The organism is Streptomyces sp. JJ36, from assembly GCF_021696945.1.
In the GTDB taxonomy this organism is placed as follows: Bacteria; Actinomycetota; Actinomycetes; order Streptomycetales; family Streptomycetaceae; genus Streptomyces.
The window spans coordinates 57672-115215 of the sequence record NZ_JACYHE010000004.1 but is presented as its reverse complement, the minus strand read 5'-3'; the positions used below and the strand labels follow the sequence as shown (position 1 = coordinate 115215).

Below are 57544 nucleotides of genomic sequence, written 5' to 3'. Positions count from 1 at the left end.
GGGCGTCTCGACCCACACCACCTTGGTGCGGTCGGTCAGGGCCGCCCGCACCGCGGCAGGGTCGGCGGAGTCCGCCACCGACCACTCCACGCCCCACTTCTCCACGACCTTGGCGAACAGCCGGAACGTCCCGCCGTAGGCGTCGTTCGGGATCACCACGTGGTCGCCGGGGCGCAGCAGCGCCCGCAGCAGGCAGTCCTCGGCGGCCAGCCCGGAGGCGAAGGCGAGGCCGCGCCGGCCGCCCTCCAGCGCCGCGAGGTTCTCCTCCAGGGCGGTGCGGGTGGGGTTCGCGGAGCGGCTGTACTCGTAGCCGCCGCGCAGACCGCCCACGCCGTCCTGCTTGTAGGTCGACACCTGGTAGATCGGCGGGACGACCGCGCCGGTGGTGGCCTCGGCGGTCTGCCCGGCGTGGATCGCCAGGGTCTCGAAGTTCTGTGCGTTCCGGTCGTTCATGCGGCCACCGTAATGGGCCGTACCGTGGAGACCGGGTGCGCTCGTGAGATCGCGCCCGGAATTCCGCACCCCGCCCGCCCGCCGCCCGCACCCGCCCCGGAGTCCGCCCCCATGGAACTGCTGCTCCTGCTCATCGCCCTCACCGTCCTCGTCGCCGTGTTCGCCGCCCCCCTGCGGCGCCGCATGCGGCTGCAGCGGCAGGGTGCGGGCGGCGGGCCCCTCGCCGCGGTGTCCCCGGAGTCCGCCTACGCCTTCGTGCCCGTGGACGAGCTGGACGTACGGCTGCCCGGCCCGGACCCGCAGCTCGTGGACGCGCTGGAGGAGGCTCAGGCGGAGCAGGACCCCACGCCGGTCGCCCGGCTGCTGGCGCTCACCGGCGACGAGTGGGAGCTGCGCTGGCAGCGGGTCCAGTCCCTGGCCGGGGCGGCCGCGCGGGAGCTGGCCGAGGCGCGGGCCGCGCAGGCGGCCGAGCAGGCCGCCGGGCAGTCCCGCGGGAAGGGCGCGGACGGAGCCGCCGAGGGCCATGACGGCGCGGGCGGCCCGGGCGCCATCTCCTTCACCAAGCGGCCGGGCGGGCCCGTACGGGATGCGAGCTGGCTGCGCCGGTGGCGGGCCGGACAGCCCGGCGACCAGGGCGGCGCCCAGGTGTACGCGCAGTTCCTGGTCTGGCAGGCGCTGGCCGAGGGGGACCCGGACAGCCGCCGGATCATCCTGGAGGAGGCCCGTACGATCTGCCGCGAGGCCGCCCGCATCGCCGACGCCGACCCCACCCCGTACCTGACCGAGCTGCACGTCGCCCGCGGGCTCGGCGACCGGCGCGCGGACTTCGAGGCGCTCTGGACGGAGGTCGTCCGGCGCGCCCCGCACCACATGGGCGCCCACCTGGCGGCACTGCAGTACTGGTCCGCGCGCGGCCAGGGCTCCAAGGCGCTGGCCGACGGCTTCGCGCAGACCGCCGCCGCCCACGCCCCCGAGGGCACCCTGCTGCCCGCCCTGCCGCTCTTCGCCGCCTTCGAGCACCTGCCGGAGGTCAACCTCGTCCGGGGCCTCTACCAGAGCGAGGAGATCCGGCGCGCGATCGAGGCGGCCGAGTTCGCGGTCGACCAGGTGGAGGGCGACCACCCGGTGCGCCCGCACGTCCTGCACCTGCTGGTCTGCATGCTCGTCCGCGCCGAACGGTACGGGGAGGCGATGGAGGCGCTGCGCGTGGTCGACGGCTACGTGGGCGCGCTGCCCTGGGCCGCCGGGGACGACCCCGCCGCCCAGTACGCCGCCTACCGCGCCCTCGCCGTCGCCGGCTACGAGGCCTCCGGCGGCACCCGCGCCGAGCTGCCCCCGCCCCAGGCGGGGTGACGGCGGCCCCCAGGCGGGGTGCCGGCGGCGGGACACCGGCCGCCGGAGGCTGAGCGCCGGGGGCGGAGCGGGCGCCTGTGCGGCCGGGGTGCGCGCGGTGCCGGGCCCGGCCGCGAAGCCTCACCCGCACCCCACGCCCCGTGGCCACCCGCCCGCACGCCACCCGAACCCGCGCCCGTGCCGCCCCGGTCCACGGGGGCGCGTCGTGCACGATGGGGGTATGGCCAACCGACTCGCCGCCGAGACCTCGCCCTACCTCCTGCAGCATGCCGAGAACCCCGTCGACTGGTGGCCCTGGTCGGACGAGGCGTTCGAGGAGGCGAGGCGACGCGAAGTGCCGGTGCTGCTGAGCGTGGGCTACAGCAGTTGCCACTGGTGCCATGTGATGGCGCACGAGAGCTTCGAGGACGACGAGACGGCCGCGGTCCTCAACGCCCACTTCGTGCCGGTGAAGGTGGACCGGGAGGAGCGCCCCGACGTCGACTCCGTGTACATGGAGGCCGTGCAGGCCGCCACCGGCCACGGCGGCTGGCCGATGACCGTCTTCCTGACGCCGCGTGCCGAGCCATTCTACTTCGGCACCTACTTCCCGCCCCGCCCCCGGCAGGGCATGCCGTCCTTCCGGCAGGTGCTGGAGGGCGTGCACACCGCGTGGGAGGAACGCCGCGACGAGGTGGCCGAGGTGGCCGGGCGGATCGCCGGGGACCTCGCCGGGCGCGCCCTGGCGTACGACGCCCCGCAGCCGCCCGGGCCGGAGGAGCTGGGCGCGGCGCTGCTCGGGCTCACCCGGGAGTTCGACGCCGTGCACGGCGGGTTCGGCGGGGCGCCGAAGTTCCCGCCGGCCATGGCGCTGGAGTTCCTGCTGCGGCACCACGCCCGTACGGGGGCCGACGGTGCGCTGGAGATGGTGGAGGCCACCTGCGGGGCCATGGCCCGCGGCGGCATCCACGACCACCTCGGCGGCGGCTTCGCGCGCTACGCGGTGGACGCGGAGTGGACCGTGCCGCACTTCGAGAAGATGCTGTACGACAACGCGCTGCTGTGCCGGGTGTACGCACACCTGTGGCGCGCCTCGGGCTCGGCGACGGCCCGGCGGGTGGCGCTGGACACCGCGGACTTCCTGGTCCGCGAACTCCGCACCGGGCAGGGCGGGTTCGCCTCCGCGCTGGACGCGGACAGCGACGACGGGCACGGCCGCCACAAGGAGGGCGCCTTCTACGTCTGGACGCCGGAGCAGCTCGCCGAGGTGCTCGGCGAGGAGGACGCGGCCTTCGCCGCCTCCTGGTTCGGCGTGACCCGGGAGGGCACCTTCGAGGAGGGCGCCTCGGTGCTGCGCCTCCCCGGCGGTCCGCGCCCGGACGGGGCGGGCCCGGCGGACGCCGGGGCCGGTATGCACGGGCCCGGACCGGAGGCGGCAGCCGGCGAGCCGGCCGACCCGGCCGAGGCCGAGCGGGTGGAGTCCGTACGGTGGCGGCTGTTCGAGGCCAGGGAGCGCCGCCCGCGGCCGGGCCGGGACGAGAAGGTCGTGACCGCCTGGAACGGGCTGGCCGTCGCCGCGCTCGCGGAGACCGGCGCCTACTTCGAGCGGCCGGACCTGGTGGAGGCCGCCGCCGCGGCGGCGGACCTGCTGGTCGCCGTGCATCTGGACGACCGGGGGCGGCTGGTGCGCACGTCGCGGGAGGGCAGGCCCGGCCCCAGCGCCGGAGTGCTGGAGGACTACGCGGACACCGCGGAGGGAATGCTCGCCCTCTACGCGGTGACGGGCGACAGCGCCTGGCTGGATCTCGCGGGCACCCTGCTGGACGTGGTGCTGCGGCACTTCACGGGCGAGGACGGCACCCTCTACGACACCGCCGACGACGCGGAGCGGCTGATCCGGCGCCCGCAGGACCCCACCGACGGCGCCACCCCCTCCGGCTGGACGGCCGCGGCCCAGGCGCTGCTGTCGTACGCCGCCTACACCGGCAGCGACCGGCACCGCAGCGCGGCGGAGCAGGCGCTGGGGATCGTCAAGGCGCTGGCGGCACGGGCGCCCCGGTTCATCGGCTGGGGGCTTGCGGCGGCGGAGGCCGCGCTGGACGGGCCGCGCGAGATCGCGGTGGTCGGCGCCCGGGAGGACCCGGCGACGCGCGGGCTGCACCGGGTCGCGCTGCTGGGTACGGCGCCGGGCGCGGTGGTCGCGGTCGGCGAGCCGGCGGACGGCGACGGCGCTGACGGGACCGGAGCCGGGGACGGGGAGCTGCCGGTGCCGCTGCTCCGGGACCGCCCGCTGCTGGAGGGGCGGCCGGCGGCGTACGTGTGCCGCCACTTCACCTGCGACGCGCCGACGGCGGAACCGGAGGAGCTGGCGCGCGCCGTGCGCGTCGCGGGGGACTGAGCGGGCCGGCAGGGCCCAGCCTCAGAGGGTGAGTCCGCGTTCCAGGACGCGGAGGGCGTCCTCGACGAGGTCGCTGAGCCTGCCGTGCTGCCCCGTCTCCACCCAGTGGAAGAAGGCCTCCGTCAGGGCCCCCATGGCCGCGCCCGCGACCACCCGCAGCTCCAGGTCGTCCACCGGGCGGCAGGTGCGCTCGGAGAGGACCTCGACGAGCAGCCGGGTGGTGACGGCGCTGTGCTCGGTCATGCGGGCGCGGATCGTGGGGGACTCGCAGATCAGCCGGACCCGGGCCAGGGTCTCGGCGGTGTCCTCCTCGTACATCTGGGCGAGCACGGCGGTCAGCGTCTTGCGCAGCGCGGTGACGGGCGGCTCCCCGGCCGGGCGGTCCCGGAGGGTGTCGGCGATCACCGGGTCGTACTCGTCGGTGAGGACGATGTCCTCCTTGGTGGGGAAGTACCGGAAGACGGTGCTGGGGGAGACCTCCGCGACCTCCGCGATCCGGTCGACGGGCGTGGCGTCGTATCCCTGTTCGGCGAAGAGCCGGTATGCGGCCTGCCGGATCGCCTGGCGGGTCTGGAGCTTCTTCCGCTCGCGGAGCCCGAGTTTGGGCGCGCTGACGGAGGGGTCGGTGTGTGCGGCGGTCATGACCTTCATTCTCGGGTATCGCGGTGCCGCGGCGCCATGTCCGCAGTGCCGCTCGTTCGGGCGGCCGTGGCCGTGCCCCGTGCCGGACCGGCGTGCCCCGGCCCGCCGGCGCCCCGGCCCGGCGGCGGCGTCACCCGACCGGGTGGCTTCCCGGGAGCGGCTGCGGAGCCGTGGGCCGGGGCGTCGTCGCAGGAGGGACGGGCGAGGTGGCAGTGGCTGTCGCCGTCTCGTGACACAAAACACCCGGGCGCCCGCCGGGCCGCGCCCGTACAGTGGCGACATGCAGGTGATCCAGTCGACGAAGCTCGCCAATGTCTGCTACGAGATCCGTGGCCCGGTGCTCGAGGAGGCCATGCGGCTGGAGGCGGCGGGTCACCGCATCCTCAAGCTGAACACCGGGAATCCCGCGGCCTTCGGCTTCGAGTGCCCGCCGGAGATCCTCGAGGACATGCTGCGGAACGTCGGCGACGCGCACGGCTACGGCGACGCGAAGGGCCTGCTCAGCGCCCGCCGCGCGGTGATGCAGCACTACCAGACCAAGGGCGTCGAGCTCTCCGTCGAGGACGTCTACCTGGGCAACGGCGTCTCGGAGCTGATCCAGATGGCGATGCAGGGGCTGCTGGACGACGGGGACGAGGTGCTGGTCCCGGCGCCGGACTACCCGCTGTGGACGGCCGCGGTCTCGCTCTCCGGCGGCACCGCCGTGCACTACCGCTGCGACGAGCAGTCCGACTGGATGCCGGACCTCGCCGACGTCGAGCGGAAGATCACCGACCGCACCAAGGCGCTGGTGATCATCAATCCGAACAACCCGACGGGCGCGGTCTACGACGAGGAGATGCTGCGCGGGCTCACCGAGATCGCCCGGCGGCACGGGCTGATCGTCTGCAGCGACGAGATCTACGACCGCATCCTCTTCGACGGCGCCACGCACACGCCCACCGCGGTGGTGGCGCCGGACCTGCTGACGCTCACCTTCAACGGGCTCTCCAAGAACTACCGCGTCGCGGGCTACCGCAGCGGCTGGCTCGCGGTCTGCGGCCCGAAGACGCACGCCCAGAGCTACATCGAGGGCCTGACGATCCTGGCGAACATGCGGCTGTGCGCCAACATGCCCGCGCAGCACGCGGTGGCCACCGCGCTCGGCGGCCGTCAGTCGATCGACGAGCTGGTGCTGCCCGGCGGCCGGATGCGGGAGCAGCGCGACACGGCGTACGAGCTGCTGACGCAGATCCCCGGGGTGACCTGCGTCAAGCCGAAGGGCGCGCTCTATCTCTTCCCGCGGCTGGACCCGAAGGTCTTCAAGATCAAGGACGACCGGCAGCTCGTGCTCGACCTGCTGCGCGCGGAGCAGATCATGGTGGTGCACGGCACCGGGTTCAACTGGCCGGAGCCGGACCACTTCCGCATCGTCACCCTCCCCGCGGCGGACGAGCTGGCGGACGCGGTGACCCGGATCGGCACCTTCCTGGACGGTTACGGACAGCCCTGAGCCGCTCACGTGCCGCGCCCGGCCGCAGATTGTCCCGCCGGTTCTGCCGAACACGGTCAACTTTAGACATTGTCCAAGCTAGGATGGCTTCCTGAGACCTGCACCTGCCAGGAGGCCCTCCCATGTACGAGCCGATCCGCACCAAGTCGGTGCACACCCCGGCCCAGGCGGACGTGCCGCACCGCTCCCGCGAGGAGGAGCTGGACATCCGCCTCGCCGGGCATCTGACGGCGCTGCTGACCGTCACCGACGAGCTACGGGCCCTCACGCCCGGCGCGGAGCTGGACGCGGCGGCGCAGGAACTGGCGGAGCAGGCGGCGCGGCTGCGGGGCGGCACTGCCCCGCTGCGGGCCGCGCCCTCCGCGCGGGAGGCGGACGACGCCCATCTCGCCGCCCTGCACCAGCGTGCGCACACCCTCGCGGGCATGGCGCTGGTCGTGGCGACGGCGCGGGAGGACGAAACCGCGACCGCGCTGGCCGCCTCCTGCCTGGACCGGCACGCCGCCGCGCTCGGGCTGACCGAGTCCGCGTAGGCGCCCGCGCAGGCGGGCCGGGGAAACCGGCCGACTCCGCGTCGGCCGGACCGGGCCGCTCGGGCGCGGCCGGGCCCCGGCCGTACACCGCCGGGCGGGACCGAGCCGGTGCCCCGTCCCGCCCGGCGGCGCGAGCGGTCAGCCCAGGCGCTGCACCAGGGCCCGGTACTCGTCCCAGAGTTCCTTCGGGGTGTGGTCCCCGAAGGTGTTGAGGTGCTCGGGCACCAGCGACGCCTCGTCGCGCCACACGTCCCGGTCCACCGTCAGCAGGAAGTCCAGCTCCTCCGCGGAGATTTCCAGTCCCTCGGTGTCCAGGGCCTCCTTGGTGGGCAGCACGCCGATGGGCGTCTCGACGCCCTCCGCCTCGCCGTTGAGGCGGCCGACGATCCACTTCAGGACGCGGCTGTTCTCGCCGAAGCCGGGCCAGACGAACTTCCCGGCCTCGTTCTTCTTGAACCAGTTGACGTAGTAGATGCGCGGCAGCTTCTCCGGGTCGGGCGCCTCGGCGCCCATCTTCACCCAGTGGGCGAAGTAGTCGCCCATGTTGTAGCCGCAGAAGGGCAGCATCGCGAACGGGTCGCGGCGCAGTTCGCCCACCTTGCCCTCGGCGGCCGCGGTCTTCTCGCTGGCCACGTTGGCGCCCAGGAAGACGCCGTGCTGCCAGCCGAAGGACTCGGTGACCAGCGGTACGGCCGAGGCGCGCCGGCCGCCGAAGAGGATCGCCGAGATCGGCACGCCGCGGGGGTCCTCCCACTCCGGCGCGATGATCGGGCACTGCCCGGCCGGGACGGTGAAGCGGGCGTTGGGGTGGGCCGCGGGGGTGCCGGACTCCGGCGTCCAGTCGTTGCCCTTCCAGTCGGTCAGGTGCGCGGGCGGCTCCTCGGTCATCCCCTCCCACCACACGTCGTTGTCGTCGGTGAGGGCGACGTTGGTGAAGACGGAGTTGCCCCACAGGGTCTTCATCGCGTTGGCGTTGGTGTGCTCGCCGGTGCCCGGGGCGACGCCGAAGAAGCCGGCCTCCGGGTTGATGGCGTAGAGCCGCCCGTCCTCGCCGAACCGCATCCAGGCGATGTCGTCGCCGATGGTCTCGACCGTCCAGCCCGGGATGGTCGGCTCCAGCATCGCCAGGTTGGTCTTCCCGCAGGCACTGGGGAAGGCGGCGGCGACGTACGTGGACTCGCCGCGCGGCGGGGTCAGCTTGAGCACCAGCATGTGCTCGGCCAGCCAGCCCTCGTCACGGGCCATCACCGAGGCGATACGCAGCGCGTAGCACTTCTTCCCCAGCAGGGCGTTGCCGCCGTACCCGGAGCCGTACGACCAGATCTCCCGGCTCTCCGGGAAGTGCGAGATGTACTTGGTGCTGCTGCACGGCCACGGAACGTCCCGCTCGCCCGGGGCGAGGGGCGCGCCCACGCTGTGCACGGCCTTGACGAAGAAGCCGTCCTCACCGAGCTCGTCGAGTACCGGCTGTCCCATGCGCGTCATGGTGCGCATGGCGACGGCGACGTACGCCGAGTCCGTGATCTCCACGCCGAGCGCGGAGAGCGGGGAGCCGAGCGGGCCCATGCAGAACGGCACCACGTACATCGTGCGGCCGCGCATGCAGCCCCGGAAGAGGCCGCCCTTGCCGTTCGCGCCCTGGAAGATCTCCCGCATCTCCGCGGGCGCCTTCCAGTGGTTGGTCGGGCCGGCGTCCTCCTCCTTCTCGGAGCAGATGAACGTCCGGTCCTCGACGCGGGCCACGTCGGACGGGTCGGAGGCGGCGTAGTAGGAGTGCGGCCGCTTGATCGGGTCGAGTTTCCTGAACGTCCCCTTCTCGACGAGCTCCTCGCAGAGGCGCTCGTACTCGGCCTCCGAGCCGTCGCACCAGACGACCCGGTCCGGCTCGGTGAGGGCGGCGATCTCGTCGACCCAGGAGACCAGCTCCTGGTGGTTGGTCGGGGTGGTGGTGGGAGCCGGAGTACTGCGCGCCACGATCGCTCCAGACGGTGTGAGGGTTTTTGGGCGGACACCGGCACAGGTGTCCGTTTGAGGGCATCTCCTAACAGCGCACCCCTTGGGGGCCGCGACCCGGATGCATTCGTGGCTACGCTCATCCGGTGCCGACCACGCTCATCTGATCATGGCTCCTGCGGCCGCATGTGTCCAGAGGGGCGCTCAGGTGAGCATCGCCACTTGTTACCGGGGGTCGAACCTACGGACGCGTAGGGAAGATGAGTAGCCTGTCCATATGACTGCCGTCCCGAGCGAGCCGGACACCGCGACCGACGCCCCGCGCGCCGCGGGGCAGCACGACGTCACCGACCCCTCCCGGGGCGCCGGAGAGACCGGCGCCTCCGCCGAGGCCGCGCCGGAGGCCCCGGCCGGCAGACCGGAGGGCGCAGAGGGGCCCGAGGAGGCGCCCGGCGGCACAGGCAGGCTCGCGAGGGCCGCCCGCGCCGCGCATCTGCCGTTCCCCGTCAAGCCGCTGCTGCGCGGCTGGCTGCACGCGGGCATGTTCCCCGCGGTGCTGGCCGCCGGCCTGATCCTGACCGCCCTCGCGGAGAGCGACCGCGGCCGTGTCGCCTGCGCCGTCTACACCCTCACCGCCTGCCTGCTCTTCGGCACCAGCGCCCTCTACCACCGCGGCGACTGGGGCCCGCGCGCCGAGGCCGTGCTGCGGCGGCTCGACCACGCCAACATCTTCCTGATCATCGCCGGCACCTACACGCCGCTGACCATCCTGCTGCTCGACGGCGGCCGCCGGGACCTGCTGCTGTGGGGCATCTGGGCCGCCGCGCTCGCCGGCATCGCCTTCCGCGTCCTCTGGGTCGGCGCGCCCCGCTGGCTCTACACCCCGTGCTACATCGCCATGGGCTGGGCCGCCGTCTTCTTCCTCCCGGAGTTCCTGCGGGCCGGCGGCGTCGCGGTACTCGTCCTGGTGGTCGCCGGCGGCCTGCTCTACAGCGCCGGCGGCATCATCTACGGCATCAAGCGCCCGAACCCGTCACCGCGCTGGTTCGGCTTCCACGAGGTCTTCCACTCCTTCACGCTGGCCGCCTTCGTCGTCCACTACGTCGGGATCTCCCTGGTCGCCTACCAGCACGCCTGAGCCGGCTGCGACATATCCTGAGAGCAGCGGCGGTCCCCTGCGGGAGGCGATGTGAACAGCACCCACGCGCTCATCCGTGCCTGGCACGACATGGACGTCCCGGACGGACTCCGGGTCGAACTCCTGGACGGCGAGCTCGTCATGCAGGCCAACCCCGGGCATGTGCACGACCTGCCGGGGCGCAGCCTGGTCCGGCACACGCCCGAGCCCTTCGAGGCCTGGGCAGAGCGCGGACTGATGATCGCAGACGACTACCGCCCCCGTGCGGACGCGGTGATCATCCGGTCGGAGGACCTGCCGGCCGATGACGCCGAAGCCGACTGGCCCCCGCAGATCGTCCTCGGCGTCGTGGAGACGGTCTCCACGACACCCACGGCGATCAAGAGAGACTGGGACGACAAGCGGCTCCGCTACGCCGCCGCCGGTATCCCCGTCTACGTGATCGTCGATCCCAACGACGCCACCTGGCACGTCCTGCGACTCGACGGCAGCCAGTACGTCGAGACGGACAAGGGGGTCTTCGGCCAGGAGATGGCGCTGCCGGAGCCCCTCGGCTTCTCCGTGAGCACCGTGGGCTGGCACCCCTACCCGCGCCGTACGCGAGCGGCGGGCCGCTGAGCGGCCCCGCACGCCGTTCTCCTCCCGCACGCCCCTTCATGGCAGCGCGTAGCCTGCCGGTGGCGCCGAGTGCGCACGGAACCCTCCGGAGGGCTGCCGGGATCAGGTCGGAACCAGGCGACTGGATCCTCCGCCGAAGCGACACGGCGGCAGCGGCCCCCGGAGCCCCCGGAGGGCTTTCGCCTGTCTCGTGAGCGCCCGGGATCGCTGGTGCAAGACCAAGGGACGTCCCGGTGTCATCCCGGGAGAAACCTCACACCGGCCGCCTTCGTGGTCCACTTCGTCGGGATCTCCCTGGTCGCGTACCAGCACGCCTGAATCCACCCTCGGGCGGGCGCAGCCGGTGCCGTGCCGCACCGTGCCGCTCCCGGGTCGCCGGGCTCGTCTCCGGGGCGTACGGCGGGCCCGTGCGGCGCGGCATCCGGCCGGAGCCGCCCTCGCGCCGCGCGCCCGGCAGCGTGTCGGGCGGGGTCACTGCGGGGCGGGCTCGGGGAACGACCTGTCGCCGAAGAGGATGCGGCCGGCCGCGGCCCGGCCGAACGGCGTGCGCAGCAGCGCGAACGCCGCCGTGGCGGCAGCCGGCGTCCGTACGTGGGCCAGGCCCCGGCGCAGCGTGAGCCGTCCCCGGAAGCGGGCCCGCAACGCCGCCCCGTCGTAGGCGGACAGCGGGTCCGGACTCCCGGCCCGCAGCGCGTCGTCGAGGACGCCGGCCGCCTGCTCCGACAAGCGCAGGCACGGGTCGAGTCCGCCCGCGGTGAGCGGGGAGACCGCGCCGGCCGCGTCGCCCACCAGCAGCCCGTCGGGGCAACTGATCCGGCGCAGCATGCCGCCGACGGGTATGGGACCGCCGCGCCGCTCCACCGATGCGGGACGGTCCACGCCGGCCAGACCCGGTGCCGTGGCGCCGAACCGCGCCAGGGCCCGGCGGAGCCCGTCCGGGAAGCGGTCGGCGTACCCCGCGACGCCGACATGGGCGTGCCGCCCGTCGTTGACCACCCAGGCCAGGTAGCCGGGGGCGAGCGCGGGGTCGAGGACGCAGTGGAAGGTGGGCGGTTCGTCGCTCCCGGGCAGCGCGAAGACCTCCTCCGCCCCGATCAGCAGGTGGTGGTTGCGGTCCAGCCCGAGGTCGCGGGCGACGGTGGAACGGGCGCCGTCGGCCCCGACGACGAACCGGGCCCGCACCGTCGTGGGCCCGTCGCGGCCGGCCAGGTGGAAGGTGCCGCCCTGCCGGCCCGCATAACGGGTGCCCAGGGCCGTCCGCACCCCGGCGGCGCGCGCGGCCTCGGCCGCCGCCGTGTAGAGCGGCGCCATGTCGCCCACCCGGTACTCGTCGCGGGGGCTGACCAGGTCCACCGGGCGGCGACGGCTGGGCGGGTAGAGCACCACGCGCCGGATGGCCGGCCCGAGATGCTCGGCGGGCAGCGGGAAGTCGTCGAGAGTCTTCCGTACGAAGATCCCGGTGGTGCGGACGGCGGCGGCGAGACTCGTGCGCCGTTCGGCCAGGATCACGTCGTGGCCCTGCCGGGCCAGCAGGGTGGCGGTGTGCAGACCGGCCAGCCCGGCCCCGACCACCAGGACGTCGGTGCGTGTCGTGGCACCGAGCGGAGGGGAGATGTCGGCTTGCTTCATGAGGTGTTTCCTGGGGTCCGTTGTGGGCACGCGGCGGTGGCCCGCGAGTGCGTGGGGGATGCCGCCCGCCGGGCGGCATCCCCCACGGGATGCCGCCCGCCGGGCCGGGCGTGTGCCCGCCGGGCCGGGAGCGCGCCGGGCGCGGGCGTGGGAGTCCGGGCCCGACGGCGTGGCGGGGTCGTCGCCCGGACCTCGTCGCCTTCGGGCGGAGGGGGGCCGGTGCGGGCACGGGTCCGCTCCCGGTGGCCGACCGGGCGCCGTCCTAGCGGTGCCCCTCGGAGGCGACTGCGTCCGCCAGGTCCTCGGCTTCCCAGCGCAGCAGGTCCCCCGGCTGGCACTCGAGCACCTCGCAGAGGGCGGCGAGCGTCGAGAAACGGACCGCCTTGGCGCGGCCGTTCTTGAGCACCGCCAGGTTGGCGGGAGTGATGCCCACACGATCCGCCAGCTCGCCGACGGACATCTTCCGTCTGGCCAGCATCACGTCGATGTCGACGACGATCGGCATCAGATCACCTCGGCCAGTTCGGCCCGCATCTGCGACGCCTCCACGTCGCGTGCGACGGCCTGCGCGAGCAGCATCCGCAGCACGAGCACGATCAGCGCGACCCCGAAGACCGCGAGGGCGACGCCGCCCAGCAGCAGCACGATGCCGGGGGCCACGGCCTCGCCGGGCGCCAGGACGACGCCGAGCGCGCACACCAGGAGCGCCGCGGCGGTGAAGGCGCCGATCACCAGGTGTACGTACCAGAAGGCGTCGTGGGAGAACACGGTCCCCTGTCGCACCATCGTCACCAACCGCCACACGCACACCAGGACGATCTGAGCCGTCACGACGCCGAGGAACACGATCACGAGGATCGGCACGGCGCGGTCCGCCAGCGGGCTGTCCTTCAGATCGCCGGCCAGCAGCGCGGCCATCACCGTCTGGCAGAACACCGAGCCGGCCAGCAACACCGCGATCACGGCACGCAACGCCAGCACCGTCAGCTTCCCCATCGCCACTCCCTCACTCGATCAACGATCGAAATCTATCGTCTTTCGATAGGAAAGGCAATGCGGGCCCCCGGCCCCGCTCACCGCATGGCGAACCATCCGGATGCGGAGAGCCTCGTCACGAATCACAGGCGCGGAGCCCTTCGGTGCGGCAGCGGCGCCCTCCCCTCAGCAGACGGGAACCATCAGCGGTCACCGGGCGGCCGGGCAACGGCGGCCAACTGCCGCACACCCGGCACGTGGCCGTGACGCTTGTCCAGTTCGGTCACGATGAGGCGGATGGAGGGGCGATCACGCACCTCCCCGGGTGATACCCGTACGGCCGCGCGCAGCGCCTCTGCGGTCTGCTCCGGCTTGCCCCATTGCCACCAGGTCCGCGCCAGGTCCGTGTGCATGCGGCCCCGTCGCTCCGCGGTAGCAAACTGCTCCTCGTGCAGCCTCCGGCCGACCGCTCCAAGTGCACGCCCTGCCGCCCTGGGGAGGACGGTCACTGACCGTCCCTGCATCGAAGCCAGCCCCCGCCTTCCCCCACCCCTGGGCGGGGGTCGTCGGCGCGAGACCGGGTTGCACGTACGGGTGTACTCCCGAAAAGGGCCCCACCTGCGTGTGACGGCGCAGCAGGATGGGGCGGGTGACACCTGCCCCACCCGCAGACTCCGACTTGTGGCACGGCTACGGCGCCGGCCGATTCTCCCGCGATCGGCGCCGAGGGGCTACCGGCCGCCTGTACTGGGACTGGTACCAGCGCACCGGACCCGGCGCCGAGCTCCTGGGCGACGTCACCGGCCGTGTCGTCCTCGACCTCGGCGCCGGCAGCGGCCGTCAGGCCGCACACCTCGCCGAACGCCTCGCCCCGGCGCGCGTCATCGCCGTCGACGCCTCACCGTCTCAGCACGAACGCGCCCGCGCCCGGTACGGGCACATTCCCCGACTCGTCCCCGTCCAGTCCGACGCCACCGCCTACCTGCGACAGCACCCCGGCGGCGCGGACGTGTGCTACTCCGCGTTCGGCGCGTGCGACTTCACCGACCCGCGCCTACTGCTACCGGCCGTCGCGGCCGCCCTGCGGCCCGGCGGCAGGCTCCTGATCGCCACGCTCGCCCGGTACCGTGACGGCAGCCCACCCGAGACGGACGTGCGCCCCGCGCGCATCACGGCCCGCGCTGCCGACGGAACGCCCACCACCATGGAGCGATGGGTCCTCGGCACCCCGGTGTGGGAGAAGCTCCTCGCCGAGGCCGGGTTCACCGTCGCCGCCGTGAAGACCATCCGTGACGACGGCGAGGGCGACGACGCGGGGCCGCCCATGACGACCACCGTCCTCCTCGGGCACCTCACATGACCTACGCCCGAACCACTCCCCGGGGGGCCGAGGTGCACTGATCACATGGCTGTCGATGCTCGGGAGCTGGATACGGGACGGTTCCGTTCTTGCGCGGGGCCGGCGCGGGCCCCGCCCGGGACGCACCAAGCCGGCAACCGCCTCACCTCCGCACCGATCGTGCCGGGCCTGACCCCGGGGCCCGGCTCTTCGGCACCGGGTGGTCCTGCCGGGTGATCATGCGAGGGTTCGTGGCGAGAACACTGCATGGGTCCTCGGGAGGGTATTCTCCCCGTGACGTTGAGTTGGCGTGGAGCCCTCTGGAGGGCTGCCGGGATCAGGTCGGAACCAGGCAACTGGATCCTCCGCCGAAGCGACATGGCGGCAGTGGCCCCCGGAGCCCCCCAGAGGGCTCCGGCATGTCAGGCCACCGCCCACTTGTCCCACCAGACACGGTCTGTGACGAAGGACGGACTGTCGCCCACGACCTGCACTCCGTAGCCGAGGAGCCGTCCGCGGGCTGTCCGATCGCGCGGAAAGGCTAGGAGCCTCTACATCGTCCCCGGCAGCGCAGAGCATCCGGCCTGGCCGCTGCTCGGACGGCCCTACGCCAGGTCACTGCGAGGGCCGCTCCAGCAAGTCGCGTACGCGTTCAGCCGCGTCCGCCAAGGGAACCCGGGACTGCGTACAGCGCCCTGCGAGAGTTCACCATGAACGTGAAATCGTGTACGCCCAAGGCGTCGAGGCACCGCGCCACCGCGAGGACGATCTCCGCGTCGGCGAGTGGCGAGTGCGATCCCACGGTGTCGATGTCGCACTGCACGAACTCCCGGAAGCGGCCCTCTTGCGGGCGGTCTGCGCGCCATACCGGTCCGATGGCGTACCGCTTGTAGGGCGTCGGCAGCTTGGCGCCGTGAGCGCCGATGAGGCGGGCGAGGGGGCACGGTGTGGTCGTACCGCAGTGCGAGGTCGGGCTGCCCGGAGGCTTCGTGTACCCCCCGCTTGAGGATCTTGAAGATGAGTTTCGACGCCTCTTCGCCGTACTTGCCGGTGATGACGTCCAGGTTCTCGAAAGCCGGTGTCTCCAGTGGGTCGAACCCGAAGCTCTCGAAGACCTGGGAGAGTGTGTCGAACGCTGCCTTCCGGCGGCGCACTTCGTCAGCCAGGAAGTCCCTGGTCCCCGACGGTGCCTTGGCGGCCTGCCCCATGCTGGCCCTTCTCCCCGGTACATGGTGTGTTGCGGCGTCTGGTCACTCCGTAGCCTACTGTGGCGCCTCGGTGGCGGTCCGCCAGTGCGGACGTAGTTCTCCAACAGTTTGACCAGCCCCTTCTCCTCGCCGGGGCCAGCGTGGCCGGTGTGCAGCAACGGTCTCTTCAGGTCCTTCAGTCCGCGCATTCTGGTCCCGGCTGGCTCGTTTCGGTGGCGTCGTGACGAGAAGAAGAGGCCGTCTCCAGCTCCGCCCATACCGTCTTGCCGATCGGGTCGCGCGGGGCGGAGCCCCAGCGGTCGGCGAGGCGGTCGACCAGGAGCAGGCCGCGGCCGCACTCGTCCTCGAGCCCGGCCGGCGCCGGGTGGGCCGGAGGGCGCGTCGGGTTGGCGTCGGCCACCTCGATGCGGAGCACGCCGCCGGGTGTGCAGGCAAGGTGGAGCGCGAACTCCCGCCCGGGGACCCGGCCGTGGTGAACGGCGTTCGCGGTGAGCTCTCCCACGATCGAGGCGGCGGTGCAGGACGTCTCCGAGTCGGGGGAGTGCCCCCACTCGTCCAGGCGCTGCACCGCCAGCCGCCGGGCGAGCCGGGAGCCCCGCGGCGACGAGGTGAACCGCATGGCGAAGGTGTGCCGTTCGGCGTGCGGTCGAGCGCCGCCACGTGCGGCCGCGCTCGGGCCGTCGCCGGGCATGGTGGTGCTCTGGAGCACGGGTGTCGTCCATCCGGTGGTGGGGTCGATCTGGTGCACGATTCCGCCTGGTGAGTGGGTTGTGACGTTCCGTGGTCGAGAATCGGTTCCCGGACGTATCCTGGAAAGAGGGTCAGCGCTAAACGTTCCGGCGGTAAGGAGTCGAAGTCAGCCCATGGCCAAGGAAATCGACCCCACTTCTTCGATGGCGGCGCTCTTCGGCAATCGTGTGCGCAGACTGCGGACGGCCGCCGGGCTGACACAGGCCGAGCTGGGCGCGAGGACGCATGTGGTAAGCACCCGGATCACCCAGGTGGAGCGGTGCTCCGGAGCGCGCCCGACGCGGGAGCTCGCGCGGGCTCTGGATGAGGTGCTGGAGGCGGACGGGCTGCTGATCGACCTGTGGCCGTACGTCTACCGCGAGGCGTTCCCCGACTGGTCGCAGAAGTTCATGGAGTACTCGGCACGGGCAGTGCGCATCCGACAGTACGCGGCTCATGTGGTGCCCGGTCTTGTGCAGACCGAGGGCTACGCCCGGGCCCTGTTGAGCGTCTACCCGGAACATGAGGACAGGGCGAAGCTGGAAGAGCGCCTCACCGCACGCATGGAACGGCAGCGGCAGTTGGCCGCTGCCGCACACACCGAGTTGTGGGTCGTCCTCGACGAATCGGTACTGATGCGTCCGGTCGGTGGGCAGGCCGGAATGCGTGCTCAGCTGAGGCGACTACTGGAGGCCGCTCAGAGGCGCCAGGTCACCTTGCAGGTATTGCCTTTCGGCCAGGGTGAGCACGGTTCCCTCGGTGGCTCACTCACGCTGCTGACGTTGCCGGACGACACCGAGGTCGCTTACATGGAGGGCTCGGAGTACGGCTACCTTCTCGAAGAACCGACGGAGGTCAGGCGACACGCAGTCATCTACGATCGGCTCCGGGCAGCCGCTCTGCCCCCGGACATGTCAAAGGACATGATCCGGTCCGCCTTGGAGGGGAAGTACCGTGGAGCGAGTATCCCGTCCCGCGCTGCGCGGCGCCGCCTGGCGCAAGAGCAGCTACAGCAATCAGGCCGGGGGCGACTGCGTGGAGGTGGCCGACGGGTTCCCCGGCGTCGTCCCCGTACGTGACAGCAAGGTGCCCGGCGGGCCGGTCCTGGTGCTGCCGTCGGCGTCCTGGGCGGCCTTCGTGGACGGCCTCAAGGCCGCCCGCTGAGGCCGAGTTCCGCGGTCACGCGGTGCGGCGGACGGAGCGGCCGGCGAGGACGTCGGTGCGGTGGCCGTCGCGGAGGACGAAGCGGCCGTCGATGAGCACGTGCGGGATGCCGGCCGGGGGCGTGCGGGGTGCGGCGAAGGTGGCGCGGTCCGCCACCGTGTGCGGGTCGAAGAGCACCAGGTCGGCCCGGTGGCCCTCGCGCACCAGCCCCCGGTCCGGCAGCCGTAGCCGGGCCGCCGGGCGGCCGGTCAGCCGGGCCACGCACTCCTCCAGGGAGAGGACGCCCGTCTCCCGGACGTAGTGCCCCAGGTAGCGCGGGAAGGTGCCGTACGCGCGCGGGTGCGGCTTGGCGCCCTGGAGGATGCCGTCGCTGCCGCCGGTGTGTGCGGGGTGCCGCATGATCGCGCGGACGTTCTCCTCGTGGCCGACGTGCTGGAGGATGGTGGTGCCGAGCCGGTCCGCGCGGAGCAGCCGCCGCGCCGTGGTGAACGGTTCCTCGCCCCGGTCCCGGGCCGCCGCGGCGACCGTACGGCCCACCAGCGCGGCCAGCGACGGTTCCGCGACCCCGGCGATCTCCACGGTGTCCCAGTCGACCGGCACCCCGTGGCAGCCGTCCGAGCCCGTCACCTCCAGCGTGTGCCGGATGCGGGCGGCGGTGTCGTCCTCCGCGAGCCGCGCGAGCACCGCCTCCGGGCCGCCCTCGCTGGCCCAGCTCGGCAACAGCGCGGCCAGCGTGGTGCAGCCCGGGGTGTAGGGGTAGGTGTCCAGGGAGACGTCGGCGCCGTCGGCGAGCGCGGTGTCGAGCAGGGCCAGCAGTTCGGGTGCGCGGCCCGCGTTCACGCCGAAGTTCAGGGTGGCGTGGGCGAGATGGAGCGCGCAGCCGGCCTCCCGGGTCACGTCGAGCATCTCCGCGTACGCCGCCAGGGCGCCCGCGCCGTACGAGCGGTGGTGCGGGCAGTAGTAGCCGCCGTAGCGGGCGACGACCCGGCAGAGCGCGGTGAGTTCGGCGGTGTCCGCGTACATCCCCGGGGCGTAGGTCAGGCCCGAGGAGAGCCCCACCGCGCCCTGCTCCAGGCCCTCGGCGACCAGGTGCCGCATCCGGTCCAGCTCCGCCGGGCGGGCGGGCCGGTCCTCCCAGCCGAGCACGAGCATCCGCACGGTGCCCTGCGGCACGAGGTAGGCGGCGTTGACGGCGACGCCGCGGTCCAGCCGGTCCAGGTACTCCCCGACGGTGCGCCAGTCCAGGTCGAGGTCCGTGCCGTCGCCGTTCCAGCCGGTGATCGCGCGGCGCACCTCCTCCCGGGTGCGGTCGTCCACCGGGGCGTAGGAGAGGCCGTCCTGACCGAGCACCTCCAGGGTGACGCCCTGGGCGGCCTTCGCGGAGTGGTCCGGGTCGCGAAGCAGTGCCAGGTCGCTGTGGGCGTGCATGTCGATGAAGCCGGGCGCGAGGGCGAGCCCGTCGGCGTCCAGGGTGTGCCGGGCGGTGAGCCGCGGGCCGCCGTCCGCGACCGGGCGGACGGCGGCGATCCGGCCGCCGGCGAGGCCGACGTCGGCGCGGTACGCGGGCCGGCCGGAGCCGTCCACGACCAGGGCTCCCCGGAACGCGGTGTCCATGCGTGCACTGCCTCCCTCCCCGCGCCGGCCCGTGCCGGCGTGTGCTGCCCGTGCCGCGTGCGGCCGTCCCGCCCGTCCCGGGGAGGGCGCTCGGGACGGCCGGCCGTCTCAGAAGAAGGTGCGGACGTAGTCGGTGACCGTGCCGTCCTCCTCGACGAGCGGGATCATCTGCCACTTGTCGAAGATGGTGCACGGATGGGAGAGCCCCAGCCCGACCCAGTCGCCGACCTCCAGCTCCGCCTCCGGCGAGGTCTCCAGCCAGGCGTGCTGGTCGGAGAGCTTCACGACCTCGATCCCGGTCGCCGGCCGCACCACGCCGTCACGCGCGGAGCGCACCACCCGCGGCTGCGGCAGGTGCAGGTCGTACGCGGCGTCCCGCTTCCCGGCGTTGAGGAACGCCTGCCGGGGGTCCGGCCGGGAGACGACCTGCGTCCAGAGTGTGAAGGCGGGCCGCAGGCTGCCCTCCTGCGGCACCCGGTTGAAGGGGGTCAGCTTCCGGTAGTGCCCCTCGTCGTGCGAGACGTACGCACCGGAGCGCAGCAGCGGCAGCACCGGCCGGGAGAGCTCGGGCAGACCGGTGAAGACCTCGGCCACCGCATCGAACCAGGCGCTGCCGCCCGCGCTGAGCACGATCTCCGAGACGTCCGGGTCGAACCGGCCGGTGCGGTCCAGCGCCTCGGCCAGCGCGACCAGGCGGCGCAGCCAGGCGGTGACGCGGGCGGTGTCGGCCTCCGGCACCTCGCCCTCGTAGCCGGCGACGCCGACCAGCCGCAGGTGGCGCGCCTCGGTCACCGCGTCGGCCAGTGCGGCGCACTCCTGTTCGGTGCGGGCGCCGGTACGGGCGCCCTCGCCCGCGGCCAGTTCGATCACCACGTCCACCGGCCGGGCGGCCTGGGCGGCGTGCAGCGCGGCGTCCATCAGTGCGACGCCGCGTACGGAGTCCACGTAGCAGACGAAGCGGAAGTCGGGGTCGGCGTCCTGCTCGGCGGCGAGCCAGTGCAGTGCCGCCGCGTCCACCAGCTCGTTGGCCAGGAAGATCCGCTGCACGCCGAAGGCGCGGCAGACCCGGGCCTGGTGCGGCACGGCCACCGTGATGCCCCAGGCGCCGTGGTCGAGCTGGCGGGCGAAGAGCCGGGGGGCCATGGAGGTCTTGCCGTGCGGGGCGAAGGCGAGGTGGTGGCGCTCGGCGAACTCCTCGAGCTGCCGCAGGTTGTGCTCGACGTCCGCGGCGGAGAGCGCCAGTACGGGGGTGGTGAAGCCGCCGGTGAAGAGGTCGCGGCGCTCGGCGGCGAGCGCGCCGACCCTACGGCCGTCCGCGTCCGGGGGCAGGCCCTTGAAGCGGTGGTCGACCACCTCGTCCGCGAGGCCCGGCAGGGCGGACGGGCCGGCGGAGGGGTCGGCGGACGGGGCGGCGGGCGGATCGGCGGGGGACAAGGCGACTCCCTGAGCTCAGTTGCGTTATATGCAACCGTCATTGCGCATGACGCTTGCTGCTGTCTAGCATCCCGGCGAACGGCCGGTCAATGGATCCTCGGACACCGGCGCCCGGGTGCGGAAGCACCCACGACCCGTGGCGGAAGGAGCGCTCGACCGTTGGCCAGCACTGCCGGCTCCGCGCATTCCGGTGCCCCTCCGGAGGTCGTCTGCCTGGGCGAGTCCATGGTCACGTTTCTGCCCTGCCGGCCGGGGCGGCTCGCCGACGTGCCCGCCTTCGAGCGGTCCATCGGGGGAGCGGAGTCCAACGTCGCCTGCACCCTCGCCGGGCTGGGGCACCGCGCCGCCTGGATCAGCCGGGTCGGCGCGGACGGCTTCGGCGACCACCTGGTCCGCACGATCGCCGCGGCGGGCGTCGACACCCGGGCGGTCGGAAGGGACCCCGTGCGGCCCACCGGCATCTACTTCCGTACCGACGGCGAGCGCCCCACCGCCGTCGCGGCGGTCCCCGCGCCCGCACACGGCGAGCCCGCGCCCGGCGCGCGGACCGCCGAGGTGGCCTACTACCGGGCCGGCTCCGCCGCCTCCGCCATGTCCCCGCGGACGGTGGACACGGCGGCCGCCGACGCCGGCCGCGTCCTGCACCTCACCGGCATCACCGCGGCCCTCTCCGGCGACTGCCTGGAACTGCTCCGGCTGCTCACCGCGCCCCGCCCCGGCCGGCCCCTGGTCTCCTTCGACGTCAACTACCGGGCGAGCCTGTGGCGTACGCCCGCCGCCGCCCGGGTGCTGCTGGAGCTGGCCCGCGGCTGCGACCTGGTCTTCGTCGGTGAGGACGAGGCGGAGGCCGCCTGGGGGCTGGGCGGCGGCCCGGAGGCGCTGCGTGCGGCGCTGCCCGAGCCGGCGGTGCTCGTGGTCAAGCAGGGCGCCCGCGGCGCCACCGCCTTCACCGGCGGCCCGGAGGACGGGCGGCGGGTGCCGGCGCCGCGGGTCGACGTGGTCGGGCAGGTCGGGGCCGGGGACGCGTTCGCCGCCGGCTTCCTCTCCGCGACCCTGCGCGGCCTGCCCGTACGGGACCGGCTGCGGCACGGGCACCTGCTGGCCGCCGCCGCCCTGACCGTGCCCGGCGACCTGGCCCGGCCGCCCGCCCGGGAGTCCGCGGACCGGCTGGCCGCGCTGCACGCGGGGGAGTGGGGCACACTGCGACTCGGCCCCGGCTGGACCACGAAGAAGGCGAGCGCACCATGAGCCAGACCGTCGACCGAGCGCTGAGCATCCTGCCCCTGCTCGCGGAGGGCCCCGCGAACCTGGAGCAGGTGGCCCAGCGGCTCGGCGTGCACAAGTCGACCGCGCTGCGGCTGCTGCGCACCCTGCACGAGCACGGCATCGTGCACCGCCAGCAGGATCACCGCTACCGGCTCGGCGCCCGTCTGTTCGCCCTCGCCCAGGAGGCGATCGAGAACCTCGACGTGCGGGAGATCGCCCACCCGCATCTGGCGGCGCTGGGTGAGAAGACCGGGCACACCGTCCATCTCGCGGTCTACGAGGACGACGAGGTGGTCTACATCGACAAGGTGGAGAGCCGCTACCCGGTGCGCATGTACTCCCGCATCGGCAAGCCCGTGGCCATCACCGTCGCGGCCGTGGCCAAGCTGCTCCTCGCCGACCTGCCGGAGGCCGAGCGGCGCGCCGTCGCCGAGCGGCTCGACTACCCCCGCTACACCGCCCGTTCCACGCCGCACGCGGCCGCCTTCCTCTCCGAGCTGGCCACCGTGCGCGAGCAGGGCTGGGCCAGCGACCTCGGCGGGCACGAGGAGTCCATCAACTGCGTGGCGGCCCCCGTGCGGGGTGCCGACGGGCGGGTGGTGGCCGCCATGTCCGTGTCCGCGCCCAACGTCGTCGTGTCCGCGGACGACCTCCTCGCCCTGCTGCCGCTGGTGCGCCGCACGGCCGAGGCCGTCAGCGCCGACTACTCGGGACGTCCCGTCCCCGACCCGGGCGGCTGACCGCCCGCACCCGTTCCCGTATCCCAGGAGAGACCGTCATGGCCGCGAAGACCGCCGTCACCCCGCCGCGTCACACCACCCCGCCCGCCCGTTTCTCGCACGGCGTGCGCAAGGGGCCCGTCCTCCAGGTGGCCGGGCAGGTCGGTTTCCTGCCCGTCGAGCAGGGCGGTACGCCGGTGCCGGCCGGGCCCGGGCTGCGGGAGCAGCTCCTGCAGACGCTGGCCAACGTGCACGCGGTCCTCCGGGAGGGCGGCGCCGGCTGGGACGACGTGGTGATGCTGCGGGTCTACCTCACCGACACCGGCCACTTCGCCGAGATGAACGAGGTCTACGACGCCTACTTCGCCGGGCAGGAGCTCGCCGCGCCGCCCGCCGCCCGCACCACGGTCTATGTCGGTCTGCCGCCGGGCCTGCTGGTCGAGATCGACGCGATGGCCGTGCTCGACTGAGCCGGTGACGGTCGCCGGTGCCTGGCGCCTGGCGAGGACGCCCGCGCCTGATGCCGGCGGCCGGTTCGACGGCCCCGCGGGCGAGGGCCGTTCACCATCCCGAGGGCGCCGGTTCCGCACCGAGGCCCTCTTGTGGTGTGCATGGCAAGCGACGAAGAATGCGGGGCGCACCGCCGAACGAACCTTCGGTACGGAGAGGAACCCCCCATGAAACGCCCTCTCGTCGGCGCCCTCGCGGCCGCGCTCCTCGGAGCGACCGCCGCCACCGGCCTCGCCGCGACCCCGGCCCTGGCGGCCCCCCACGACACCCCGACCGGCAGCACCACCGGCGCCACCGGCACCGTCAGCACCACCGGCACCGGCTTCCACCGCGCCGACGCGCCCGCCCCGGCGGTGGACGCCGCCCCGGAGGCCAGGGACGGGCTGCGGGCACCCGACTTCGCCGGGACGGTGGCGCTCAGCAACTGCTCCGGCTCCCTCGTCCGCGTCCCGCAGTCGGAACCCACCGACCCCGCGCTGGTGCTCTCCAACGGGCACTGCCTGGAGTCCGGCATGCCCGGCCCCGGCGAGGTCGTCGTCGACCAGCCCTCCAGCCGCCGCTTCACGCTGCTGGACGCGCGGGCGAACGACGTCGCCACGCTCCGCGCCACCAAGGTCGCGTACGGGACGATGACCCGCACCGACGTCTCGCTCTACGAGCTGAACTCCACCTACGCGCAGATCGAGAGCCGGTACGGCATCGAGGCGCTGGACATCGCCCCGGAACACCCGTCCGCCGGCACGGACATCACCGTCGTCTCCGGCTACTGGAAGCGCACCTACAGCTGCCGCATCGACACGTTCGTGTACGAACTGCGGGAGGCCGGCTGGAGCTTCTCGGACTCCATCCGCTACACCCCCGAGTGCGACACCATCGGCGGCACCTCCGGCTCCCCGATCGTGAACGACGCCACCGGAGAGGTGATCGGCGTCAACAACACGGGCAACACGGACGGCGGGCGCTGCACCCTCAACAACCCCTGTGAGGTGGACGAGAACGGCGACGTGACCGTCCACGAGGGCATCAACTACGGCCAGCAGACCTACCTGCTCACCGACTGCATCGGCACCGGCAACAAGCTCGACCTCGGGCTGCCGGAGTGCGAGCTGCCCCGCCCGTGAGGGACGTGCCCGCCCCGTGACGGCAGGGTGCCGGTGTCGCGCCCCGGCGGTGTCGCGGCACCGGCGCCCTTGTGCCGGGTTCCGCCCCGCCCGATGATGCGCGGGCGGACCAGGGGACGAGCCGGGAGGCCGGATGACAGCTGAGGACGACAGGGCCGGTGCGCAGGGCGCCGGCGACAGGCGGCCCGCGGAAGCAGACGCGCGGCGGGCGGGCGGCACGCGGCCGGCGGGCGGTGCGGAGCAGGCGCCCGGCATGCCCGGGGCTGCCGCGCCCGTACGGCGGCCGAGCTGGCGCTCCATCGGGCCGGGCATCGTGGTGGCGGCCACCGGCGTCGGCGCCGGCGACCTGGTCTCCACGCTGCTGGCGGGCAGCAAGTTCGGCTACACGCTGCTGTGGGCGGCGGTCCTCGGCTGCCTGGTCAAGATCGCTCTGGCGGAGGCGGTCGGCCGCTGGCACCTGGCCACCGGCCGCACCCTCTTCGACGGCTGGCGCTCGCTGGGCGCCTGGACCACCGTCTACTTCGCCGTCTACGTGGTGGTCTGGGGCTTCGTCTACGGCGCCACCGCCATGACCTCCAGTGCGCTGCCCCTGCAGGCGCTCTTCCCCGGCGGCCCGGGCCTGAAGTTCTGGGCGATCGCCACCGGCCTGCTGGGCCTCGCCTTCGTGTGGTTCAACCGCTACGCCGTCGTGGAGAAGATCATGATGATCTTCGTCGGCGTGATGTTCGTGGTGGTGGTCTCGGTGGCCGTCCGGGTCTCGCCCGACCTGGGGAGGACCTTCGCCGGGCTGCTGCCCGCCCTCCCCGACGGCTCGGTGCTGTACACCCTGGGCCTGGTCGGCGGCGTCGGCGGCACCATCACCATGGCCGCGTACGGCTACTGGGTGAACGCCAAGGGCTGGACCGACTCCGGCTGGATGCGCATGATGCGCCTGGACAACCGGGTCGCCTACCTCACCACCGGCGTCTTCGTGGTCGCCATGCTGGTCATCGGCGCCGAGCTGCTGCACGCGAGCGGCATCGCGCTGGCGGAGGGCGGGCGCGGCCTGCTGGACCTGGGTGACGTGCTGGAGGACCGCTTCGGCGCGTTCACCGCCAAGCTCTTCCTGGTCGGCTTCTTCGCCGCCTCCTTCTCCTCGCTGGTCGGCGTCTGGCACGGCGTCAGTCTGCTCTTCGCCGACTTCGTGGAACGGGTCCGCGCGGGCCGCGGCGCCGGGGAGCGTGCGGAGTCCCCCGAGGAGGCGGTGGGCACGGTGGCCCGCGGGGAGCGCGAACGCTCGCTGCCCTTCCGCGGCTACCTGCTCTGGCTGACCTTCCCGCCGATGGCGCTGCTCTGGCTGGACCGGCCCTTCGGCCTGGTCATCGCCTACGGCGTGCTCGGCGCCTTCTTCCTGCCCTATCTGGCCGCCACCCTGCTCTGGCTGCTCAACGGCGAGCGCACGCCCGCCGCCTGGCGGAACCGGCCCTTCGGGCTCAGCAACGTGATGCTGGTCGCGGCCGGCGCGCTCTTCGTGGTGCTCTGCGTCGAGCAGGTGCGCAACCTGCCCTGGTGAACGGGGTGCCCGGTCTCCGGGTCGCCCCGGCATGCCGCCGGGGGCGCGCCACGGCAGGGATCCGCGGCACGCCCCCGGCGGGGTTCCGGCTCAGCCGGTCACACCGGGCCGCACCGGGTCACGGCAGGCCGTGCACGTGCGGGCCGACCGTGTCCGACCAGCGGTTGCCGTTCAGCGCGTCCCAGTTGGTGGACCAGGTCATCGCGCCGCGCAGCGCCGGGTAGGTGTCGGCCGGCTGGAAGGAGCCGCAGCGGGTGCCGCGGGCCAGGCAGTCCAGGGCCGCGTTCACCACCGAGGGGTCGACGTAGCCGGAGCCCGCGCCGCGGGTGGAGGCCGGGGTGCCCAGCCCCACCTGCGAGGGGGCCAGACCGCCCTGGAGCTGGATGCAGGCCAGTGCGGTGAGGAAGTCCACCGAGCCCTGGCTGTACACCTTCCCGTCGCATCCCAGCATCGACCCGCTGTTGTAGTACTGGGTGTTGACGACCGTGAGGATGTCCTTCACGTTCAGCGCCAGCTGGAAGTACTCCGTGGAGGTGGACTGCATGTCCAGCGTCTGCGGGGCCATGGTGAGCACCATGTCCGGGCCGGCCTTCGCGGAGAGCTGCCGCAGCGCCTTCGTCAGGTACGTGGCGTTGATGCCGTGCTCCAGGTCGATGTCGACCCCGTCGAATCCGTACTCCTGCATCAGCGCCCAGGCGCTCTCGGCGAACCGGGTCGCCGAGGCGTCGTCGTTGATGAGCACCGTCCCCTCGGCGCCGCCGACGGACAGCACCACCGCCTTGCCCTCCGCCTGCTTGGCGGCGATGTCGGCCTTGAACTCCGCCTCCGAGGGCGCCAGCGCCGGATCGAGGTGGAAGGTGATCTCACCGGCCGTGGCGGTGGAGTCGGCGAAGGCCACGGCGATGATGTCGTAGGCGTCCTGCACGTCGCGCACCCGCTGGGTCTGCGCGCCGTTGTCGAAGTTCTGCACGTAGCCGGTGACGGCGTGCCGGGGCACCGGGTTGTCCCCGTCGCCGCCGTCCGCGGCCGTACGGGCGGTCACCGGCGCCGACTTCTCCGACTCGCCGGCGCCGTTGGCGGCACTGACCCGGAACGCGTACGAGGTCGAGGGCGCCAGCCCGGTCACGGTGGCCGAGGTGCCCTCCACGGTCAGCACCCGCTCGCCGTCCCGGTGCACGTGGTAGGCGGTGGCCCCGGAGACCTCGTCCCAGGACAGGTCCACGGTGGTGGCGGTGACCGTGCCCACCGCGAGCCCGCCGGGAACGGCCGGCGGCTCCGGGTCACCCGGGTCGCCCGGGTCCCCTCCGGGGCCGGTCAGGGCGAGGTCGTCGGCGAGATAGGCCGGCTGCCCGTACCAGCCGTGCGTGTAGACGGTCACCGAGGTGGTGTCCGGGCCGGTGGTGAAGCGGGTGGTGAGCTGCTGCCAGTCCGGCGCCGAGCCCGTCCAGGTGGACACGTCCGTGGTGCCGGTGCCGGTGGCGCCGAGATAGACGTACGAGCCCTGGACCCAGCCGCTGAGTTCGTACTCCGCGTCCGGCTGCACGGCGACCACCTGCGCGCAGCGGGCGTTGTCCTGCCCGGCGGGCGTGGCGCGCAGCGCTCCGGAGCCGCTGTGTGTGGTGGACGTCTCGGCCGTGCCGCTGCCGCCGGAGCAGGTCCAGCCGGTCAGGCCGGACTCAAAGCCGGGGTTCTCCAGCAGGTTGGTCTCGGCCGCGCCTGCGGTGGGCCCGGTGAGGGCGGTGGCGAGCAGCGCGCCGACGGCGGCGGTGGCGAGCCCGGCCAGGCCGGTGCGGCCGGGCAGGCGTCTGCGGCCCGGGTGCCGTCCCGGGGTGCGTCTCGAGGGACGCCGGGGAGTGGTGCGTTCCACAACTGCCTCCAGGCATGGGGGTGGTGGGGGTGCGGGAGGACGCGTGCGGGGACGGTGGCCACCGTCGTCCGCCGCGAAGACTGGTCCAGACCAATGGGCATGTCAAGGGTTCCGGCACGAACCGGCGGGGGTTGCCGGGCCGCCGGGCGGGGAACGCAGGGGGAGGCACGCGGAGCGGCCCGGCGCGGGCGGTGCCGGGCGGGCGGCGCCCGGCGCACGGTGGCGGGTGTGTTCCAGGACGCGGTTCTCTGCCGGGAGCCGCACGGATAAGCTGTCGATGATGCCGGTCGGCTGCTCGGCCGGCCGGTCGTCCGGCCTGGCGGCCGCGCAGCCGGGCGTACCGGCCGGGCGAGCTGCGAGGACCGCGTGAGGGACGGACCGTCAGGCCGGGGGGAGCGGATGTGACTACTGCCCTAGCGGTCACCAGCCACGGCCACATGCTGCCGCCGCCGGACCGGCACACCCCGCGCGCCCACCTCCTCACGCCTCCCGAGGAGCAGCCGCTGGACGCCGCCCTCGCCGAGATGCGGACCCTGCTCGACCAGCACGGCTATGTTGTCGCCCTCTATCCCGAGACGCTGCCCACCCCCTTCCGGCACCGGCTGCACACCGTCCGGGGCCTCCTGGAGAGCGACCGCATCGCGCTGCTGCCCACCACCCTGCCGCCGCTCGCCACGGGCGTGCTCGTACGGCAGCTCCGGCAGCTCTCGCTCTGCGACTTCAGCCCCGGCGTCCTCGGCTCCGCCGCCCGCCTGCTGGCGCACTACATCTACGCCGGCGCCCTGCTCGGCTCCGTGGCCAAGCTGGACCGGGTGCCCGTCGGGCTCCGCGCCCACGCCAAGTCCTGGCTGCCCGGCGCCCAGTTCGGAGTGCTCGCCGCGCCCGCCCCGCAGCTCGTACGCATCGGCGGCCGGGACGGGACACCGCTGGCCGCGCCGCAGTTCGCCACCCGGCTCACGGTCGCCGCCGGCAGCCTGAGTCCCGACTGGGTCACCGGCACCCTCGCCCGCCAGTGGCGGGTCGGCGAGGTGCAGGAGACGGCGCTGCCCGAGGACTCGCCGCGCTGGTGGGGGACGGGCAAGCTGGCCGAGTTCGCGGCCGCCATCCCCGACGTCTCGGTCCTCTACCAGCTCGTCGCCTCCGTACGCCGGGACACCTGCCGCTGGTGCGGCCTCGAACTCATCGGCGACCGGTGCGCCTTCTGCGCCGCCGAGACGCCGCCCCCGGCGCCCCCGGACTCCTCAGGACCGGCCGGACCGCCCAGCTCCGGCACGGCCCCCGGACCCGGCACGGCTCATGCCCCCGGCCCCGGCGCCGCCGCGCCGCAGGACGCCACGCCCCGGCCGTCCTCGGCCGCCGCCCTCCGACCCGCCGTACACCAAGGGATCCCCCGTCCATGAACTCACGCCAGCGCCGCGGCGTCCTCCTCATCGTGATCTCCGCCCTGTGCGCCGCCGGCGCCTTCGCGGGCGTCCTGGCGGTGATCCGCGACGTGGAGTCGAAGGTCGGCCCGGAGACGACCGCGTACGAGCTCGCCTCCGACGTCGCGGCCTACCAGCGGCTGAAGCCGGAGCACTTCACCGAGATCAGCATGCCGGAGCGCTGGCTGCCGGAGACCGCCGTCACCGACCTCGGCGCGATACGCGGCAAGATCGCCGTCAACCCGCTGCGCAAGGGCTCGCTGCTGCAACGCGACATGGTGGCCGACCGGCCCGAACTGGAACCCGGCCAGCAGGAGATCGCCATCATGATCGACGCCGCCACCGGTGTGGCCGGCAAGATCAACCCCGGGGACCGGGTGAACATCTACGCCACCTTCGAGGGCGACGACAGCGGAGAACGGGAGGAGCCCGACACCTCCCGGGTCATCGTCGACAACGCCCAGGTCATCGACGTCGGCAAGCTCACCCCGTTCCAGGACGAGGGCGACGACGCCCGCGCCCGGCAGCGGGAACGCGAGGGCGTGCCGATCACCTTCGCGCTCGCCACGCCCGACGCCCAGCGCGTCGCCTACGCCGAGTCCTTCGCCGAGCACGTCCGGCTCGCGCTGGTCGGGCCCGGCAGCGGGGACGTCCCCGAGGACGAACGCACCTACACGCTCGCCGGGGACAGGTGAGGCGCACCCGTGAACACCACCGTCACCCGCATCCTGCCGGCCGTCGGCGACGCCGAGGCGGCCCGCCCGCTGGTCACCCTGCTCGGGCAGCTCCCGGACGCCGAGCCCCTCACACCCGCCGTCGACTCCGGGCAGCTCCTGGACACCCTCGACCGGCTCGCCGCCGAGTCCGTGGGGGACCTCCCCGAGGTCGTCCTCGTGCACGAACTGATCGGGCCGCTGCCCGCGCTGGAACTCCTCCGCGAGGTGGCACTCCGCTTCCCCTCCGTCGGCGTCGTCCTCGTCACCCGCGACACCACCCCCGGCCTCTACTCGGCGGCCATGGACTCCGGCGCACGCGGCGTGGTGGGCATCCCCGTCTCGTACGACGAACTCGCCGCCCGCGTCGGTGCCGCCGCCACCTGGGCCGCCGGAGTCCGCCGCCACCTCGGGCAGCGGACCGCCGGCCCCGGCGAGGCCCCCGGCCACGGCGGCACCGTGCTCACGGTCAGCGGCGCCAAGGGCGGCGTCGGCTGCACCCTGGCCGCCGTCCAGATCGCCCTCGCCGCCCAGGCCTCCGGGCAGCGGGTCGCCCTCGTCGACCTCGACCTCCAGTCCGGGGACGTCGCCTCCTTCCTGGACGTGCAGTTCCGCCGCTCCGTCGCCGACCTCGCCGGCATCGCCGACCTGTCGCCCCGGGTGCTCCAGGACGTCGTCTACACCCACGACACCGGGCTCTCCCTGCTGCTCGCCCCCGGCGACGGCGAACGCGGCGAGGAGGTCGACGACCGTACCGCCCGGCAGCTCGTCAGCGCCCTCCGCTCCCGCTACGAGGTGGTGGTGGCCGACTGCGGCACCCAGATGCACGCCGCCAACGCCGCCGCCGTGGAGATGGCCGACCGCGCGCTGCTGGTCACCACCCCGGACGTGGTCTCGGTACGCGCCGCCAAGCGGGTCGTCCGGCTGTGGGAGCGGCTCCAGATCCGCAAGGCGGAGGAGACCGTCACCGCCGTCAACCGCGCCTCCCGGCACAGTGAGATCCAGCCGCCGCTCGTCGCCCGCGTCATCGGCACCCCGGTCGCGCGGGCGACCGTGCCCGCCGCCTTCAAGGAGCTGCACACCGCGCTGGACGCCGGCCGCATCCAGGACCTCGACCACCGCAGCACCGTCAAGCAGGCCCTGTGGACACTCGCCGCCGAACTCGGAGCCGCCGGCCCGCCCCCGCAGGGCGGCAAGGGCGGCGCCCGCAGCCACCGGGCCCCCAAGGGCGGGCGTACGAGCGGACGTACGCGCAACGGCGCCGGGGGCGCGGACGCCGTGGAAGCCGCGCCGTCGCACGGGCCGCAGGCGCTGGCCGGCGGGCGGCGCGCCGCCCTGCCGCCCGGGGGAGGGGTTTCCGGCGCCTCCGGTGGTTCCGGCGCCTCCGGTGCCTTCGGGCCGGACCGCGGGGCGGTCCGGCTGCCCTGGGGCCGCCGCCTCCGGGACGACCGCGGCGCGGTACGGGTGCCGCACCGGGCGGTGCCCGTCCGGTTCCGCGGCCGGAACGAGACGCCGGGCGGCTCTGCCGACGGCACCGGCGGTGCGCGGGACCGGGGCGCGCTGACCGTCGAGTTCGCCGGTCTGGCGCCCGTCGTCCTGGTGGTGCTCGCCCTGCTCTGGCAGTGCGTGCTGATCGGCCACACCTTCACCCTCGCCGGGAACGCCGCCGACGAGGGCGCCCGCGCCGCCGCCTCCGCCGCCGCCTACGGCGACCCGGCCGCCGCCTGCCGCACCGCCGCCCGGGAACACCTCCCCGCCGCCTGGGCCTCCGGCGCCACCGTGAACTGCTACTCCGCGGGCGGCCTCTGGAAGGCCGACGTGGACCTGGCCACCCCCGTGCTCTTCCCCGGCGCGGCCCACCTCCCGTTCACCGTGAACGGCACCGCCGGCGCCGCCGAGGAGGTGGAGTGAGCCCTCCCCGTTTCACCCACGACGCCCCGGCAGCCGCCGGCCCGGTCACCGGCGCGCCGGCCGAGGGCGGTGCCCGGCGCCCGGTGGTGTCCGGTGGCCGTACCCGGCGGGGGCCCGGCCGCCGCGGAGGGACGCGCTTCGTGCCGGGGGTCGCCCCGGCCCGGCGGAGACCCGGGCGGCGCTCCCCGCCCCCCGCGGCCCGGAGACGCGCCGTGCGCCGCGGGCACGGCGACCGGGGAGCCTCCAGCGTCGAGTTCGCCGGGATGCTGCCGCTGCTGCTGCTCGTCGGCCTCGCCGCCCTCCAGCTCGGGATCGCCGGGTACGCCGTCCAGCAGGCCGGAACGGGCGCCCGCGCCGCCGCCCGTACGGCCTCCCAGAACGACCCCGGCGCCGGCTGCGCGGACAGCGGCCGGGCCGCCATGAGCGGCTGGACCGCCGACCGCGCCACCTTCGCCTGCGCCGCAGGCGACGACGCGGTGACGGTGACCACCACCGTCACCATCCCCTCCCTCATCCCCGGCATCGACAGCCTCGGCGCCGCCGACCGCACCGTGACCCTGCCCGCCGAATGACCCTGACCGCCCGATGACACCCTGACCGCCGAACGACCCGCCCGGCAGCCCGCGCACCACGGAAGGAGGCCGCACCGTGAGCCTGCGTTCCCGCCTCAACACCCCCGGTGACCCCCGGCACCCCCCCGGGCCCGGCGCCCCCGCCCCGGGCGCCGGGGCGTCCCCGGCCCGTACCGGCCAGGCACCGGGCGCCCCCGGCGGTGAGACCGACCGCACCGGGCACCTCGTCGCGGTCTACCGCGCCAAGCTGCTGGAGGAGATCGACCTCGCGGAGATGTCCGCGCTCGCCCCCGCCGAGCGACGGGCCCGCCTGGAACGCGTCCTCGGCCATCTGCTCAGCCGCGAGGGACCCGTCCTCGCCACCCAGGACCGGGCCCTGCTGATCCGCCGGGTCGTCGACGAGGCGCTGGGCCTCGGCGTCCTCGAACCACTCCTGGAGGACCCCTCCATCACCGAGATCATGGTCAACGGCCCCGACCAGATCTTCGTCGAACGCGCCGGCCGCGTCGAACAGGTGCCGGTGCGCTTCGCCTCCGAGGAGCAGCTCATGCAGACCATCGAGCGCATCGTCTCCACCGTGAACCGCCGCGTCGACGAGTCCAACCCCATGGTCGACGCCCGGCTGCCCTCCGGGGAGCGGGTCAACGTCATCATCCCGCCGCTCTCCCTCACCGGCGCCACCCTCACCATCCGGCGCTTCCCCCGCGCGTACAAGCTCGACGAGCTGATCGGCCTCGGCACCCTCGACGACGCCATGGTGTTGCTGCTCGCCGCGCTGATCCGGGCCCGCTTCAACGTGATCGTCTCCGGCGGCACCGGCTCCGGGAAGACCACCCTCCTCAACGCCCTCTCCGGGCTGATCCCCGAGCACGAGCGCATCATCACCGTCGAGGACGCCGCCGAGCTCCAGCTCCAGCAGCACCACGTCATCCGGCTGGAGACCCGGCCGCCCAACGTCGAGGGCAAGGGCCGCATCACCGTACGCGACCTGGTGCGCAACTCGCTGCGCATGCGCCCCGACCGCATCATCGTCGGCGAGGTCCGCGGCGGCGAGACCCTGGACATGCTCCAGGCCATGTCCACCGGCCACGACGGGTCCCTCGCCACCGTCCACGCCAACAGCGCCGAGGACGCCCTGATGCGGCTCCAGACCCTCGCCTCCATGTCCGAGGTGGAGGTGCCCTTCGCCGCGCTCCAGGACCAGATCAACTCCGCGGTCGACGTCCTGGTGCAGCTCGCCCGCTTCCCGGACGGCTCCCGCAAGATCGTGGAAATCTCGCTGCTGGCCTCGCACGGCCGGGAGACCTTCCAGATCGCCACGGTCTGCCGTTACGAGGCCGACCCCCTCGGCCCGGACGGCCGGGTCACCGGCCGCTTCGCCCACCTGCCGCTGCCGCGCCGCACCGCCGACCGGCTCTCCCTCGCCGGGGAGCCCATCCCGCCGGCGTTCGGCGTCGCCGCCGACGACGCCCACCTGACCACCCGCGAGGCCGGCTGAACCCCGCCCCGAGGACCCGATCCCGAGGACCCGCACCCAAGGACCCGCACCCAAGGACCCGCCCCAAGGACCCGCCCCAAGGACCCGAACCCCATGGACTCACTGGCCCTGCTCGCCCTCGGCGCCACGCTCCTCACCGGCGTGCTCGCCGTCGCGGGCGTGCACACGTACGCCTCGGGCCGCGCCCAGCGCCGGGCGCTCATCGACCGGCTCGCCAGCCCCGGCCCCGCCCCCGGGCTGCCCGCCGGACGCCGCCGCCACTTCACCGCCGTGGACCGCCGGCTGCGCCGTACGGGCCCGGGCCACCGCCTCCAGCTCCGGCTGGCCGCCACCGGGCTCGACCTGACCCCCGGCGAGTTCCTGGTCTACGTGCTGGCCGCGGTCGCCGCGCTGTGGCTGCTCGCCTCCTCGCTGCTCGCCCCGTTCTTCGGCCCGATCGCCGGGCTGCTGGGCGTCCTCGCCGCCAACGCCTTCCTCGACTGGCAGCGCCAGAAGCGCATCGAGGCCTTCATCGGGCAGCTCCCCGAGCTCTCCCGGATACTCGCCAACGCCACCTCCGCCGGGCTCGCCCTGCGGACCGCGCTCAGCATGGCCGCCGAGGAACTCGACGCCCCCGCCGGCGACGAACTCACCACCGTCACCAACCAGCTCGCCGTCGGCCGCTCCCTCGACGACGCCCTCGGCGAACTCGCCGAACGCCTCCCCTCCCGGGAACTCGTCGTGCTCGTCACCACGCTGGTCCTCTCCAACCGCGCCGGCGGCACCATCGTCAGCTCCCTGCGCAACCTCACCACCACGCTGGAGGAACGCAAGGAGACCCGGCGGGAGGTCCGCACGATGCTCGCCGAGGTCAACGCCACCGCGTACACCATCCCCCTCCTCGGACTCGGCGCCATGCTGATGATGAACTCCATGTCGCCCGGCGCCCTGGACGAGGTCACCGGCTCCCCGCTGGGGCAGGTGGCGATGATCGTCGCCGTCGGCCTCTTCGCGGTGGGCTTCACCGTCATCCGGCGCCTCGGGAAGATCGACGTCTGACATGACCGACCTGCCGCCCCTCGCCTGGGCCCTCGCGCTGCTCGCCGGGCTCGCCGCCCTCGGCCTCGCCACCGGCATCCGCCTCTACCGCAGCGAGACCACGCTCCCGCCCGACCTCAGCCTCGCCCTGGAGGTCGGCGCCTCCCGCGCCCGCCCCCGCCAGCAGGCCGTGGACCGGCTCGGCATCCGCCTCGCGCCCACCGTGCTCCGGCTGATGGGCCCCAAACTCCGCGACGCCAAGCGCCGCCGCATCGACCAGGCCGGCAACCCCGACGGCCTCACCCTCGACCGCTACGCCGCCCGGCGCGCCGTCTACGGGCTGTTCGGCGCGTTGATGGCGCTGATCGGGCTCGCCGCCGGGGCCCCGTTCTTCTCGCTGCTCGCCCTGGGCTTCGGCTGGTTCGCCGCCGACCTCGCCCTCCGGCAGGCCATCCGCGACCGCCGGCGCGAGATCGAACGCACCCTGCCCGACTTCCTCGACGTGCTGGCCGTCGTCGTCTCCGCCGGGCTCGGCTTCCGCCAGGCCCTGGAACGCGTCGCCGAACGCTACCGCGGGCCCTGGGCCGACGAACTCCGCATCACACTCCGCCAGATGGACATGGGCGTCAGCCGCCGGGAGGCCTTCGCGCAACTCCGCCGGCGCAACTCCTCCGAGCAGGTCGACCAGTTCGTCACCGCCCTCCAGCAGGGCGAGGAACTCGGCGCCCCCATCGCCGAGACCCTGGTGCAGATCGCCACCGACATGCGTCGTACGGACGCGCAGAACGCCCGCCGCAAGGCCGCCAAGACCGTCCCCAAGGCGACCATCGCCACCATCGCCTTCCTGCTGCCGGGCACCCTGATCCTCATCGTCGCGACCTTCGTGCTGGGCTCCGGCACCGACTTCGGGTCGGTGCTGGACGGATGACGAACCGGGCACCGCTCCGTACGCCGCATCCGTATATCGAAACCGTCGCGGGGGAAAGGGAAGTCTGGTGCAGAGGCCACCGGTCGTGACACAGTCAGCGATGACGCATGAACGGTGGGCGACGAGCAGCCGGTTCCGGGGGGGACCGCGACGAGGGTCGGAGGTGAGCGGGTTGGCCGTACGCACGCGGCTCACCGCCTTCTTCGCCGCCCGCACGCAGCAGAGGGTGACCGGCGCACGGCCGGCCGACACCGGAGGAGACCGCCATGAAGGCCATCCGCGACTGGTTCCACGGGCGCGCCGCGCGCGCGGGGGATCGTGGCGTGACGTCGATCGAGTACGCGGGGATCGTCATCCTGGTGGCGGGGATCGTGATCGCCGTGCGCGCGCTGGGGCTGGACGCGACGATCTCCAGTTCCATCGCGACCTGGGTCAACGCGGTGCTCGGAACCTGACCGGAGCAGGTGTGGACCGGGGGCAGACGGTCCTGCTGTACGCAGCGGTGATGTCCGGGCTGCTCTTCCTGGCCCTCGCCTTCTTCGCGGTGGCCCAGGCAGCCACCGTGCGCAACGGCGGCCAGTCCGCGGCCGACGCAGCCGCGCTCGCCGCCGCCCGGGAGGACCGGGACCGCTTCTTCGACGGATTTCTGGACTCGCTGGGCGAAGGCGACGGCTGGCAGCGGTGGCTGGACCTCTCGGAGCTCGTCAGCGCCGACGGCTGCGGCGCTGCGGGGGACTTCGCGGGACGCAACGACGCCTCGGTGCTCCGCTGCGAGCCCGTGTTCCGCCATGGGCGTCCCGGATACACCGTCACGGTCGAAACGAACTACGACACCGGGAACACTGTGATTCCCGGTGCGGACGACAGAACCGCGACCGCCGAGGCGACAGCCGTCGTGCGGCCGTCCTGCGAGTTCGATGCCGAGGAGAAGGAAATCGAACTCGACTGTAAAAACGGGGACTTCGACATCGATCCGGACGATGAGGAGATCGACGTGGAACCGTCGGACCTCTTCTCCGTGGTGCTGACCGAGTGACCGAACGACGAGTGAAGGACGAACCTCACCCATGAGCATGCGGCGTACCAAGGCTCGTACGGCGGTCACCGCCGTGGCGACGGCCGCCGGCCTGGTCCTGACCCTGGGCGCGTGCGGCATCGGCGACGACGACCCGTCGGAACCGGAGAAGTCGGCTTCCGCCGAAGGCGCCGAGGACGGCGGCTCGGGCGGGGGAGAGCAGAGCACGTCCGAGGGGGACGACCAGGTACTCGCACAGGTGAAGAGCGGCGACATCGCCCTCACCATTCGCTCGGCCAGGCGCGAGGAGGGGGGATTCGTCACGGTGACGGGCACGGTGACCAACAACGGAAGCGGTGTCTGGACGGGCATCGAGTGGAAGTCGGACGAAACCGAGCTCTCCCTGAAGAACCCTGCGTCCATGGCGGCCGCCCGTCTCGTCGACAAGGCCGGGAAGAAGCGCTACTACATTCTGCGCGACACCGAGGGCCGGTGCCTCTGCACCGCTTTCAAGGGCGGGCTGAACTCCGGGGAGTCGGAGTCCTGGTACACCCAGTTCCCCGCTCCCCCGAAGGGCAACGACGAAGTCGACTTCCAGATCGCCGACATGCCGCCCGCCACCATCACCCTCTCCGAGGGGTGAGCGCCGCCATGAAGCTGCCCCGTGCGCGCACGTTCCGGAGGGCCGCCTGCACCTCGGCCTCCGCGCTGCTGCTCGTCGGCATGGGCGTGGGCACCGCGCACGCCGACCCCTCCCGCCCGCCGGTCACACCGCCGCCCGGGCCCTCCCTCCCCGGAGCGGACAACCCCACCACCATCCCCACCGGCGCCCCCTCCCTCCCCGGGGAGGGAGGCCCGAAGCCGGGGTACAGCGAGCCGCCGGACAACATCGGGGACGCGCGGCCGCCGGTCGAGGTGGACCCGCAGGCCTCCGGGCTGAAGCTGGCGGACGGCGCGCAGCTCGCCCCGGCCAAGGTGCTGGACATCAAGTTCGTCACCGAGGACATGGCGGGCGAGCAGCGCCGGGAGGACAGCAACCGGAAGACCACGTTCACGCTGCAGGCGGAGGTGCTGTTCCCGAAGGACAGCGCCGAGCTGAACGACGAGGCGTTCTCCCGGATCCGGGACATCGCCTCCGAGGTGGAGGCCCAGGGCGCCACCGAGGTGAACGTGTTCGGTTTCACCGACGACCTGGGGTCCTACGCGCACGGTGAGGTGCTCTCCAAGAAGCGGGCGAACGCGGTGCAGCGCGAGCTCGCCAAGGAGCTGGGCTCCGGGGTGACCTTCCGTGTGCGCGGCTACAGCGAGGACTACCCGATCGCGGACAACAGCACCGAGGAGGGCCGGAAGAAGAACCGCCGTGTCGAGGTGTCGTTCGCCCGCGAGGGCTGACGCCCCGGAGCGGCACCGGCTCGCCGGGGTTGCGGGCCTGCGCCTTCCCTCCCGGCGGCTCCGCCCCGGCTGCTGCGGGCCGGTTCAGCGGTCCCGGCCCGCCCCGGGACGGGAGGTCCCCGCGCCGGTGGCCCCGGCGTCCGGCGGGGTGCGGCAACCGGGTAGGTTCGGCTGATTGTTCGAGTGCCGTCCAGCCCAGGAGCCCGCTGCGTGAGTGCGCCCCCGCCGCCCGGATACGGATACCCGCCCCCGCCCGGACCGCCGCACGGGCCCGATCACGGCTATCCGCCCCCTCCCGGGCCCGGCTACTACGGCGCCCCGCCGCCCTTCGCGCCTCCGCCGCCGACCAACGGCATGGCCATCGCCTCCCTCGTGACGGCGTTCGCCTGCGGGGCCATCCCGGTCGGGCTGATCCTGGGCATCGTCGCGCTCTCGCAGATCCGGCAGCGGGGTGAGAAGGGCCGGGGGCTCGCCATCGGCGGCATCGTGGTGACCGCGGTGCAGATCGTGCTGATCCTCGCGGTCGTGCTCTTCGCCGTGGTCGGTTCCGGCCCCGACGGCGGCCCGTCGTACGGGGTGAGACCCCATGCGGCGTCCCCCTCCGCGTTGCGTCCCGGCGACTGCTTCAACCTCCCCGGCGGGCCGGACGAACCGGTACGGGAGGTCACCGTCGTGCCCTGCGACCAGCCGCACGACGGTGAGACGTTCAGCCATACCCGGGCCTCCGGGGGAAGCGACGACGCGTTCCCGGGGCACGCCCGGCTGGACGGTGTGGCCTTCCGGCTCTGCGCGCCGAGGCAGTTCGACTACACCATGGACGCCTGGGCGCTGCCCGCCGACGTCGAGCTGTTCTTCTACACCCCCTCGGAGGCGGGCTGGTCGCAGGGCGTCCGCCAGATCACCTGCGCCTTCACCCATCGCGGGGGCGAGCGGCTGACCGGCACGCTCCAGACCGACCTCGCCGACCTGGACCGGCATCAGAGCGGGTACCTGCTCGCCGCCAACCCCGTCGACGAGGTCCTGGTGGCACCTCCGGCGGCGGAGTACCCGGACGACGACCTGCCCGGCTACCAGCGCTGGGCGCGGCAGGTCGCGGACGCGCTGGGCGACGAGGCCCGGCGGCTGCGCGAGCACTCGTGGTCCGCCGGGGCGCAAGGGCCGGTGGACGCGCTGGTGCGCGGTGTCGACCAGGCGCAGAAGCACTGGAAGAAGGCGGCGGAGGCCGCGGGCCCGGGTGCGTTCGAGGAGCACTGGCGGGCGGCCGACGAGGCGCTCGGTACGGAGCTGCACGTGCGGGTCCGCCAGGTCCTGGGCCTCGCCACCACCCCGCCGGGCGGCTACGAGGACGTCTGACCGGTCTCGCCGTGTGCGGCGGCCGGTCCTTCGCGCCCTGCGGGGCGCGGTGCGCACGGCGTACTCGTGGCGGCGTTCCCGCGGCGGCGGTCCCGGGGCCGGGCGGCAGGGCACGTGCTCGCCGTGCACGCGCGCGGAGCTCGACCGTCCGCCGCCCCGTCAGCCGCGGGTGTCCGCGTCGCCGGGGGTCCACGACCGCCGTACGCCCGTACGGGTCCGCGCGCCGCGGGGCACGCGTAGGCTCGCGGCGTGCTGCTGCTCTGGATGCTTCTCGCCGCCGGGTTCGGGCTGGCTGCCGGCGTGTTGCTGCCGCGTGCGGTCTACCGGTTCTCCGTCGGACCGGAGGAGCCGTGGCGGGACCGCTGTCCGGCCGGGCATCCGCTGCCGGGCCCGGCGGGCGGCTGGCTGGGCCGGGCGTACTGCGCGGGCTGCCCGGGCCCGTACGGGCCGCGAGCACGCTGGTTCGCGGTGGCCGGTGCGGTGGTCTGCGGGACGCTGGCGGCGGTGGTGGGGCCGCGTCCGGAGCTGGCGGTGTGGCTGGTGGCCGTGCCGGCGGGCCTGGTGCTGGCGGCGGTGGACCGGGCCGTCAACCGGCTGCCCGACGTGCTCACCCTGCCGCTCGCCGGCGGTGTGACCGCGTTGCTGGGGGTGGCGGCGTTGTTGCCTGGAGCGGAGGGGAGCTGGCCGCGCGCGGTGCTCGGGGGGGTGGTGCTGGCCGGGGTCTTCGGTGTGTTGTTTCTCATTCAACCGAATGGCATGGGCTTCGGCGACGTCAAGCTCGCGCTCGCTCTCGGGGTCGCCCTCGGGTGGTACGGCTGGGGGGTTCTGCTGGTCGGCGCGTTCCTCGGATTCGCCCTCTGCGCGGTCTACGGAACCGTCCTTGTCCTGCGAGGACGCGCCGACGGGGGCACGGCGCTGGCCTTCGGTCCCTTCCTGGTGCTGGGGGCGCTGGCCGGGGTGCTGCTGGGCGGGATGTGGGTCTGACGGGCGCCGCGGGACGCCCCGGGGCTCGGGCCGCCGCTCGACACGGCGCGGGAAAGAGTGCCATTGCTGCACGAAGCACCCCCCTGGAGGGGCTATGGTGGAATCCCCCCCTCGGGCCGGTCCGTATCCCCCCACGGACCGGCCCGCTTTTTTGCGTGCGCCCGCTCCTCGCGGGTCCGGGCTCCCCGCCGTCTCTCACCGCGGTGCGCGAGCTCTGCCTGGCCGCCCCCTTGCGGTCAGCTCTCGCTGCTGCGCGCCCAGATGTTCACGCCGGGCTCCGAGGTGGCGAAGCGGTCGATCTCCGCCAGCTCGTCCTCGGTCAGTGCGGGGCCGGTGAGCGCGGCGACGTTGGCCTCGAGCTGGGCCACGCTGCTCGCCCCGATGAGCGCCGAGGTCATCCGGGGGTCCCGCAGCACCCAGGTCAGCGCGAGCTGGGCGAGCGACTGGCCGCGGCCGCGGGCGATCTCGTCGAGGCCGCGCAGCCGGCGACGCATCTCGTCGGTGAGCCACTCGGGCCGGAAGGAGCCGGCCCGGGCGGCCCGCGAGCCCTCCGGGATGCCGGCCAGGTACTTGTCGGTGAGCATGCCCTGCTGGAGCGGGGCGAAGGCGATGCAGCCCATGCCCTCGTCCTCCAGGGTGTCCAGCAGCGCGTCCTCCTCCGTCCAGCGGTTGATCATGGAGTAGGAGGGCTGGTGGATCAGCGGCCGTACGCCCATCCCGCGGAGCAGGTGGGCCGCCTCCCGGGTCCGCTCGGAGTTGTAGGAGGAGATGCCGGCGTAGAGCGCCTTGCCCTGGTGCACGGCGGAGGCCAGGGCGCCCATGGTCTCCTCGAGCGGGGTGTCCGGGTCGTGGCGGTGGGAGTAGAAGATGTCGACGTGGTCGAGTCCCATCCGCCGCAGCGACGCGTCCAGGGAGGACAGCAGGTACTTGCGGGAGCCCCACTCGCCGTACGGGCCCGGGTGCATCAGGTACCCGGCCTTGGTGGAGATGATCAGTTCGTCCCGGTACGGGCGGAAGTCCTGGGCGAGGAGCCTGCCGAAGTTCGCCTCGGCCGAGCCGGGCGGCGGCCCGTAGTTGTTGGCCAGGTCGAAGTGGGTGACGCCGAGGTCGAAGGCGCGGCGGAGGATCGCCCGCTGGGTGTCGAGCGCACGGTCGTCGCCGAAGTTCTGCCACAGCCCGAGGGAGACGGCGGGCAGCCGGAGACCGCTGTGGCCCGAGCGGCGGTACTCCATCGCGTCGTACCGCGCGGCGTCGGCGCGGTAGGGGAAGAGCTCGTTCATGGGACTTTCCTATCAAGCGGTCCGCCGACCGGTGTGTCTGTATGACCGCCCGGCTTCGCCCGTTCGGGCGAACGGCAGTAAGGTTCTGAAATCCCCGGACTCGGCACGGAGGGCTGGCCATTCCCATGAAGCTTCGCGACCTGGTGTACCGGCTCTACGCGCGCCGGGTGGAGGACCGCCTCGACCACGCGCGGGTGCCCGGCCACGTCGGCGTGATCCTGGACGGGAACCGGCGCTGGGCCAAGGCCTCCGGCGGCACCACCGAGCAGGGCCACCAGGCGGGCGCGCACAAGATCAAGGAGATGCTCACCTGGTGCGCCGAGACGGACGTCGAGGTGGTCACGCTCTGGATGCTCTCCACGGACAACCTCAACCGCGCCGAGAACGAGCTGCTGCCGCTGCTCGGCATCATCGAGGACACCGTCCGCGACCTCGCCGAGGACGGGCGCTGGCGGGTGCACCACGTGGGCCAGCTCGACCTGCTGCCCGCCCGCACCCAGCGGGTGCTGAAGGAGGCCGAGCAGCAGGCCGGCGAGGTGGACGGGATACTCGTGAACGTCGCCGTCGGTTACGGAGGGCGACAGGAGATCACCGATGCGGTCCGTTCCCTGCTGGCCGACCGGGCGACGACCGGCGCCACCCTGGAGGAGCTGGCCGAGACGCTCACCGTCGAGGACATCGCCGAACACCTGTACACCCGGGGGCAGCCGGACCCCGACCTGGTGATCCGCACCAGCGGCGAACAGCGGCTCTCGGGCTTCATGCTCTGGCAGAGCGCCCACTCCGAGTACTACTTCTGCGAGGTCTTCTGGCCCGCCTTCCGCAAGGTGGACTTCCTGCGTGCGCTGCGTGACTACGCGGCCCGCCATCGCCGCTACGGCAACTGAGCGACGGCCGCCCCGTCGCCGTACCCCCGTCGTCGCCCCCGGCGTCCCCGCGTCGCCACGGGCCCCCGGGGGAGCGCGCGCCACCGGCAGCCATCCGGCGGCATATGCCGTTGCATGGCACCGGCTCCGGGAGGGAATATCACTCATGGCCGCGTGCCCGCCTCGGGCCGCGCGGTCCCGGGAGGCCCGTTTGCGCACCACGGACGACCGCATCAGGGATGCGGAACACGTCGCGAAGGGCCGGAGCCCGGCCCGTGCGCGGGGCCCGGCCCGGTCTCTTCCCCCGCGACGCCGTCGCTCCCGACCTCATCCGAGGGGGTACGTCCACCCGTGGTGACCAGCAAGAAGCGCAGCGATCACGACCGGCGCACCTATGTGATCGACACCAGTGTCCTGCTCGCCGACCCGGCGGCCATGCTCCGTTTCGACGAGCACGAGGTGGTGCTCCCCGTGGTCGTGGTCACCGAGCTGGAGGCGAAGCGCCACCACCCGGAGCTCGGATACTTCGCCCGGCAGGCCCTCCGCCTGCTCGACGAGTACCGCGTACGGTACGGCCGGCTCGACGCGCCCGTCCCCGTCGGGGACCTGGGCGGCACTCTCCGCGTCGAGCTCAACCACACCGACGCCACCGTGCTTCCGGCCGGCTTCCGGCTGGAGGACAACGACACCCGGATCCTCGCGGTCGCCCGCAACCTCCAGGCGGAGGGGTACGACGTCACCGTCGTCTCCAAGGACCTGCCGCTGCGTATCAAGGCGTCCTCCGTCGGCCTGCTCGCCGAGGAGTACCGCGCGGAGCTGGCGGTGACCGACTCCGGCTGGACCGGCATGGCCGAGCTGACGCTCCCGGGGGAGGAGATCGACGAACTGTTCGCCGCCGACACCGTGCACGTGCCGGAGGCCGCCGAGCTCCCGGTGCACACCGGCCTGGTGCTCCAGTCGGAGAAGGGCAAGGCGCTGGGACGGGTCACCCCCGAGGGGCGCATCAAGCTGGTCCGCGGCGACCGCGAGGCGTTCGGCATCAAGGGCCGCAGCGCCGAGCAGCGGATCGCGCTCGACATGCTGCTGGACCCGGAGATCGGCATCATCTCGATGGGCGGCCGCGCCGGCACCGGCAAGAGCGCCCTGGCGCTCTGCGCCGGGCTGGAGGCGGTGCTCGAACGCCGCCAGCACAGCAAGGTGATGGTCTTCCGTCCGCTGTACGCGGTGGGCGGGCAGGACCTCGGCTATCTGCCGGGCACCCACGACGAGAAGATGAACCCCTGGGCGCAGGCGGTCTTCGACACCCTGTCCGCCGTGACCAGCCGGGAGGTCATCGAGGAGGTCGTCAGCCGGGGCATGCTGGAGGTGCTGCCGCTGACGCACATCCGCGGGCGCTCGCTGCACGACGCCTTCGTCATCGTGGACGAGGCGCAGTCGCTGGAGCGGAACGTCCTGCTGACGGTGCTCTCCCGGATCGGCCAGGACTCCCGGGTGGTCCTCACCCACGACGTGGCGCAGCGGGACAACCTGCGGGTGGGGCGGTACGACGGCGTGGTCGCGGTGGTGGAGCGGCTGAAGGGACACCCGCTCTTCTCACACGTCACGCTGACCCGCTCGGAGCGTTCGCCGATCGCGGCCCTGGTGACCGAGATGCTGGAGGAGGGCCGGATCTGAGCGCCCGGCCGCCGGTCACGGGCACGCCGCCCCCGGAGTGACACGCGGGCCGGGCGCCGCCGCGCCACCGCCGGCGGTTCCGCAGGCGCCGGGGGCCGACGGGCGCCGACAGACGCGGACATATGCCGACGGACAGGTGCAGATACGGACGGCGGACGGCCGGGTTCCGGACGGGTGAGCCGAGCAGCTTACTCACCGGGGCCCGGCCGCGCCCGTCTTTCCGCGGAACGTGAGCCTCAAACCCCGTGTGACCTTTCCCACTCGGCGCAGAATTGCCTCAACCCTCGGGCGTCCGGCAGGGTGTGGTTCCTGTCAGGCCCCGCATACGGCACACCCGCACCTCCAGGGGTGCAGCACCACACAAGTCCACAGTCGTCCGCCGTATGCCGCCCGAGGAACCACGCGGGCTCCCGTACCTCGGGAGACCCCACCGGGCCCGTGTCTCCGTGACCGTGTACGCCGTCGTACACAGGAGGCCAGTGCCAGGGGCACGATTGCGCCCGCGCGGTCACACGAGCGGGCGATGTGGGAAGGAAGACGTGTGAGCCGGATCTCGGTCCGGGGATTCGCCGTGGCCTCTGCGACCGCGGTCACCACCGTCGGCGCAGTCGTCGGCGTGGCCTCGGGAAGCGAGCAGGACCCCTCGAACGACGTCGAGGCCACTGCCGCTGACGCGACGCTCCTCGCTGACATACCCGCGGGCGGACACGCCCAGGTGCAGACGACCTCCCTCACCCAGCAGGCGGACGCGCAGTCCAGCGCCGCCGCCGCTGCCACCAAGCAGGCCGCGCAGGAGGCCGCCCGGAAGCAGGCCGCCGAGGACGCTGCGGCCAAGAAGGAGGCCGCCGAGAAGGCCGCGGCCGAGCGTGCCGCCAAGGAGCGCGAGGCGGAACTCGCCGCCAGCCGTTCCGCAGAGCGCAGCACCGACTTCGCCCAGCAGTCCTCGTACACCGTCGCCGAGGTCCAGTCGATGGCCCGGCAGATCGTCGGGGCGGGCCAGTTCCAGTGCTTCTCCAACATCGTGGACCACGAGTCCGGCTGGAACTACCAGGCCACCAACCCCTCCTCCGGCGCCTACGGCCTGGTCCAGGCCCTGCCCGGGACCAAGATGGCCTCGGCCGGCGCCGACTGGCGCACCAACCCGGCCACCCAGATCAAGTGGGGCCTCAACTACATGAACGACCGCTACGGCAGCCCGTGCGGCGCCTGGGAGTTCTGGCAGGCCAACAACTGGTACTGACTCCCGGCCGAGCCGTCGGCCCCGCCGCGTGACGGAGCGCGGGCGGTGCCGCCGAGCGGTCCGCGACTTCCCGCACGTCGCCCCCGCCCGAACCCGGGCCGGGGGCGGCGTGCTTCGGGGCGTGTGCGGTGCGGAAGGCAACCTTCCGCGCCGGTAACGTCGTCCCCCACACGGCAGCGGATACGAAATACGGCAGGCTCCCGGAGCACCACGCGGAGCCCACGGGGGCGGAGGACGGATGGCACCCAGGATCGACCGGGCCCTCGAGGGCGTGCAGCGGTGGGCGGCACGCCTGGCCGAGCGCCGGGCGGCGGCCCGCGCGGCGGACGGCGACCGGGAGCCCGCGCGCGACGCGGAGCATCCCGCGGCGTCCCCGGGCCCCGGTGCCTCCGGTGACGCGGCGGAAGAACCCGGCGCGCGGGCCGGTGAGGGCGGCGGAGCGGAGCCCGTCCGGGTGCCCCTGCCCCCCACGTACGCCCCCGCCATAGCGGCCAGGCCGGAGCCGCCCGCCGTGATCCCGTGGGGCATGCGGGTGGCGGCCGAGGCGGGCTGGCGGCTCCTGGTGCTGGCCGGCGTGGTCTGGGTGCTGATGAAGATCGTCAGCACCATCAGCCTGCTCATCATCGCCTTCTCCGCCGGGCTGCTGATCACCGCGCTGCTCCAGCCGACCGTGGCCCGGCTGCGCCGGCTCGGCCTCGGGCGCGGTCCCTCGACGCTGATCACCTTCGTCGGCGGGTTCGTCGTCATGGGCCTGGTCGGCTGGTTCGTGGTCTGGCAGGTCATGGAGAACCTGCCCACCCTCACCGACCGGGTGCAGGACGGCATCGAGGAGCTCAAGCGCTGGGCGATCGACGGGCCCTTCCACGTCTCCGAGGCGCAGATCAACAACATCGCCCAGAACGTCAGCGACTGGCTGGGCGACAACAGCCAGGAGGTCACCTCCGCCGGGCTGGAGGGCGTCACCGTCGTCTTCGAGTTCCTCTCCGGCGCGCTGCTGGCGGCGTTCGTCACGCTCTTCCTGCTCTACGACGGGCCGCGGATCTGGGCGTGGACCCTCAAGTTCGTGCCCGCCGCGGCCCGCGGCGGGGTCGCGGGCGCCGGACCGCGCGCCTGGGTCACCCTCACCGGCTATGTGCGCGGCACGGTGATCGTGGCCTTCATCGACGCGGTCTTCATCGGCATCGGCATCTACTTCCTGGACGTCCCGATGGCGGTGCCGCTCGCCGTCTTCATCTTCCTCTTCGCCTTCGTGCCCATCGTCGGCGCCGTGGTGTCCGGGGCGCTCGCGGTGCTGGTGGCGCTGGTGACCAACGGCGTCGTCACCGCGCTGCTGGTGCTCGCCGTCGTACTGGCCGTGCAGCAGCTCGAGGGACATGTGCTGCAACCCTTCATCCTGGGCCGCATGGTGCGGGTACACCCGCTCGCCGTGGTCCTCGCGGTCACGGGCGGCAGCCTCATCGCCGGAATCCCCGGCGCGGTGGTGGCGGTGCCGCTGGTCGCGGTCTCCAACACCGCGATCGGCTATCTCCGCCGGTACGCACACGAACACGCGCTGGCCTCGGCCGCGGCGGCCTCCGCCGGCGCCGAACCCCCGGGGGAACGCGCCACCCGCGCGGAGGCCCGGCGGGAGGCACCCCCCACGGGCCACGGCGACGCGGACCCGCCCCGGCTTTCCTGACCCCGCCCGGCCACCGGCACCCGCCCCGCCCGTGCGGGCGCTCCCGCTGCCCTAGTACGGAGCGTCGCGGGCGTCCATGTAGCCCTTCAGACGGTGGGTGTCCGCCGGCGTCCAGTCGTCCGGCGGCACCACCGCCACCCAGGCCTCCACCGAACCGGTGCCGTAGCGGTGGCCGTGCGGTGCGTCGACGCCGTAGGAGACGGCCATGTCCACCGTCGTCTGCCAGAAGGTGACGAACGGGAACCAGGTCATCTCGCCCGTCACGTCCGGCCCGAGGGGGTCCTCCAGCCACTCCGGCCGTTCCACCGCGAGCCGGGGCGACCACCAGGCGATGGCGTCCGAGGCGTTCTGCAGATAGACGACGCGTGGCTTCGCCCAGGGGCCGGGCGGCCGGGAGAGGTCGGTCACCGGGTACTGCGCGAAGCGGAAGTGGCGGCCCCCGTCGTACACCGGCCGCCACACCGGGGAGCCCGGGTCGCGGTGCTCGGTGAGCTCCCGCCGGATGGGCGAGAACTGCGGGGTGCCGGCGAAGACGGCCCCGTCCACCGAGGCCAGCAGGTCCTCCGCGTCGTCGAAGGCCGCCTCGACGCCGTACGCGCCCAGACTCTCCCCGAACACCACGAGTTCGGGACGCTCGGCGGCGGGCTCCTCCAGCCAGCGGGCGCGTACGGCGTCCACGAGTGCCCGGTGGGCCCGCCCGGCCTGCTCCTTGTCCACCAGGAAGGACAGCCAGCTCGGCAGGTACGAGTACTGGACCGCCACGATCGCCGTGTCGCCGCCGTGCAGGTACTCCAGCGGCTCGGCGTCGGTGGAGTTCACCCAGCCCATGCCGGTGGTGCCGGCGATCGCCAGCACCTCGCGGTCGAAGCCGCCGGTGCGCTCCAGCTCCGCGACCGCCAGCGCGGCGCGGGCGTCGAAGCCGTCGGCCGCGCGCTGGCCCACGTAGACCCGTACCGGGTCGCGGGCCGGGCGGCCGGTCACCCGGGCGATCTGCCGCCGCCCGGGCACGGAGCCGGTGAAGTTCCGCCCCTCGTACCCCAGGTCCTCCCAGCGCACCAGCGAGTGCGGGCTCCCGGAGACGTGCGGTGAGCCGGACTGCACGATGCCGTCCTTGGTGCTGCGGTCCGTGGCGGCCGCGATCCGCGAGGCGACCTCCACGATCCCGCGGTCGAAGACCACGTCCCGGGTCCCGACCGCCACCGCGGCCACGCTGATCAGCAGCCCGGCGACCACGGCCACCGGCCGCGGGACGAAGCGGCAGAGCAGCCGTATCAGGGCGCGGGTGCCGAGCCGCACGGCACGCGCGGCGAGCAGCAGGGCGGCGCAGAGGACGCCCGTGATCAGCGTGATCATCAGCGAGTGCCAGGTCAGGGTCTCCGGCAGGCCCTGGATGCGGCGGAGGGTGCGCTGCATCCGGGCGCTCTCCGAGAGGCAGAGCACGCTGAGCGGCGCGGCGGTGAGGTAGTAGGCCTGCCAGAGGCGGGCACGGTGCCGCCGGGCCGCGCGGCACCTCGGCAGCCGGCCCGGTCCGGCCCGTACGGCCCAGCCGAGCAGCGCACCGAGGGCGTAGCCGATGGCCGCCGTGATACCGCCGATGACGCCCTGGAGATACCAGGGCCGGGGGACCAGGGAGGGTGTGAGGGAGAGCCAGAAGAAGACCGTGGCGACGCAGAGCGCGGTCAGGTCCGGCCAGCGGCGCACCAGTCGCCCCGGCCGCGGCGTCCGGTAGGGGTGCCGGGCGATGCGGCGTGCGGTGGCGAGGGCGCGCCGCAACCGGGCCGGCCGGCCCGGCGGGCCGCTCCCGGGTCCGCCCGGGCCCGCGGGGACGTGTCCGGGGTCCGTGGCTTCCCGGGCGCCCGGAGTCTCCGGCGCGTCCGGGTCCTGTGTGGAGGCCGGGGACTTCGGCCTGTCATGGGCGTCCGGGGCCGTCCGGGTGCCCGGTGGGTCCTCGGTGTCCGGCCCGGGCGGCGGGTGGGGCCGACGACCGGGGCGCGGCAGGGCGGGACCGGGTGGGAGAAGGGGCCGATCGCGCGCACCGGTGTGCTGCTGCGTCACCCGCGTCTCCCTCGTCCGCCGTTCGCCGCCGGGGCGGCCCCCCTCGCTGACGCCACGGGGCACTCCGGGGTTGCTCCGCGCACGGGCACCCGCCCCCGCCGCCGGCCCCTCGCGACGTGCCGCGGTGTCGCGAGGTGCCACGACGGGCCACGACCTGCCCGACATGTGCCGTTCCGCGGCCGGCCGCCCGGACCACGGGTGCGCCGGCGTGGTCCTCAGGACTCGTCGCGGCGAGGGCGGCCGCGGCGCGGGTGCGGCCGGGCCTCGCGGGGGAGACGGCCCGCCTCGGCCAGGGCCTTGCGCAGCAGGTAGTCGATCTGGGCGTTGGCCGAGCGGAGTTCGTCCGCGGCCCAGCGCGCCAGGGCGTCGTGGACGGCCGGGTCGAGCCGCAGCAGCACCTGCTTCCGTTGCGGGGCGCGGCGCCTGGGCTGTTCGTCCCCGGAGCCGTCGGCCCCGGCGCCCCCGCCCGCGGGCGCCCGGCCCCCGCCGCCGGCCGTCTCCCCGCCGGCCGTCTCCCCGGGGGCCGTCTCGGCCCCGGCGCCCGGGCGCCGTCCGGGTCCGGGCTCCGTCACTGGTAGAGCGTCCCGGTGTTCAGCACGGGCTGCGGCGAGCGGTCGCCGCAGAGCACCACCAGCAGATTGCTCACCATCGCCGCCTTGCGCTCCTCGTCCAGCTCCACGAAGTCCTGTGCCGCGATCCGGCCGACCGCGTCCTCCACCATGCCGCATGCGCCGTCCACGATGGTCCTGCGGGCCGCCACGACCGCGCCGGCCTGCTGCCGCTGGAGCATGGCCGAGGCGATCTCCGGGGCGTAGGCGAGGTGGGTGAAGCGGGACTCGACGATGGTGACGCCCGCGGCCTGCACCCGGGCGGTCAGTTCGGCGGCCAGCTTCTCGGTGATCTCCTCGGCGTTGCCGCGGAGCGAGAGGCCGTTCTCCTCGTGGGCGTCGTAGGGGTACTCGATGGCGATGTGCCGCACGGCGGCCTCGGTCTGGGTGGAGACGAACTCCACGTAGTCGTCGACCTCGAAGGTGGCCTGGGCGGTGTCGGCGACCTGCCAGACGACCACGGCGGCGAGTTCGATCGGGTTGCCGTAGGCGTCGTTGACCTTGAGCACCGCGGTCTCGTGGTTGCGCACCCGGGTGGAGATCCGGGTGCGGGTGGTCAGCGGGTTCACCCAGCGCAGGCCGTCGGTGCGGATGGTGCCGGTGTAGCGCCCGAAGAGCTGGACGACGCGGGCCTCGCCGGGCGCCACCATGTTGAGCCCCGCCATGGCGAAGACGGACCCGATCAGCAGCAGCGTTCCGGCGACGATCAGCACGGCTCCGCCGGCGGTGGTGCCGTCGCCGGCGAGGAGCCCGCCCAGTCCTATGCCGCCGGCGCCCAGCAGCACGCCGACCAGGCCGAGCAGCAGCGCCAGGCCGCCGGGGATGCTGTGCGCCGCCGTCTCCCGCACCTGGGGGGCGGGCATCTCCGGCAGGTCGTGCGGGTCGGTGCGGAAGGTGTCGGCCATGGGGATCCCCCGTCTCTGCGGCGCTGCCGCGTCACTGCGCCGGGCTCGGTGTCGCGCCCGGCTTCTGCTCTGCCTGTCGAGCGGAATCTGTCTAGCAAAGTGATAACACTTTAACGTGCGTCCCCGGCCCCGGCCAGCCCCCTGTACCGGCCGGTGCCGGAGTCGCACGTCCCGCGGCTACTCGGTGCGGAGCCCGTCCGGCCGCATCAGCCGCCACAGCGCCGGCAGGCTGACCAGCGTCACCAGCAGGATCAGCGCGCCGCCCAGGCCGGTCATGGTCCCCAGCGCCGTCCAGGAGACCCCGAAGGGCAGCTCGGCCATGCGCAGCAGCAGTGCGCCCAGGCCCACGCCGGTGACGGCGGCCAGCAGCAGGCCGAGCAGCACCGGCAGCGCCGTCTGCCAGAGCACCGACCAGCCGAGCGTGGACCGCCGGGTGCCGAAGGCGACCAGCATCGACAGCAGCCGCTTCCGCTCCCGGAGCTGCTCCAGGGTGGAGACGATCATGCTGGCCCCGATGAGCAGGAGCACCAGCACCGCACCGAGCTGCAGCCCGCGCTCGATAGCGGCGAACGCCCGGCTCTGCTCCTCGTCCTGGAGGGTCAGGGTGGAGACCGCCGGGCCCATGGCCGCCACGGTGTTCCGTACGTACTCCGCGGCGTCCTCGGTGCCCGGGTCCAGCCGGACGTAGACCACGTCGTGGGCGCTGGTCATCCGGGAGACGTCCAGTGCCTCCGGCGTGACCAGCACGCCCTCGGTCACCCCGCCCGTGGGGTCGGTGCGGTCCGGCACCGTACGGGCGTCCCGCGGCACCCGCCACAGCTCCGGCTCCCGCTCGGCCCCGCCCTGCGACCGGAGGTGGTCGGGGAGGGCGAGATCGAGGCGGGTCCCCGGCCGCACCTCCGGGACCGGGCGCGCCTCCGGCCGGGTGGCGCCGTGGTCCCGTGAGGGGACGAGGAAGGCGTCGCCGTCCCGGCAGGAGCCGATCCGGGCGAGCTCGCGGAGCGTGGCGCAGTCCGCCACCGTGATGGCGGTGTACGCGACCTCCTCCGGGTCCTTCCCGGCGGGGAAGGCGTACCCCGTCGTCCGGCCCAGCGCGCCCCGCACGCCGCGGGTCTCCGCGAGCCGGCGGGTGAGTCCGTCCAGCGCCTCGCCGCCGCCGGTGGACCCCTGCACCAGCATCTGAGCGCGGTCGGTGTCGTGGCCGGTGTCCCGGGTCTCCTGCTCGGCGACCGCGCCGAAGAGCATCTGGAGGGCGATCGCCCCCGCCACCGCCACGGTCACGCCGCTCACCGTCCGGGCGGCCGTGCCGCTGTCGAGCTGGAGGCGCCGCACCGCGAGCTGGAGCGGCAGCGTGCGGGCGCGCATCCGGCGGACGGTGGACTCGACCAGCCAGGGCAGCAGGGCGGTGACGCCGATCAGGACCAGCACGATGCCGCCGGCGATCGGGTAGGTGTCCGCCCGGGAGTGCAGCGTGTCGAGGTCGTCGAGGTGCGCCAGGAGCAGCGTCAGGCCGGCCGCCGCGGGCAGCAGCCGCCACCACACCCGCCGCCGCCGGGGCACCGAACGGCGGACGACGCCCAGCGGCTCGATCGCCACCCCGCGCAGCGCCAGCAGGGTGACTGTCACGGCGCAGGCGGGCACGGCCACCGCGATCAGCACGGTGAGCAGCGGCTGGGGCGTCACGTCCGCCGGGAAGGCGCTGAAGCCGAGCACCCGCACGCTGCCCGCGAGCTGCCGCAACGGCAGGAAGAGTGCCGCGCCGAGCACCAGGCCGAGCAGCGCGCCGGCGGCGGCCTCGCCCGCGGCGACCCGGCGCGTCATGCGGGAGTCGGCGCCCACCAGCCGCAGGGCCGCGAGCCGCCGGTCGCGTCGCTCTCCGCCGAACCGTACGGCGGCGGCGACGAACGCGCCCACCGGCAGCAGCAGCACCACGCAGATCACCACGAGGAGGAGCAGCAGCACCGGGTGCAGGGGTTCGCCCTCCGGGACCCGGTCGAACGTGTCGATGCGGTACGCCCCCGCGTCCGGGTCCAGCCCCTCTGCGCCGGCGTAGTAGGCCAGCTCCTGCGGGCCGACCAGCCCCTGGTCCCCGATGGTGCCGGTGATGCGGTACGGCAGCCGCTCCCGCAGCAGTTCGCCCTCGGGCGAGCGCAGCAGCTCCCGGAGCGCGGGGGAGACCGCCATCTCCCCGGGACCGGGGAGCTTCTGCAGGCCCGGGGGCACCGGCGGGTCAGTGCCGTCGGGCTCCAGCAGACGGCCACGCACGTTCTCGTCGCGGTACTGGGTGTTCTGGGAGACGTAGAGCGCCGTGCGGTCGGAGGGCGCCGGCTGGTCCACCACGCCGTAGTTCTCCCGGGCGTCCGAGCGGGCCTCGCGGGCGCCGATCATGTGCGGCACCGAGGCCGCGACCAGCAGCACCACCACGCCCAGCCCCACGCCGGCCGCGGTCAGCAGGGTGCGCACCCAGCCCTCCCGGCCGCAGCCGCAGGCGAAGCGGGCCCCCATGGCCAGGTCGGCGGCCCAGCGGCGCAGGCCGCCCGGGGACCGTGCCGGGTGTCCGCCGCCCGGGGGCCCGCCGCCCGGCGGCGGGGCCGCGGGTCCGGCCGCGGGCGGGGCGCCGGCCGGGGCGCTCACCGGGCACCCGCCATGTCCCGGGCCCGGCCGTCCCGTACGACGACCTCGCGGTCGGAGTAGGCGGCGACCCGCGACTCGTGGGTGACCAGCACCACCGCCGCGCGGGTGTCCCGGGCGGCGTCGGTGAGCAGCTCCATCACCCGCTCGCCGTTGAGCGAGTCGAGGGCGCCGGTGGGCTCGTCGGCGAAGACCACGCTCGGCGAGCCGACCAGCGCCCGGGCTATGGCCACCCGCTGGCCCTGGCCGCCCGAGATCTGTCCGGGGCGGTGGTGGCGCACGTCCTCCACCTCCAGGCGCTCCAGCCACTGTGCGGCGCGCGCCTCGGCCTCCCTGCGGCCCATGCCGGTGAGCCGCAGCGGCAGTGCGACGTTCTCGGTGCAGGTCAGCTCCGGCACGAGCTGCCCGAACTGGAAGACGAAGCCGAAGTCGGAGCGGCGCAGGGCGCTGCGCCGGGCGTCGGAGAGGGTGGACACCGCCCGGCCGCGGTAGTGCACCGTGCCCTCGTCCGGCGGCACGATGCCGGCCAGGCAGTGCAGCAGGGTCGACTTGCCGGACCCGGACGGGCCCATGACGGCGACCACCTCGCCAGCGTGCAGCGTGAAGTCGGCCCCGGCCAGGGCCGGTGTGGAGCCGTACGTCTTGTGGAGCCCGCGCGCGCTGAGCAGGGCGCCGGACCCGTCGGGGTCCGCGCCGGCGGTCTCCGGGGTGTGGGTGGCGGCGCTCATGTCCGCACCTCCTTCGCCAGCCGGTCCAGCCGGGCGGCCGCGGTCTCCAGCCAGCGGAGGTCGGCCTCCAGGTGGAACAGGGCGTGGTCGCAGATGAGCTGGTCGGCCAGGTCGCCGTCCCGCTTGCGCCGGGTCAGCTCCCGCATCAGCCGCAGGTGTTCGGCGCGCTGGGTGTCCAGCAGTTCGGCCGCGTCCCGGCCGGTGAGCAGCGCGAGCACCACCTTGGTGTAGAGCACGCTCTGCAGGTAGGGCTCGGGCTTCTCCGGGGAGGCGAGCCACTGCTCGACGTCGGTGATCCCGGCGTCGGTGATGGCATAGCGCTTCCGTTCGGGGCCCTCGCCGGCCTCGATGCCGTCGACCTCGACGAGGCCGTTCTTCAGCAGGCGGGACATGGTCGAGTAGACCTGGCCGTAGTGGAGGCGGCGGTCGTGCCCGAAGCGTTCGTCGAAGGCGCGCTTGAGGTCGTAGCCGTGGCGCGGCCCGGATTCCAGGAGTCCGAGCAGGGTGTGGGAGATGGACATGCGCGGCACTCTACACCAGGCGTATACACCGGGTGTATACGGCGCTGTGGAGGCCCTGTGGCCGGGCGGTCCACCCGGGTGTGGGCCGTCCCGTCCCGCCCCTGAGTGCAGTACGGCTAGCCGGCCGCGGCGCCGGGGTCACCGGGCCCGGGCGCCGGTCCCTCCGCGGGGGCGTCCGCGGGACCGTCCCCGGACGCGTTCCCGGGCTCGTCGGCGGAGCCGTCCCCCGCTTCCGCCACCGGGTGTACCGTCCGCACCGGCAGCTCCGCCAGCTCCTTCCGCAGCGCGTCCGCGAACGCGCTGAACTCCCGGCCCCGCGCCGCCCCGGTCCGCATCGCCAGCGCGATCCGGCGCGACGGCGCCGGCTCCGCGAAGAACGCGGTCGCCAGCCGCTCGTTGCGGACGGTCTCCACCTCCAGCGCCGTACGCGGCAGCAGCGTGACGCCCAGCCCGCCGGCCACGAGCTGCACCAGTGTCGACAGTCCGGCGGCCCCGGTGGTGAGCGGCCCGCCGCCGGTGCTCCCGGTCTCCCGGCACACGTCGAGGGTCTGGTCGCGCAGGCAGTGGCCCTCGTCCAGCAGCAGCAGGCCGAGGTCCCGGAGGGCGTCCCGGGGCACCGCGGACTCCCCGGCCAGCCGGTGCTCGCGCGGAGTGACCAGGACGAAGTCCTCGTCGAAGAGCGGTACCTCGGTGACACCGGGCCGGTCCAGCGGCGTCGCCAGCAGCAGCACGTCCAGCCGTCCGGCCGCCAGCCCGTCCAGCAGGGAGGCCGTCTGCTCCTCGTGCACCCGCAGGTCGAGGTCCGGGTAGCGCCGGCGGACCAGCCGCAGCACCGCGGGCAGCAGATACGGGGCGCAGGTCGGGATCACACCGAGCCGGAGCACCCCGGTGAAGGGGGCGCGGGCCGCCTCCGCCTCGTCCAGCAGGTCGTCGACCGACTCCAGCACCTGCCGGGCGCGGTGGGCCAGCCGCTCCCCGGCGGGGGAGAGCAGGACCCTGCGCGTCGTCCGCTCCAGGAGCTGTACGCCGAGCGACTCCTCCAGCGCGGCGACCGCGCCGGAGAGGGCGGGCTGACTCATGCCGATGGCCGCTGCCGCGTCGCGGAAATGCAGATGCCGGGCCACGGCCTCGAAGGCACGGAGCTGGGCGAGGGTGGGCCGGCGGGCGGCCCGGACCCTGGAGGGCCGGTGGTGCATGGGGGGAGGAGGTTCCGGTTCGGGGGCTCGGGGCGACCGGGGGCGGCTGCCGCACGCCCGCTCCGGTCACCGGCCCCCGATCCTACCGGCCGGCCCGAGGCCGGCCGCCCGGCCCGGCCCGGCGCTCCATGCGCCGGGCCGGACCGGGAGAGCCGGGGGTGACCAGGCTCACTTGATGACGCAGACGTTCGCCACGGCCGGGTTGAGCAGGCCGACGATGTTGACGGTGTTGCCGCAGACGTTGACCGGCACCCTCACCGGGACCTGGACGACGTTTCCGGACAGCACGCCCGGCGACTTCGCGGCGACGCCGACCGGGTCCGGGCCGGCCGCCGCGGCGGCGGAGCCCCCGGCGAGCACGGCCGTGGCGGCCAGGCCGGCGGCGGCGAGCGAGGTGCTGATGCGCATGGTGACTCCTCTGTGTGACGGGTTTCCGACACCCACGAGCAGAACCGAAGCCGCTACGCTCCGCATCACGGGGGCCGCCGATCGTGACGCCGTACGCCGCGCGGGGGACCCGTTGATAGGGAGAGGTGATCAACGCGCCCGGGTCGTCCTTATTTCTGCGATCAATGCGCCGTGTGGCACGGTGGTGACGTCCAACCCGAGGAGAGCCCCCACGAGGGGCTCTTCCGCTGTGCAAGGAGAGCGCGTGCTCACTGTCGGTGACAAGTTCCCCGAGTTCGACCTGACGGCCTGCGTGTCCCTGGAGAAGGGGCAGGAGTTCGAGCAGATCCACCACAAGACGTACGAGGGCAAGTGGAAGGTCGTCTTCTTCTGGCCGAAGGACTTCACCTTCGTCTGCCCGACCGAGATCGCCGCCTTCGGCAAGCTGAACGAGGAGTTCGCCGACCGCGACGCGCAGATCCTCGGCGTCTCCGGTGACAGCGAGTTCGTGCACCACGCCTGGCGCCGGGACCACGAGGACCTGCGTGACCTGCCCTTCCCGATGCTGGCGGACCCCAAGCACGAGCTGATGCGGGACTGCGGCGTCGAGGGCGACGACGGCTACGCGCAGCGGGCGGTCTTCATCGTCGACCAGAACAACGAGATCCAGTTCACCATGGTGACCGCCGGCTCCGTGGGCCGTAACCCCAAGGAGGTCCTGCGGGTGCTGGACGCCCTGCAGACCGACGAGCTGTGCCCGTGCAACTGGAACAAGGGCGAGGAGACCCTCGACCCGGTCGAGCTCCTGGCCGGTGAGTGAGCACCATGGCCCTCGCTGACCTCAAGTCGGCCCTGCCCGACTACGCCAAGGACCTCAAGCTCAACCTCGGCTCCGTGATCGGCAACTCCGAGCTCCCGCAGCAGCAGCTCTGGGGCACGGTGCTGTCCTGCGCGATCGCCTCCCGCTCGGCGATCGTGCTGCGCGCGCTGGAGCCGGAGGCCCGGGAGAACCTCAAGCCGGAGGCCTACACGGCGGCCAAGTCCGCCGCCGCGGTCATGGCGATGAACAACGTCTTCTACCGCACCCGCCACCTGCTCTCCGACCCGGAGTACGGCACCCTGCGCGCGGGCCTGCGGATGAACGTCATCGGCAACCCCGGTGTCGAGAAGGCGGACTTCGAGCTCTGGTCGCTGGCCGTCTCCGCGCTCAACGGCTGCGGCATGTGCCTCGACTCGCACGAGCAGGTGCTGCGCAAGGCGGGCGTCGACCGGGAGACCGTCCAGG

General features: G+C 73.9%; 53 protein-coding genes and 2 pseudogenes (2 of these 55 only partly in view). 33 read left to right on the top strand and 22 right to left on the bottom strand.

The window, feature by feature from the left end:
* Positions 1-453, bottom strand: the start of a protein-coding gene (locus HOY81_RS02970; RefSeq protein WP_237317737.1) for a cystathionine gamma-synthase. Its footprint begins 699 nt before the window's first position; 453 of the gene's 1152 nt are visible here — the first part of the coding sequence; it begins with the start codon at positions 451-453; its stop codon lies beyond the left edge, outside the window.
* A 111-nt stretch (positions 454-564) separates the two neighbouring features.
* Between HOY81_RS02970 and HOY81_RS02965 the strand changes: the two genes are divergently transcribed.
* A complete protein-coding gene (locus HOY81_RS02965) occupies positions 565-1806 on the top strand; it encodes a hypothetical protein (RefSeq protein ID WP_237317734.1) in 1242 nt (413 codons plus the stop codon).
* 220 nt (positions 1807-2026) lie between these two features.
* Positions 2027-4183 (top strand): thioredoxin domain-containing protein, encoded by a 2157-nt coding sequence (locus tag HOY81_RS02960; RefSeq protein ID WP_237317733.1) that lies wholly within the window; start codon positions 2027-2029, stop codon positions 4181-4183.
* Positions 4184-4204: 21 nt separating this feature from the next.
* Here HOY81_RS02960 and HOY81_RS02955 read toward each other — a convergent pair whose 3' ends face one another.
* The gene (locus HOY81_RS02955; RefSeq protein ID WP_237317730.1) at positions 4205-4825 is read right to left on the bottom strand and encodes a TetR/AcrR family transcriptional regulator; all 621 of its coding nucleotides are present in this window, start codon (positions 4823-4825) and stop codon (positions 4205-4207) included.
* A 280-nt stretch (positions 4826-5105) separates the two neighbouring features.
* On the opposite strand from HOY81_RS02955, the gene HOY81_RS02950 reads away from it, so the two are divergent.
* Together HOY81_RS02950 and HOY81_RS02945 are read left to right on the top strand one after the other, a co-directional pair.
* Positions 5106-6317: a pyridoxal phosphate-dependent aminotransferase gene (locus HOY81_RS02950; protein ID WP_237317728.1), complete on the top strand. Its 1212-nt coding sequence runs from the start codon at positions 5106-5108 to the stop codon at positions 6315-6317.
* 122 nt (positions 6318-6439) lie between these two features.
* Positions 6440-6850 (top strand): hypothetical protein, encoded by a 411-nt coding sequence (locus HOY81_RS02945; protein ID WP_237317726.1) that lies wholly within the window; start codon positions 6440-6442, stop codon positions 6848-6850.
* 138 nt (positions 6851-6988) lie between these two features.
* On the opposite strand, the gene HOY81_RS02940 is transcribed toward HOY81_RS02945, so the two are convergent.
* Complete coding sequence (locus tag HOY81_RS02940; protein ID WP_237317724.1) at positions 6989-8824, bottom strand: phosphoenolpyruvate carboxykinase (GTP); 1836 nt, start codon at positions 8822-8824, stop codon at positions 6989-6991.
* Positions 8825-9344: 520 nt separating this feature from the next.
* On the opposite strand from HOY81_RS02940, the gene HOY81_RS02935 reads away from it, so the two are divergent.
* Entirely contained in the window at positions 9345-9941 is a 597-nt protein-coding gene (locus HOY81_RS02935) for a hemolysin III family protein (protein WP_237317819.1), read from the top strand.
* 51 nt (positions 9942-9992) lie between these two features.
* Complete coding sequence (locus HOY81_RS02930; protein WP_237317722.1) at positions 9993-10559, top strand: Uma2 family endonuclease; 567 nt, start codon at positions 9993-9995, stop codon at positions 10557-10559.
* A 471-nt stretch (positions 10560-11030) separates the two neighbouring features.
* On the opposite strand, the gene HOY81_RS02925 is transcribed toward HOY81_RS02930, so the two are convergent.
* The 4 genes and pseudogenes from HOY81_RS02925 to HOY81_RS02910 all read right to left on the bottom strand — a co-directional run.
* Positions 11031-12188 (bottom strand): NAD(P)/FAD-dependent oxidoreductase, encoded by a 1158-nt coding sequence (locus HOY81_RS02925; protein ID WP_237317720.1) that lies wholly within the window; start codon positions 12186-12188, stop codon positions 11031-11033.
* A 262-nt stretch (positions 12189-12450) separates the two neighbouring features.
* Positions 12451-12693, bottom strand: a complete 243-nt coding sequence (locus HOY81_RS02920) for a helix-turn-helix transcriptional regulator (RefSeq protein WP_237317718.1) — start codon at positions 12691-12693, stop codon at positions 12451-12453.
* A complete protein-coding gene (locus HOY81_RS02915) occupies positions 12693-13184 on the bottom strand; it encodes a DUF2975 domain-containing protein (protein WP_237317715.1) in 492 nt (163 codons plus the stop codon). Before HOY81_RS02915 ends, HOY81_RS02920 begins: the two co-directional genes overlap by 1 nt.
* A 182-nt stretch (positions 13185-13366) precedes the next feature.
* Positions 13367-13651, bottom strand: a pseudogene (locus HOY81_RS02910) (transcriptional regulator); the annotation flags it as partial.
* A 161-nt stretch (positions 13652-13812) separates the two neighbouring features.
* On the opposite strand from HOY81_RS02910, the gene HOY81_RS02905 reads away from it, so the two are divergent.
* Entirely contained in the window at positions 13813-14523 is a 711-nt protein-coding gene (locus HOY81_RS02905) for a class I SAM-dependent methyltransferase (protein WP_237317713.1), read from the top strand.
* A 631-nt stretch (positions 14524-15154) separates the two neighbouring features.
* On the opposite strand, the gene HOY81_RS27255 is transcribed toward HOY81_RS02905, so the two are convergent.
* The 3 genes and pseudogenes from HOY81_RS27255 to HOY81_RS02895 form a co-directional block, all read right to left on the bottom strand.
* Complete coding sequence (locus tag HOY81_RS27255) at positions 15155-15379, bottom strand: ATP phosphoribosyltransferase regulatory subunit (protein ID WP_308340944.1); 225 nt, start codon at positions 15377-15379, stop codon at positions 15155-15157.
* Positions 15380-15506: 127 nt separating this feature from the next.
* Positions 15507-15710: pseudogene (locus HOY81_RS27250) on the bottom strand (ATP phosphoribosyltransferase regulatory subunit); the annotation flags it as partial.
* 175 nt (positions 15711-15885) lie between these two features.
* Entirely contained in the window at positions 15886-16458 is a 573-nt protein-coding gene (locus tag HOY81_RS02895; protein WP_237317711.1) for an ATP-binding protein, read from the bottom strand.
* 145 nt (positions 16459-16603) lie between these two features.
* Between HOY81_RS02895 and HOY81_RS02890 the strand changes: the two genes are divergently transcribed.
* On the top strand, positions 16604-17518 hold the full coding sequence (locus HOY81_RS02890) for a helix-turn-helix transcriptional regulator (protein ID WP_237317817.1): 915 nt from the start codon (positions 16604-16606) through the stop codon (positions 17516-17518).
* Complete coding sequence (locus tag HOY81_RS02885) at positions 17481-17603, top strand: DUF397 domain-containing protein (protein ID WP_237317708.1); 123 nt, start codon at positions 17481-17483, stop codon at positions 17601-17603. Before HOY81_RS02890 ends, HOY81_RS02885 begins: the two co-directional genes overlap by 38 nt.
* A gap of 15 nt (positions 17604-17618) precedes the next feature.
* Here HOY81_RS02885 and HOY81_RS02880 read toward each other — a convergent pair whose 3' ends face one another.
* Entirely contained in the window at positions 17619-19217 is a 1599-nt protein-coding gene (locus HOY81_RS02880) for an amidohydrolase family protein (RefSeq protein WP_237317706.1), read from the bottom strand.
* Positions 19218-19325: 108 nt separating this feature from the next.
* Positions 19326-20591 carry an amino acid deaminase gene (locus tag HOY81_RS02875; RefSeq protein ID WP_237317815.1) on the bottom strand — a complete coding sequence of 422 codons (1266 nt, stop codon included), beginning with the start codon at positions 20589-20591 and terminating at the stop codon, positions 19326-19328.
* Between the two features lie 219 nt (positions 20592-20810).
* Here HOY81_RS02875 and HOY81_RS02870 point away from each other — a divergent pair, with 219 nt between their 5' ends.
* From HOY81_RS02870 to HOY81_RS02850, 5 genes are all read left to right on the top strand, one after another.
* On the top strand, positions 20811-21899 hold the full coding sequence (locus tag HOY81_RS02870; protein WP_272892273.1) for a sugar kinase: 1089 nt from the start codon (positions 20811-20813) through the stop codon (positions 21897-21899).
* Positions 21896-22657 (top strand): IclR family transcriptional regulator, encoded by a 762-nt coding sequence (locus HOY81_RS02865; protein WP_237317704.1) that lies wholly within the window; start codon positions 21896-21898, stop codon positions 22655-22657. Before HOY81_RS02870 ends, HOY81_RS02865 begins: the two co-directional genes overlap by 4 nt.
* A 38-nt stretch (positions 22658-22695) precedes the next feature.
* A complete protein-coding gene (locus tag HOY81_RS02860; RefSeq protein WP_237317702.1) occupies positions 22696-23106 on the top strand; it encodes a RidA family protein in 411 nt (136 codons plus the stop codon).
* A gap of 207 nt (positions 23107-23313) precedes the next feature.
* Complete coding sequence (locus HOY81_RS02855; protein ID WP_237317700.1) at positions 23314-24267, top strand: serine protease; 954 nt, start codon at positions 23314-23316, stop codon at positions 24265-24267.
* Between the two features lie 253 nt (positions 24268-24520).
* Positions 24521-25819, top strand: a complete 1299-nt coding sequence (locus HOY81_RS02850; protein WP_237317697.1) for an Nramp family divalent metal transporter — start codon at positions 24521-24523, stop codon at positions 25817-25819.
* 118 nt (positions 25820-25937) lie between these two features.
* On the opposite strand, the gene HOY81_RS02845 is transcribed toward HOY81_RS02850, so the two are convergent.
* Positions 25938-27602: a chitinase gene (locus tag HOY81_RS02845; protein WP_306423443.1), complete on the bottom strand. Its 1665-nt coding sequence runs from the start codon at positions 27600-27602 to the stop codon at positions 25938-25940.
* A 485-nt stretch (positions 27603-28087) separates the two neighbouring features.
* On the opposite strand from HOY81_RS02845, the gene HOY81_RS02840 reads away from it, so the two are divergent.
* The 13 genes from HOY81_RS02840 (at position 28088) to HOY81_RS02780 (ending at position 40490) form a co-directional block, all read left to right on the top strand.
* On the top strand, positions 28088-29086 hold the full coding sequence (locus HOY81_RS02840) for a hypothetical protein (protein WP_237317695.1): 999 nt from the start codon (positions 28088-28090) through the stop codon (positions 29084-29086).
* Entirely contained in the window at positions 29083-29802 is a 720-nt protein-coding gene (gene cpaB / locus HOY81_RS02835; RefSeq protein WP_237317693.1) for a Flp pilus assembly protein CpaB, read from the top strand. The genes HOY81_RS02840 and cpaB overlap by 4 nt, the downstream gene beginning before the upstream one ends.
* 9 nt (positions 29803-29811) lie before the next feature.
* Positions 29812-31731 carry a P-loop NTPase gene (locus HOY81_RS02830; protein ID WP_237317691.1) on the top strand — a complete coding sequence of 640 codons (1920 nt, stop codon included), beginning with the start codon at positions 29812-29814 and terminating at the stop codon, positions 31729-31731.
* A 212-nt stretch (positions 31732-31943) separates the two neighbouring features.
* Positions 31944-32303, top strand: coding sequence for a TadE/TadG family type IV pilus assembly protein (locus HOY81_RS27645; RefSeq protein ID WP_237317688.1), 360 nt, complete (start codon positions 31944-31946; stop codon positions 32301-32303).
* A 76-nt stretch (positions 32304-32379) separates the two neighbouring features.
* On the top strand, positions 32380-33801 hold the full coding sequence (locus HOY81_RS02820) for a CpaF family protein (RefSeq protein WP_237317685.1): 1422 nt from the start codon (positions 32380-32382) through the stop codon (positions 33799-33801).
* A gap of 93 nt (positions 33802-33894) precedes the next feature.
* Positions 33895-34839: a type II secretion system F family protein gene (locus HOY81_RS02815; protein WP_237317683.1), complete on the top strand. Its 945-nt coding sequence runs from the start codon at positions 33895-33897 to the stop codon at positions 34837-34839.
* A 1-nt stretch (position 34840) separates the two neighbouring features.
* Positions 34841-35746 carry a DUF5936 domain-containing protein gene (locus HOY81_RS02810; protein WP_237317681.1) on the top strand — a complete coding sequence of 302 codons (906 nt, stop codon included), beginning with the start codon at positions 34841-34843 and terminating at the stop codon, positions 35744-35746.
* A 266-nt stretch (positions 35747-36012) separates the two neighbouring features.
* Entirely contained in the window at positions 36013-36201 is a 189-nt protein-coding gene (locus HOY81_RS02805; protein ID WP_237317679.1) for a hypothetical protein, read from the top strand.
* Positions 36202-36212: 11 nt separating this feature from the next.
* The gene (locus HOY81_RS02800) at positions 36213-36782 is read left to right on the top strand and encodes a hypothetical protein (protein WP_237317677.1); all 570 of its coding nucleotides are present in this window, start codon (positions 36213-36215) and stop codon (positions 36780-36782) included.
* Between the two features lie 31 nt (positions 36783-36813).
* Positions 36814-37404 (top strand): hypothetical protein, encoded by a 591-nt coding sequence (locus HOY81_RS02795; protein WP_237317675.1) that lies wholly within the window; start codon positions 36814-36816, stop codon positions 37402-37404.
* 8 nt (positions 37405-37412) lie between these two features.
* Entirely contained in the window at positions 37413-38153 is a 741-nt protein-coding gene (locus HOY81_RS02790; RefSeq protein WP_237317673.1) for an OmpA family protein, read from the top strand.
* A 210-nt stretch (positions 38154-38363) separates the two neighbouring features.
* A complete protein-coding gene (locus tag HOY81_RS02785) occupies positions 38364-39506 on the top strand; it encodes a DUF4190 domain-containing protein (protein ID WP_237317671.1) in 1143 nt (380 codons plus the stop codon).
* A gap of 249 nt (positions 39507-39755) precedes the next feature.
* A complete protein-coding gene (locus HOY81_RS02780) occupies positions 39756-40490 on the top strand; it encodes an A24 family peptidase (RefSeq protein ID WP_237317669.1) in 735 nt (244 codons plus the stop codon).
* 236 nt (positions 40491-40726) lie between these two features.
* Here HOY81_RS02780 and mgrA read toward each other — a convergent pair whose 3' ends face one another.
* Entirely contained in the window at positions 40727-41770 is a 1044-nt protein-coding gene (mgrA, locus tag HOY81_RS02775; RefSeq protein ID WP_237317667.1) for an L-glyceraldehyde 3-phosphate reductase, read from the bottom strand.
* Positions 41771-41895: 125 nt separating this feature from the next.
* Between mgrA and HOY81_RS02770 the strand changes: the two genes are divergently transcribed.
* The 4 genes from HOY81_RS02770 to HOY81_RS02755 all read left to right on the top strand — a co-directional run bounded on the left by HOY81_RS02770 (position 41896) and on the right by HOY81_RS02755 (position 47228).
* Positions 41896-42657, top strand: coding sequence for an isoprenyl transferase (locus tag HOY81_RS02770; RefSeq protein WP_237317665.1), 762 nt, complete (start codon positions 41896-41898; stop codon positions 42655-42657).
* A gap of 330 nt (positions 42658-42987) precedes the next feature.
* On the top strand, positions 42988-44310 hold the full coding sequence (locus HOY81_RS02765) for a PhoH family protein (protein WP_237317663.1): 1323 nt from the start codon (positions 42988-42990) through the stop codon (positions 44308-44310).
* Between the two features lie 541 nt (positions 44311-44851).
* A complete protein-coding gene (locus HOY81_RS02760; RefSeq protein WP_237317661.1) occupies positions 44852-45550 on the top strand; it encodes a transglycosylase SLT domain-containing protein in 699 nt (232 codons plus the stop codon).
* Positions 45551-45788: 238 nt separating this feature from the next.
* Positions 45789-47228, top strand: a complete 1440-nt coding sequence (locus HOY81_RS02755) for an AI-2E family transporter (protein ID WP_237317659.1) — start codon at positions 45789-45791, stop codon at positions 47226-47228.
* A 51-nt stretch (positions 47229-47279) separates the two neighbouring features.
* Here the strand turns inward: HOY81_RS02755 and HOY81_RS02750 are convergent, their stop codons facing one another.
* From HOY81_RS02750 to HOY81_RS02715, 8 genes are all read right to left on the bottom strand, one after another.
* Positions 47280-48971 carry an alpha/beta-hydrolase family protein gene (locus HOY81_RS02750; protein ID WP_237317809.1) on the bottom strand — a complete coding sequence of 564 codons (1692 nt, stop codon included), beginning with the start codon at positions 48969-48971 and terminating at the stop codon, positions 47280-47282.
* Between the two features lie 527 nt (positions 48972-49498).
* The gene (locus HOY81_RS02745; protein WP_237317807.1) at positions 49499-49681 is read right to left on the bottom strand and encodes a hypothetical protein; all 183 of its coding nucleotides are present in this window, start codon (positions 49679-49681) and stop codon (positions 49499-49501) included.
* Between the two features lie 170 nt (positions 49682-49851).
* Positions 49852-50796 (bottom strand): SPFH domain-containing protein, encoded by a 945-nt coding sequence (locus HOY81_RS02740; protein ID WP_237317657.1) that lies wholly within the window; start codon positions 50794-50796, stop codon positions 49852-49854.
* A 177-nt stretch (positions 50797-50973) separates the two neighbouring features.
* Positions 50974-53430, bottom strand: a complete 2457-nt coding sequence (locus tag HOY81_RS02735; protein ID WP_237317655.1) for an FtsX-like permease family protein — start codon at positions 53428-53430, stop codon at positions 50974-50976.
* Positions 53427-54155, bottom strand: coding sequence for an ABC transporter ATP-binding protein (locus HOY81_RS02730; protein ID WP_237317654.1), 729 nt, complete (start codon positions 54153-54155; stop codon positions 53427-53429). The genes HOY81_RS02735 and HOY81_RS02730 overlap by 4 nt, the downstream gene beginning before the upstream one ends.
* Positions 54152-54676: a PadR family transcriptional regulator gene (locus HOY81_RS02725; protein ID WP_237317652.1), complete on the bottom strand. Its 525-nt coding sequence runs from the start codon at positions 54674-54676 to the stop codon at positions 54152-54154. Before HOY81_RS02725 ends, HOY81_RS02730 begins: the two co-directional genes overlap by 4 nt.
* Positions 54677-54792: 116 nt before the next feature.
* Positions 54793-55872: a hydrogen peroxide-inducible genes activator gene (locus HOY81_RS02720; protein WP_237317650.1), complete on the bottom strand. Its 1080-nt coding sequence runs from the start codon at positions 55870-55872 to the stop codon at positions 54793-54795.
* A gap of 168 nt (positions 55873-56040) precedes the next feature.
* Positions 56041-56280, bottom strand: a complete 240-nt coding sequence (locus HOY81_RS02715; RefSeq protein ID WP_237317648.1) for a chaplin — start codon at positions 56278-56280, stop codon at positions 56041-56043.
* A gap of 244 nt (positions 56281-56524) precedes the next feature.
* Here HOY81_RS02715 and HOY81_RS02710 point away from each other — a divergent pair, with 244 nt between their 5' ends.
* Both HOY81_RS02710 and HOY81_RS02705 read left to right on the top strand, forming a co-directional pair.
* On the top strand, positions 56525-57079 hold the full coding sequence (locus tag HOY81_RS02710) for a peroxiredoxin (RefSeq protein ID WP_237317646.1): 555 nt from the start codon (positions 56525-56527) through the stop codon (positions 57077-57079).
* 5 nt (positions 57080-57084) lie between these two features.
* On the top strand, positions 57085-57544 hold the 5' portion of the coding sequence (locus HOY81_RS02705) for an alkyl hydroperoxide reductase (protein ID WP_237317644.1). It continues 74 nt past the right edge of the window; the window shows 460 of its 534 coding nt (coding positions 1-460); the start codon lies at positions 57085-57087; its stop codon lies beyond the right edge, outside the window.

Bases quoted from the DNA above. Each gene is read 5' to 3' on its own strand.
- HOY81_RS02965 (WP_237317734.1), top strand. From the start codon at position 565: ATGGAACTGCTGCTCCTGCTCATCGCCCTCACCGTCCTCGTCGCCGTG.
- HOY81_RS02960 (WP_237317733.1), top strand. From the start codon at position 2,027: ATGGCCAACCGACTCGCCGCCGAGACCTCGCCCTACCTCCTGCAGCAT.
- HOY81_RS02955 (WP_237317730.1), bottom strand. From the start codon at position 4,825: ATGACCGCCGCACACACCGACCCCTCCGTCAGCGCGCCCAAACTCGGG.
- HOY81_RS02950 (WP_237317728.1), top strand. From the start codon at position 5,106: ATGCAGGTGATCCAGTCGACGAAGCTCGCCAATGTCTGCTACGAGATC.
- HOY81_RS02945 (WP_237317726.1), top strand. From the start codon at position 6,440: ATGTACGAGCCGATCCGCACCAAGTCGGTGCACACCCCGGCCCAGGCG.
- HOY81_RS02935 (WP_237317819.1), top strand. From the start codon at position 9,345: ATGTTCCCCGCGGTGCTGGCCGCCGGCCTGATCCTGACCGCCCTCGCG.
- HOY81_RS02925 (WP_237317720.1), bottom strand. From the start codon at position 12,188: ATGAAGCAAGCCGACATCTCCCCTCCGCTCGGTGCCACGACACGCACC.
- HOY81_RS02920 (WP_237317718.1), bottom strand. From the start codon at position 12,693: ATGCCGATCGTCGTCGACATCGACGTGATGCTGGCCAGACGGAAGATG.
- HOY81_RS02915 (WP_237317715.1), bottom strand. From the start codon at position 13,184: ATGGGGAAGCTGACGGTGCTGGCGTTGCGTGCCGTGATCGCGGTGTTG.
- HOY81_RS02890 (WP_237317817.1), top strand. From the start codon at position 16,604: ATGGCGGCGCTCTTCGGCAATCGTGTGCGCAGACTGCGGACGGCCGCC.
- HOY81_RS02880 (WP_237317706.1), bottom strand. From the start codon at position 19,217: ATGGACACCGCGTTCCGGGGAGCCCTGGTCGTGGACGGCTCCGGCCGG.
- HOY81_RS02865 (WP_237317704.1), top strand. From the start codon at position 21,896: ATGAGCCAGACCGTCGACCGAGCGCTGAGCATCCTGCCCCTGCTCGCG.
- HOY81_RS02860 (WP_237317702.1), top strand. From the start codon at position 22,696: ATGGCCGCGAAGACCGCCGTCACCCCGCCGCGTCACACCACCCCGCCC.
- HOY81_RS02855 (WP_237317700.1), top strand. From the start codon at position 23,314: ATGAAACGCCCTCTCGTCGGCGCCCTCGCGGCCGCGCTCCTCGGAGCG.
- HOY81_RS02850 (WP_237317697.1), top strand. From the start codon at position 24,521: ATGCCCGGGGCTGCCGCGCCCGTACGGCGGCCGAGCTGGCGCTCCATC.
- cpaB (WP_237317693.1), top strand. From the start codon at position 29,083: ATGAACTCACGCCAGCGCCGCGGCGTCCTCCTCATCGTGATCTCCGCC.
- HOY81_RS02815 (WP_237317683.1), top strand. From the start codon at position 33,895: ATGGACTCACTGGCCCTGCTCGCCCTCGGCGCCACGCTCCTCACCGGC.
- HOY81_RS02810 (WP_237317681.1), top strand. From the start codon at position 34,841: ATGACCGACCTGCCGCCCCTCGCCTGGGCCCTCGCGCTGCTCGCCGGG.
- HOY81_RS02805 (WP_237317679.1), top strand. From the start codon at position 36,013: ATGAAGGCCATCCGCGACTGGTTCCACGGGCGCGCCGCGCGCGCGGGG.
- HOY81_RS02795 (WP_237317675.1), top strand. From the start codon at position 36,814: ATGAGCATGCGGCGTACCAAGGCTCGTACGGCGGTCACCGCCGTGGCG.
- HOY81_RS02790 (WP_237317673.1), top strand. From the start codon at position 37,413: ATGAAGCTGCCCCGTGCGCGCACGTTCCGGAGGGCCGCCTGCACCTCG.
- mgrA (WP_237317667.1), bottom strand. From the start codon at position 41,770: ATGAACGAGCTCTTCCCCTACCGCGCCGACGCCGCGCGGTACGACGCG.
- HOY81_RS02770 (WP_237317665.1), top strand. From the start codon at position 41,896: ATGAAGCTTCGCGACCTGGTGTACCGGCTCTACGCGCGCCGGGTGGAG.
- HOY81_RS02755 (WP_237317659.1), top strand. From the start codon at position 45,789: ATGGCACCCAGGATCGACCGGGCCCTCGAGGGCGTGCAGCGGTGGGCG.
- HOY81_RS02740 (WP_237317657.1), bottom strand. From the start codon at position 50,796: ATGGCCGACACCTTCCGCACCGACCCGCACGACCTGCCGGAGATGCCC.
- HOY81_RS02730 (WP_237317654.1), bottom strand. From the start codon at position 54,155: ATGAGCGCCGCCACCCACACCCCGGAGACCGCCGGCGCGGACCCCGAC.
- HOY81_RS02725 (WP_237317652.1), bottom strand. From the start codon at position 54,676: ATGTCCATCTCCCACACCCTGCTCGGACTCCTGGAATCCGGGCCGCGC.
- HOY81_RS02720 (WP_237317650.1), bottom strand. From the start codon at position 55,872: ATGCACCACCGGCCCTCCAGGGTCCGGGCCGCCCGCCGGCCCACCCTC.
- HOY81_RS02715 (WP_237317648.1), bottom strand. From the start codon at position 56,280: ATGCGCATCAGCACCTCGCTCGCCGCCGCCGGCCTGGCCGCCACGGCC.